56 protein-coding genes, 1 rRNA gene, 2 pseudogenes and 1 riboswitch (1 of these 60 cut by a window edge) are annotated in these 54487 nt (G+C 72.4%); of the genes and pseudogenes, 45 read left to right on the top strand and 14 right to left on the bottom strand.

Annotated elements, in window-relative coordinates; all coding sequences use genetic code 11:
- From OOJ91_RS28370 to OOJ91_RS28355, 4 genes are all read left to right on the top strand, one after another.
- Positions 1–654: the final stretch of an ATP-binding protein gene (locus OOJ91_RS28370; protein WP_266249923.1), read on the top strand. Its footprint begins 1839 nt before the window's first position; 654 of the gene's 2493 nt are visible here — the last part of the coding sequence; the start codon falls outside the window, past its left edge; the stop codon is at positions 652–654.
- A 109-nt stretch (positions 655–763) separates the two neighbouring features.
- On the top strand, positions 764–1324 hold the full coding sequence (gene def / locus OOJ91_RS28365; RefSeq protein ID WP_266249922.1) for a peptide deformylase: 561 nt from the start codon (positions 764–766) through the stop codon (positions 1322–1324).
- 5 nt (positions 1325–1329) lie between these two features.
- Complete coding sequence (fmt, locus tag OOJ91_RS28360; RefSeq protein ID WP_266249921.1) at positions 1330–2256, top strand: methionyl-tRNA formyltransferase; 927 nt, start codon at positions 1330–1332, stop codon at positions 2254–2256.
- Positions 2211–3689: an RsmB/NOP family class I SAM-dependent RNA methyltransferase gene (locus tag OOJ91_RS28355; RefSeq protein WP_439117154.1), complete on the top strand. Its 1479-nt coding sequence runs from the start codon at positions 2211–2213 to the stop codon at positions 3687–3689. The genes fmt and OOJ91_RS28355 overlap by 46 nt, the downstream gene beginning before the upstream one ends.
- 75 nt (positions 3690–3764) lie before the next feature.
- Here the strand turns inward: OOJ91_RS28355 and OOJ91_RS28350 are convergent, their stop codons facing one another.
- Positions 3765–4655 (bottom strand): septum formation family protein, encoded by an 891-nt coding sequence (locus OOJ91_RS28350; protein WP_266249919.1) that lies wholly within the window; start codon positions 4653–4655, stop codon positions 3765–3767.
- 84 nt (positions 4656–4739) lie between these two features.
- Complete coding sequence (locus OOJ91_RS28345; protein ID WP_266249918.1) at positions 4740–5630, bottom strand: septum formation family protein; 891 nt, start codon at positions 5628–5630, stop codon at positions 4740–4742.
- Positions 5631–5884: 254 nt separating this feature from the next.
- On the opposite strand from OOJ91_RS28345, the gene rpe reads away from it, so the two are divergent.
- From rpe to ribH, 7 genes are all read left to right on the top strand, one after another.
- Positions 5885–6565: a ribulose-phosphate 3-epimerase gene (gene rpe, locus OOJ91_RS28340; protein ID WP_266249917.1), complete on the top strand. Its 681-nt coding sequence runs from the start codon at positions 5885–5887 to the stop codon at positions 6563–6565.
- Position 6566: 1 nt separating this feature from the next.
- On the top strand, positions 6567–7523 hold the full coding sequence (locus tag OOJ91_RS28335; protein ID WP_266249916.1) for a response regulator: 957 nt from the start codon (positions 6567–6569) through the stop codon (positions 7521–7523).
- A gap of 78 nt (positions 7524–7601) precedes the next feature.
- Positions 7602–7773, top strand: a riboswitch (FMN riboswitch).
- Between the two features lie 160 nt (positions 7774–7933).
- On the top strand, positions 7934–8995 hold the full coding sequence (gene ribD, locus OOJ91_RS28330) for a bifunctional diaminohydroxyphosphoribosylaminopyrimidine deaminase/5-amino-6-(5-phosphoribosylamino)uracil reductase RibD (RefSeq protein WP_266249915.1): 1062 nt from the start codon (positions 7934–7936) through the stop codon (positions 8993–8995).
- A 1-nt stretch (position 8996) separates the two neighbouring features.
- Complete coding sequence (locus OOJ91_RS28325; protein WP_007458397.1) at positions 8997–9638, top strand: riboflavin synthase; 642 nt, start codon at positions 8997–8999, stop codon at positions 9636–9638.
- On the top strand, positions 9638–10327 hold the full coding sequence (gene pnuC, locus OOJ91_RS28320; protein WP_266249914.1) for a nicotinamide riboside transporter PnuC: 690 nt from the start codon (positions 9638–9640) through the stop codon (positions 10325–10327). Before OOJ91_RS28325 ends, pnuC begins: the two co-directional genes overlap by 1 nt.
- Positions 10324–11589, top strand: coding sequence for a bifunctional 3,4-dihydroxy-2-butanone-4-phosphate synthase/GTP cyclohydrolase II (locus OOJ91_RS28315; protein ID WP_266249913.1), 1266 nt, complete (start codon positions 10324–10326; stop codon positions 11587–11589). Before pnuC ends, OOJ91_RS28315 begins: the two co-directional genes overlap by 4 nt.
- Positions 11590–11591: 2 nt before the next feature.
- Positions 11592–12092: a 6,7-dimethyl-8-ribityllumazine synthase gene (gene ribH, locus OOJ91_RS28310; protein ID WP_266251448.1), complete on the top strand. Its 501-nt coding sequence runs from the start codon at positions 11592–11594 to the stop codon at positions 12090–12092.
- Positions 12093–12195: 103 nt separating this feature from the next.
- Here ribH and OOJ91_RS28305 read toward each other — a convergent pair whose 3' ends face one another.
- The 3 genes from OOJ91_RS28305 to OOJ91_RS28295 are packed head-to-tail and all read right to left on the bottom strand — an operon-like array spanning position 12196 to position 14644.
- Positions 12196–12939: an amino acid ABC transporter ATP-binding protein gene (locus OOJ91_RS28305; RefSeq protein WP_266249912.1), complete on the bottom strand. Its 744-nt coding sequence runs from the start codon at positions 12937–12939 to the stop codon at positions 12196–12198.
- Between the two features lie 2 nt (positions 12940–12941).
- The gene (locus OOJ91_RS28300; protein ID WP_266249911.1) at positions 12942–13787 is read right to left on the bottom strand and encodes an amino acid ABC transporter permease; all 846 of its coding nucleotides are present in this window, start codon (positions 13785–13787) and stop codon (positions 12942–12944) included.
- Positions 13784–14644 carry an ABC transporter substrate-binding protein gene (locus OOJ91_RS28295; protein ID WP_266249910.1) on the bottom strand — a complete coding sequence of 287 codons (861 nt, stop codon included), beginning with the start codon at positions 14642–14644 and terminating at the stop codon, positions 13784–13786. The genes OOJ91_RS28300 and OOJ91_RS28295 overlap by 4 nt, the downstream gene beginning before the upstream one ends.
- Before the next feature lie 133 nt (positions 14645–14777).
- Between OOJ91_RS28295 and OOJ91_RS28290 the strand changes: the two genes are divergently transcribed.
- The 10 genes from OOJ91_RS28290 to OOJ91_RS28245 all read left to right on the top strand — a co-directional run bounded on the left by OOJ91_RS28290 (position 14778) and on the right by OOJ91_RS28245 (position 23867).
- On the top strand, positions 14778–15041 hold the full coding sequence (locus OOJ91_RS28290) for a phosphoribosyl-ATP diphosphatase (protein WP_007458408.1): 264 nt from the start codon (positions 14778–14780) through the stop codon (positions 15039–15041).
- A 45-nt stretch (positions 15042–15086) separates the two neighbouring features.
- Positions 15087–15932 carry an ATP phosphoribosyltransferase gene (gene hisG, locus OOJ91_RS28285; protein ID WP_266249909.1) on the top strand — a complete coding sequence of 282 codons (846 nt, stop codon included), beginning with the start codon at positions 15087–15089 and terminating at the stop codon, positions 15930–15932.
- Positions 15933–16235: 303 nt separating this feature from the next.
- A complete protein-coding gene (locus OOJ91_RS28280; RefSeq protein WP_266249908.1) occupies positions 16236–16718 on the top strand; it encodes a PH domain-containing protein in 483 nt (160 codons plus the stop codon).
- Between the two features lie 626 nt (positions 16719–17344).
- Positions 17345–17995: a translation initiation factor IF-3 gene (infC, locus tag OOJ91_RS28275; protein WP_266249907.1), complete on the top strand. Its 651-nt coding sequence runs from the start codon at positions 17345–17347 to the stop codon at positions 17993–17995.
- A gap of 19 nt (positions 17996–18014) precedes the next feature.
- Positions 18015–18209, top strand: a complete 195-nt coding sequence (gene rpmI, locus OOJ91_RS28270) for a 50S ribosomal protein L35 (protein ID WP_007458415.1) — start codon at positions 18015–18017, stop codon at positions 18207–18209.
- Positions 18210–18241: 32 nt separating this feature from the next.
- A complete protein-coding gene (gene rplT, locus OOJ91_RS28265) occupies positions 18242–18634 on the top strand; it encodes a 50S ribosomal protein L20 (protein WP_007458417.1) in 393 nt (130 codons plus the stop codon).
- An 83-nt stretch (positions 18635–18717) separates the two neighbouring features.
- Entirely contained in the window at positions 18718–19515 is a 798-nt protein-coding gene (locus OOJ91_RS28260) for a TrmH family RNA methyltransferase (protein WP_439117137.1), read from the top strand.
- A 220-nt stretch (positions 19516–19735) separates the two neighbouring features.
- The gene (pheS, locus tag OOJ91_RS28255) at positions 19736–20803 is read left to right on the top strand and encodes a phenylalanine--tRNA ligase subunit alpha (protein WP_266249905.1); all 1068 of its coding nucleotides are present in this window, start codon (positions 19736–19738) and stop codon (positions 20801–20803) included.
- Between the two features lie 40 nt (positions 20804–20843).
- Entirely contained in the window at positions 20844–23390 is a 2547-nt protein-coding gene (pheT, locus tag OOJ91_RS28250) for a phenylalanine--tRNA ligase subunit beta (RefSeq protein ID WP_266249904.1), read from the top strand.
- A gap of 3 nt (positions 23391–23393) precedes the next feature.
- The gene (locus OOJ91_RS28245) at positions 23394–23867 is read left to right on the top strand and encodes a S26 family signal peptidase (RefSeq protein ID WP_266249903.1); all 474 of its coding nucleotides are present in this window, start codon (positions 23394–23396) and stop codon (positions 23865–23867) included.
- A gap of 89 nt (positions 23868–23956) precedes the next feature.
- On the opposite strand, the gene OOJ91_RS28240 is transcribed toward OOJ91_RS28245, so the two are convergent.
- A complete protein-coding gene (locus OOJ91_RS28240; RefSeq protein ID WP_266249902.1) occupies positions 23957–24172 on the bottom strand; it encodes a hypothetical protein in 216 nt (71 codons plus the stop codon).
- Between the two features lie 155 nt (positions 24173–24327).
- Between OOJ91_RS28240 and OOJ91_RS28235 the strand changes: the two genes are divergently transcribed.
- From OOJ91_RS28235 to OOJ91_RS28225, 3 genes are read left to right on the top strand one after another with little or no spacing between them, the layout of a single operon-like run.
- Positions 24328–24882 (top strand): MauE/DoxX family redox-associated membrane protein, encoded by a 555-nt coding sequence (locus OOJ91_RS28235; protein ID WP_266249901.1) that lies wholly within the window; start codon positions 24328–24330, stop codon positions 24880–24882.
- Between the two features lie 36 nt (positions 24883–24918).
- On the top strand, positions 24919–25458 hold the full coding sequence (locus OOJ91_RS28230) for a TlpA family protein disulfide reductase (protein ID WP_266249900.1): 540 nt from the start codon (positions 24919–24921) through the stop codon (positions 25456–25458).
- Positions 25455–27299 carry an ABC transporter ATP-binding protein gene (locus tag OOJ91_RS28225; RefSeq protein WP_266249899.1) on the top strand — a complete coding sequence of 615 codons (1845 nt, stop codon included), beginning with the start codon at positions 25455–25457 and terminating at the stop codon, positions 27297–27299. Before OOJ91_RS28230 ends, OOJ91_RS28225 begins: the two co-directional genes overlap by 4 nt.
- On the opposite strand, the gene OOJ91_RS28220 is transcribed toward OOJ91_RS28225, so the two are convergent.
- Positions 27269–29110, bottom strand: a complete 1842-nt coding sequence (locus OOJ91_RS28220) for an AfsR/SARP family transcriptional regulator (protein WP_266249898.1) — start codon at positions 29108–29110, stop codon at positions 27269–27271. The genes OOJ91_RS28225 and OOJ91_RS28220 overlap by 31 nt on opposite strands.
- A gap of 73 nt (positions 29111–29183) precedes the next feature.
- Between OOJ91_RS28220 and OOJ91_RS28215 the strand changes: the two are divergent.
- Positions 29184–29370 (top strand): annotated as a pseudogene (locus tag OOJ91_RS28215) (N-acetyl-gamma-glutamyl-phosphate reductase); the annotation flags it as partial.
- Positions 29371–29786, top strand: a pseudogene (locus OOJ91_RS28210) (phenylalanine--tRNA ligase subunit beta); the annotation flags it as partial.
- 457 nt (positions 29787–30243) lie between these two features.
- Here the strand turns inward: OOJ91_RS28210 and OOJ91_RS28205 are convergent.
- On the bottom strand, positions 30244–30954 hold the full coding sequence (locus tag OOJ91_RS28205) for a 5-formyltetrahydrofolate cyclo-ligase (RefSeq protein WP_266249897.1): 711 nt from the start codon (positions 30952–30954) through the stop codon (positions 30244–30246).
- A 10-nt stretch (positions 30955–30964) separates the two neighbouring features.
- Positions 30965–32131, bottom strand: coding sequence for a helix-turn-helix domain-containing protein (locus OOJ91_RS28200; RefSeq protein ID WP_266249896.1), 1167 nt, complete (start codon positions 32129–32131; stop codon positions 30965–30967).
- A 367-nt stretch (positions 32132–32498) separates the two neighbouring features.
- On the opposite strand from OOJ91_RS28200, the gene OOJ91_RS28195 reads away from it, so the two are divergent.
- From OOJ91_RS28195 to argH, 9 genes are all read left to right on the top strand, one after another.
- A complete protein-coding gene (locus OOJ91_RS28195) occupies positions 32499–32780 on the top strand; it encodes a hypothetical protein (protein ID WP_266251446.1) in 282 nt (93 codons plus the stop codon).
- Between the two features lie 133 nt (positions 32781–32913).
- The gene (gene argC / locus OOJ91_RS28190) at positions 32914–33915 is read left to right on the top strand and encodes an N-acetyl-gamma-glutamyl-phosphate reductase (protein ID WP_266249895.1); all 1002 of its coding nucleotides are present in this window, start codon (positions 32914–32916) and stop codon (positions 33913–33915) included.
- A complete protein-coding gene (argJ, locus tag OOJ91_RS28185) occupies positions 33912–35084 on the top strand; it encodes a bifunctional glutamate N-acetyltransferase/amino-acid acetyltransferase ArgJ (protein ID WP_266249894.1) in 1173 nt (390 codons plus the stop codon). The genes argC and argJ overlap by 4 nt, the downstream gene beginning before the upstream one ends.
- Complete coding sequence (argB, locus tag OOJ91_RS28180; protein WP_266249893.1) at positions 35081–35986, top strand: acetylglutamate kinase; 906 nt, start codon at positions 35081–35083, stop codon at positions 35984–35986. The genes argJ and argB overlap by 4 nt, the downstream gene beginning before the upstream one ends.
- Positions 35983–37200 (top strand): acetylornithine transaminase, encoded by a 1218-nt coding sequence (locus OOJ91_RS28175; RefSeq protein WP_266249892.1) that lies wholly within the window; start codon positions 35983–35985, stop codon positions 37198–37200. Before argB ends, OOJ91_RS28175 begins: the two co-directional genes overlap by 4 nt.
- Complete coding sequence (argF, locus tag OOJ91_RS28170) at positions 37197–38165, top strand: ornithine carbamoyltransferase (protein ID WP_266249891.1); 969 nt, start codon at positions 37197–37199, stop codon at positions 38163–38165. Before OOJ91_RS28175 ends, argF begins: the two co-directional genes overlap by 4 nt.
- Positions 38162–38677 (top strand): arginine repressor, encoded by a 516-nt coding sequence (locus OOJ91_RS28165; RefSeq protein ID WP_266249890.1) that lies wholly within the window; start codon positions 38162–38164, stop codon positions 38675–38677. The genes argF and OOJ91_RS28165 overlap by 4 nt, the downstream gene beginning before the upstream one ends.
- Complete coding sequence (locus OOJ91_RS28160) at positions 38674–39876, top strand: argininosuccinate synthase (protein WP_266249889.1); 1203 nt, start codon at positions 38674–38676, stop codon at positions 39874–39876. Before OOJ91_RS28165 ends, OOJ91_RS28160 begins: the two co-directional genes overlap by 4 nt.
- A gap of 17 nt (positions 39877–39893) precedes the next feature.
- Positions 39894–41357, top strand: a complete 1464-nt coding sequence (gene argH, locus OOJ91_RS28155) for an argininosuccinate lyase (protein ID WP_266251445.1) — start codon at positions 39894–39896, stop codon at positions 41355–41357.
- Positions 41358–41400: 43 nt separating this feature from the next.
- Here argH and OOJ91_RS28150 read toward each other — a convergent pair whose 3' ends face one another.
- From OOJ91_RS28150 to OOJ91_RS28140, 3 genes are all read right to left on the bottom strand, one after another.
- Positions 41401–41754 (bottom strand): MmcQ/YjbR family DNA-binding protein, encoded by a 354-nt coding sequence (locus tag OOJ91_RS28150; protein ID WP_266249888.1) that lies wholly within the window; start codon positions 41752–41754, stop codon positions 41401–41403.
- 116 nt (positions 41755–41870) lie between these two features.
- On the bottom strand, positions 41871–42296 hold the full coding sequence (locus OOJ91_RS28145; protein ID WP_266249887.1) for a DNA-binding protein: 426 nt from the start codon (positions 42294–42296) through the stop codon (positions 41871–41873).
- Between the two features lie 86 nt (positions 42297–42382).
- A complete protein-coding gene (locus OOJ91_RS28140) occupies positions 42383–42838 on the bottom strand; it encodes a hypothetical protein (RefSeq protein ID WP_266249886.1) in 456 nt (151 codons plus the stop codon).
- Between the two features lie 177 nt (positions 42839–43015).
- Here OOJ91_RS28140 and OOJ91_RS28135 point away from each other — a divergent pair, with 177 nt between their 5' ends.
- From OOJ91_RS28135 to OOJ91_RS28115, 5 genes are all read left to right on the top strand, one after another.
- The gene (locus OOJ91_RS28135; protein WP_266249885.1) at positions 43016–43657 is read left to right on the top strand and encodes a DNA-3-methyladenine glycosylase; all 642 of its coding nucleotides are present in this window, start codon (positions 43016–43018) and stop codon (positions 43655–43657) included.
- Between the two features lie 88 nt (positions 43658–43745).
- A complete protein-coding gene (locus OOJ91_RS28130) occupies positions 43746–44831 on the top strand; it encodes a WD40/YVTN/BNR-like repeat-containing protein (protein ID WP_266249884.1) in 1086 nt (361 codons plus the stop codon).
- The gene (locus tag OOJ91_RS28125) at positions 44832–45107 is read left to right on the top strand and encodes a ubiquitin-like small modifier protein 1 (protein ID WP_007458463.1); all 276 of its coding nucleotides are present in this window, start codon (positions 44832–44834) and stop codon (positions 45105–45107) included. It begins immediately after the preceding gene.
- A gap of 123 nt (positions 45108–45230) precedes the next feature.
- Positions 45231–46373: an LLM class flavin-dependent oxidoreductase gene (locus OOJ91_RS28120; RefSeq protein WP_007458465.1), complete on the top strand. Its 1143-nt coding sequence runs from the start codon at positions 45231–45233 to the stop codon at positions 46371–46373.
- Entirely contained in the window at positions 46370–47068 is a 699-nt protein-coding gene (locus OOJ91_RS28115; protein ID WP_266249883.1) for an FMN reductase, read from the top strand. Before OOJ91_RS28120 ends, OOJ91_RS28115 begins: the two co-directional genes overlap by 4 nt.
- Here the strand turns inward: OOJ91_RS28115 and OOJ91_RS28110 are convergent.
- Positions 46998–47879, bottom strand: coding sequence for a universal stress protein (locus tag OOJ91_RS28110; RefSeq protein WP_439117136.1), 882 nt, complete (start codon positions 47877–47879; stop codon positions 46998–47000). The two genes, OOJ91_RS28115 and OOJ91_RS28110, sit on opposite strands and share 71 nt — an antisense overlap.
- Positions 47880–47991: 112 nt before the next feature.
- Here OOJ91_RS28110 and OOJ91_RS28105 point away from each other — a divergent pair, with 112 nt between their 5' ends.
- From OOJ91_RS28105 to OOJ91_RS28095, 3 genes are all read left to right on the top strand, one after another.
- Complete coding sequence (locus OOJ91_RS28105; RefSeq protein ID WP_266249882.1) at positions 47992–48492, top strand: GNAT family N-acetyltransferase; 501 nt, start codon at positions 47992–47994, stop codon at positions 48490–48492.
- A gap of 9 nt (positions 48493–48501) precedes the next feature.
- The gene (locus OOJ91_RS28100; protein ID WP_266249881.1) at positions 48502–49143 is read left to right on the top strand and encodes a hypothetical protein; all 642 of its coding nucleotides are present in this window, start codon (positions 48502–48504) and stop codon (positions 49141–49143) included.
- 126 nt (positions 49144–49269) lie between these two features.
- Positions 49270–50613 (top strand): hemolysin family protein, encoded by a 1344-nt coding sequence (locus OOJ91_RS28095; protein WP_266249880.1) that lies wholly within the window; start codon positions 49270–49272, stop codon positions 50611–50613.
- Positions 50614–50632: 19 nt separating this feature from the next.
- On the opposite strand, the gene OOJ91_RS28090 is transcribed toward OOJ91_RS28095, so the two are convergent.
- Complete coding sequence (locus tag OOJ91_RS28090; RefSeq protein ID WP_266251442.1) at positions 50633–51016, bottom strand: PaaI family thioesterase; 384 nt, start codon at positions 51014–51016, stop codon at positions 50633–50635.
- A gap of 106 nt (positions 51017–51122) precedes the next feature.
- Here OOJ91_RS28090 and tyrS point away from each other — a divergent pair, with 106 nt between their 5' ends.
- Together tyrS and OOJ91_RS28080 are read left to right on the top strand one after the other, a co-directional pair.
- Positions 51123–52415, top strand: a complete 1293-nt coding sequence (gene tyrS / locus OOJ91_RS28085) for a tyrosine--tRNA ligase (protein ID WP_266251441.1) — start codon at positions 51123–51125, stop codon at positions 52413–52415.
- 638 nt (positions 52416–53053) lie between these two features.
- Positions 53054–54487, top strand: a 16S ribosomal RNA gene (locus tag OOJ91_RS28080); the annotation flags it as partial.

Raw genomic sequence — 54487 nt, 5'->3', positions numbered from 1 at the left:
GCGAACGCCCACCGCGACCTCGCCCGGGTGCTGTCCCGGCTGGGGCGGGTGGACGAGGCGGCGAGCAACTACCGGCAGGCCCTGGCGCTCTTCGGGGCGCTGGGCGACCACACCGGGCAGGCGCGTACCCACCGGGCGTTCGGCGCGATGCTCGACGGTCTCGGCCGGTACGCCGAGGCGCTGGACCACGTGCGGCGGGCTCTCGCGCTGTACCGGGACGCCTGTCATCTGGCCGGGGAGGCCAGCGCCCGCAACGCGGTGGGTTGGGCGCACGCGCAGCTCGGCCAGTACCGCCCGGCGCTCGACCACTGCGAGCAGGCGTTGGCGCTGCTGCGTCGGACCGGTGACCGGCACGGTGAGGCGAACACCTGGGACAGCCTCGGCTTCATCCACGCGCGGCTGGGCGACCACCGGGAGGCGATCCGCTGCTACGGGCGGGCGCTGCGGCTGTACCGGCGAATCAGCGACCGCTACGACGAGGCGGACACCCTCTCCCGGCTCGGCGAGAGCCGGCTCGCGGCGGGGGACCCGGCCGGCGCGGCGCGTACCTGGCGACGCGCCCTGGGCATCCTCGACGACCTCGGTCACCCCGACGGCGAGCGGGTCCGCGCCCTGCTGGCCGGCGCGGCGGCCACCCGGGGCCGAGCCGGGTGACGCTGGGCACACCGGCGGTGGCCGATCGAGGTACGCCGCCGGGGCGCTCCGCGGCACTCCGTAGACTGGTACGGCACCGCTCGCCCGCCCGATGAAGGAGCCGTCCCGCGTGACCGTCCAGCCCATCCGTCTTTTTGGGGATCCGGTGCTGCGCACGCCGGCCGATCCGGTGGTCGACTTCGACGTCGAGCTGCGTAGGCTCATCGCCGATCTCACGGACACGATGCGGGGGCAGAACGGCGCCGGCCTGGCCGCGCCGCAGCTCGGTGTGAGCCTGCGGGTGTTCGCCTTCGACGTCGACGACGTGCTCGGGCACCTGGTCAACCCGGTGCTGGAGTTCCCCGACGAGGAGGAGCAGGACGGCCCCGAGGGCTGTCTGTCCATCCCCGGGCTCTATTTCGACACGAAGCGCCGGCAGAACGTCATCGCCAAGGGCTTCAACGGCTACGGCGACCCGCTGCAGATCGTCGGCACCGGGCTGATGGCCCGCTGCGTGCAGCACGAGACCGACCACCTCGACGGTGTGCTCTTCCTCGACCGGCTCGACGCCGCCGGCCGCAAGGAGGCCATGAAGGCAATCCGCCAGGCCGAGTGGTACGACGCGGCCGCGCCGCCGGTGGTCAAGGTCAACCCGCACGCCGGCGGCAGCCCCTTCGGCCTGGGTCGGTGACCCGGATGCGTGTGATCTTCGCCGGTACGCCTGCGGTGGCCGTGCCCGCCCTGGCCGCCGTCGCGGCCTCCCGGCACGAGCTGGTCGCCGTGGTCACCCGGCCCGACGCGCCCGCCGGTCGGGGGCGCGGCCTGTCCCGCTCCCCGGTCGGCGCGTGGGCCGACGAGCACGGTGTGGAGGTGCTCACGCCCGCCCGCCCCCGCGACCCGGAGTTCCTCGACCGGCTGCGCGAGCTGTCCCCGGACTGCGTGCCGGTGGTCGCCTACGGCGCGCTGGTGCCGCCGTCGGCGCTGGAGATCCCCCGGTACGGCTGGATCAACCTGCACTTCTCGCTGCTGCCCGCGTGGCGGGGCGCCGCGCCCGTGCAGCACGCGGTGCTGCACGGCGACGAACTGACCGGCGCCAGCGTCTTCCACCTGGAGCAGGGCCTGGACACCGGCCCCGTGTTCGGCACCCTGACCGACGAGATCCGCCCCGGCGACACCTCCGGTGACCTGCTGGAGCGGCTCGCCGACTCCGGTGCCGGTCTGCTGGTGGCGGTGCTCGACGCCATCGCCGACGGCACCGCGCGGGCCGAGCCGCAGCCCGCCGACGGGGTGTCGCTGGCGCCGAAGCTGACAGTTGAGGACGCCCGGGTGCGCTGGGCCGACCCGGCCTTCGCCGTGGACCGGCGGATCCGGGCCTGCACCCCGGCCCCCGGCGCGTGGACGACCTTCCGGGACGAGCGGGTGAAGCTCGGCGCTGTCGCGCCGGTGCCCGACGGCCCGGACCTGAAACCGGGGGAGCTGCTGGTGGAGAAGACGCGGGTGCTGGCCGGCACGGCCACCGTGCCGGTGCGTCTCGGCGAGGTCCGCGCCGCGGGCAAGCGCGCCATGACGGCCACCGACTGGGCGCGCGGCGTCCGCGTCGGCGCCGGCGAGGGCCTCGCGTGACGGCCCCGGAGGGGACGCGTCCGTTCCGCGGTGGTTCGTCCGCCGGCCGTGGCGGCGACCGCCGGCCGACCCGGCCGCCACTGGACCGGCCACGACGTGCGGCGTACGAGGCGGTGGCCGCCGTGCACCGCGACGACGCCTTCGCCAACCTGGTGCTGCCCCTCATCCTGCGCGAGGAGGGGCTGTACGGCCGCGACGCCGCCTTCGCCACCGAACTGACCTACGGCACGCTGCGCCACCTCGGCACGCTCGACGCGATCCTCAGCGACGCGGCCGGGCGGGACGTGGCCCGCATCGACCCACCGGCGCGCGACGCGCTGCGGATCGGGGCGTACCAGCTGCTGCACACCCGGGTGCCCCCGCACGCTGCCGTGTCGTCGACTGTGGACCTGGTCCGCTCGGTCGCGCCGGGCGCCGCCGGGTTCGCCAACGCGGTGCTGCGCGAGGTGTCCACCCGCGACATCGACGGTTGGGTGGCCAAGCTCGCCCCGCCGATGGAGACCGACCCGGTCGGGCACCTGGCGCTGGCGTACAGCCACCCGCAGTGGATCGTGCGGGCCTTCTCCGAGGCGCTCGACGGCGACCTGGGCGAGACCGCCCGGCTCCTGATCGAGGACAACGAGCGGCCGCCGGTGCACCTGTGCGCCCGTCCCGGCCTGATCGACCCGATCGAGCTGGCCGACCAGGTGGGCGGCGCACCCGGCGCCTTCTCGCCGTACGCCGTCTATCTGCCCGGCGGCGCGCCTGGTGACGTGCCGGCGGTGGTCGACGGTCGTGCCCACGTCCAGGACGAGGGCTCCCAACTCGTGGCCGCCGCGCTCGCCGACGCGCCGCTGGACGGCCCGGACGGGCGCTGGCTGGACCTGTGCGCCGGCCCGGGCGGCAAGGCCGGTCTGCTCGGCGCGCTGGCCGCGCAGCGCGGCGCCCGCCTGACCGCCGTGGAGGTTGCCGAGCACCGGGCCCGGCTGGTGTCCCAGGCGACCCGGGGCCTGCCGGTGGCCGTGCTGGCCATGGATGGTCGCGAGGTCGGCGCGGACCCGAAGCTGCCGGAGGGCCACTTCGACCGGGTGCTTGTGGACGCCCCGTGCACCGGGCTGGGCTCGCTGCGTCGCCGGCCCGAGTCGCGCTGGCGTCGTCAGCCCTCCGACCTGCCGCCGCTGACCCGGCTGCAGCGGGAGCTGCTGGGCGCGGCGCTACGGGCGGTCCGGCCGGGCGGGCTGGTCGCCTACGTCACCTGCTCGCCGCACACCGTGGAGACGCACGTGACGGTCACCGAGGCGGCCCGCCGCAGCGGCGTGTCGGTGGACTTCGTCGACGCCCGACCGCTGCTGCCGGCCGGCATGCCCGGCCTGGGCGACGGTCCCACCGTGCAGCTCTGGCCGCACCGCCACGGCACCGACGCGATGTTCCTCGCCGTCCTGCGCAAGGGCTGACAGCCGTCCCGCGCAGGGGCTGAACGTGACACCGCACCCGGCCGGGTCGGCCGGGTGCGGTGGTGTCGGCCGAGGTCAGGTGACCGGGAGGCCCTTGCTGCCGGCGTTGCGCAGCGAGCGGGTCAGGTTCCGGTCGCTGATCCACAGGAAGCACTGCACGCCGCGGTTGCCGTTGCGCCACTCCTGCTCGTACGGCTGGTAGTAGATCGTTCCGGCGCGGAAGTCGAGCTGGGAGTTGTCCGGCACCTTGGCGTATTTGGCGGTCACCGACTGGCACGCCCGGTGGGTGCGCTTGCTGGTGCGTTCGAACTCCGCGTAGCTGATGTCCGGCGCCTGCCAGATCCCCACGAACTCGGCGTGGTGCTTGGCGGTGCAGGACACCGCCACCATCTCCTCGATCTTGTCCTTGACCAGCTTGGGGTTGAAGCAGCGGTACGCCAGCGGCGACGCGCCGGTCAGCGCGCCCCGCAGGCTGCCGGTGCGCAGGTCGACGGCGGTGTCGTCGATGCTGGCGATCTCGGTGATGTCACAGCGGTACCAGCGGGCCCCGCCGGCCCAGGCGGGCCCCGACGGCAGCACGACCGTCAGCCCGAGGCGCCCGGAGCGCCAGTCGGCGCCGATCGCCTTGTTGACCTCCGTCTGGCAGCCGGCCTGCGCGGCCCGCATGCCCTCCGAACCGGCCGGCGGGGGCGTGCCACGCTCCGCGCCGGGGCCGGTGAGCGTGCCGACGTGGATGGTCTCCACGCGGTGCGACTCGCGGCACTCCATGGGGTTGTAGCCACTAAGGAAGCCGACCTGCTGGGAGGAGTGGTGGCAGACGCCGGCGGTGGGGACGAACTGTTGCGCCGCCACGGGCGTCGGCCAGTCGTCGGTGAGGTCACTGTCGACTCCGGCGGGTGCGCCACAGCCGGTGAGCGCCAGGGCCACCGCCGCGCCCCCGGCAATCGCCGTCAACCACCGTCGCATCTTCAACCTCCCGCCGCCGGTGACCTCCGGTCGGCCCCCAGCCGGCCGGTAGCGCCACGGCGCAGCAGCATACGGCACCGTGGCTCAGATGGCGGGCAGTCCCTCGGGGCCGGCGCCGCGCATCGAACGGGTGAGTTTGCGGTCGTCGCTCCACAGGAAACAGCGCACCCCACGGTCGCCCTCCTCCCATTCCCGCTGCGACGGGGGGTAGTAGATGGACCCGGCCCGGTACGGCAGGTCGCTGTTGTTCGGCACGGCCGCGTACGCGGCGATCAAGGTCATGCAGCGCCGGTGCGCCTGCTCGCCCGCGCGGGTGAACTCGCCCCAGCTCATGTCCCGTTCGGAGTAGACGCCGACGAACTCGGCGCGGTGCGGCTCGGTGCAGAGCACCGGGGCCATGTAGTTGAGGTTGTCGCCGATCAGCTTGGGGTCGAAGCAGCCGTGGGTCAGCGGGGTGTCGCCGATCAACGCGCCGCGCAGGCTGCCGACGCGGTTCACCGGCCGGGTGTTGTCGATGCTGTCGGTCTCGCTGAGGTCGCAGCGGAACCAGCGCGCGCCGCCGGTCCAGGCCGGGCCGCTGGGCAGCGAGAGCGTCAGGGTGAGCCGGGCCGTGTGCCAGTCGCCGCCGAGCACCTCCCGGGCCCTCTGGTCGCACTCGGAGCGGGCCGCGCGCAGAGCGGCCGAGCCCGGGCCCGGTCGGGTGCCGGCCCGCGCGGCCGTGCCGGTGAACGTGCCGACGTGGATCGCCTCGGCGAGGTGGCTGCGGGCGCAGTCGACAGTCTCGTACGTACTGGCCTGCACGACCGAGGTGATCCGGGGCAGGCAGGTGTCGGTGGCGGGAGTGAATGGTCTAGGAACCCGCAGTGCCGGCCAGTCGTCGGTGAGGTCGCCGTCCGCGCCTCGGGCCGGCGCGCAGCCGGCCAGCAGCATCGTCGTGATGCCGACCAGCGCCAGCGCTGGAAGCCACCGTCGCATCGTCCGCCCTCCCGGGAGCTGGCGACCGGTCACCGCGCCCCGCGGCGCGACCCCGGCGGGCGTGCAGCCTACGGCACCGTCCCGCTTGGAGTGTCGTCGCGTTTGGGTCGATCGGCCAGCCACTGATGTCTGTTCGTCCGGAATCGGGGGCCCGGACCGGCTTATTCTGCACTACTGGTCACTGCTGGATCACAGCGCGTCGGAGTTGGTGCCGTGCTGCGGGCGGCGGGTGGCCACGTTCGTACACTGGCCCCGTGACCGTACCGCCGCCGATCGTCGCGCCGAGCATCCTGGCCGCCGATTTCGCCCGCCTCGCCGAAGAGGTCCGTGCCGTCGAGGACGCCGCGGACTGGTTGCACGTGGACGTGATGGACAACCATTTCGTGCCCAACCTGACAATTGGCCTGCCCGTGGTGCAGAGCCTGCGCGCCGCCACCACGATGCCGTTCGACGTGCACCTGATGATCTCCGACCCGCGCCGGTGGGCCCCCGGGTACGCCGACGCCGGGGCGTACAACGTCACGTTCCACGCCGAGGCGGCCGACGACCCGGTGGCGCTCGCGAAGGACCTGCGCTCGGCCGGCGCGAAGGCCGGGCTGGCCATCGACCGGGACACGCCGATCGAGCCGTACCTGGAGCTGCTGCCCAGCTTCGACACCCTGCTGATCATGACGATCAAGGCGGGCTTCGGCGGGCAGCGGTTCATCCCGCAGATGCTGGACAAGGTCCGCGCCGCCCGCCGGCACGTCGACGCCGGCCACCTGGAGCTGCGCATCGAGGTGGACGGCGGGATCGCCGCCGACACCATCGAGCAGGCGGCCGCCGCCGGGGCCGACGCGTTCGTGGCCGGGACGGCCGTCTACGGCGCCGCCGACCCGGCGGAGGCCGTCCGGCACCTGCGGGCGCTGGCGGAGCGCGCGGCGCCCGGGGCCTGAGGTGGAGCCCGAGGGCGACCGCAAGGACATCATCCTCGTCGTCGACGACGACGAGGACATCGCCCGCTTCGTCGAGTTCAACCTGCGGCTGCACGGCTTCGAGGTGATTCACGCCAGCGACGGTCAGGAGGCCCTGGAGGTCATCGAGCGGCAGCGGCCCGACCTGGCGGTGGTCGACCTCATGATGCCCCGCGTCGACGGTCTGGAGCTGACCCGACGGCTGCGCGCCGATCCGATGACCTCCGCCCTGCCGGTGATCATGTTGACGGCGAAGGGAATGACCGTGGACAAGGTCCACGGGCTCAGCGCCGGCGCGGACGACTACCTGGTCAAGCCGTTCGACACCGCCGAGCTGGTGGCCCGGGTGTCCTCGACGCTGCGGCGCAACAAGGAGTTCCGGGAGGTCTCCCCGCTGACCGGGTTGCCCGGCAACAGCCGGATCCGTCGGGAGATCAGCGACCGGGTCCGGCACGGGGTGGACTACGCGGTCGGCTACATCGACATCGACCGGTTCAAGAGCGTCAACGACCGGTACGGCTTCGTCCGGGGCGACGACTTCATCTCCGCGCTGGCCCGCAGCCTGCACCGGGCGGTGGTGGCGGTGGGTCTGCCGCCGGCCTTCCTCGGTCACGTCGGCGGCGACGACTTCGTCATCGTCTGCGCGCCGGACCAGGTCCGCCAGCTGACCTCCCGGGCGGTTGTCGACTTCGAGAAGGCCGCCGACACGCTCTACGACCCGACCGACCGCGAGCGCGGGTTCGTCGAGTTGAAGGACCGGCGCGGCACCATCCGCCGAGCGGCCCTGGTCACGCTGTCCATCGGCGTCTCCCTCTCCGACGCCGGCAAGCGGTTCACCGACCCTCTCGAGGCCATCGCCGTCGCCTCCGAGATGAAAACGGTCGCCAAGAGTCAACCGGGCTCGTACGTGGCGGTGGACCGGCGGCGCGGCGTCACCTGACGCGTGACCCCGCTGTGAAGTAGCTCGCCTCGGAGGTGTCGGAGCCCGCGAAGCGTGTAAGACTGCGAGGTACCCACCACGCGCTGGCGGGACTCGGTGAAATTCCGAACCGGCGGTGATCCACGGTCCAACCGTGGTCAGCCCGCGACCCGGACGGCTTCGGCCGGCCGGTGGACCTGGTGAAAATCCGGGGCCGACGGTTGGAGGCGGTTCGTCCGCCCCCAGACAGTCCGGATGGGAGACAGCGCGCGGGACGGACGGGTCTTGAGCCGGCCGCTGGCGTCAGCGTGCCGTGCCGCCCATCCGGGTCGGCTGTGCCGTACCCGGAATCCGCCGCCGCCTGCCCGCGGCCCATGCCGCCTCCCTGACCGCCGCGCGCGGACCGGCGAGTGAGAGGGCAGGAAAGGGCGATGGCCAGCGTCTCCGTCGAAGAGGCGATGCGGCGTGCGATCGAGCTGGCAGCGCGCGGGCTGGGCACCACAAGCCCCAACCCGGTGGTCGGGTGCGTGCTGCTGGACGCCGACGGCGAGGTCGTGGGGGAGGGTTTCCACGCGTACGCCGGCGGGCCGCACGCCGAGATCGTGGCGCTGGCCCAGGCCGGCCCGCGCGCCGAGGGCGGCACCGCAGTCGTCACTCTGGAACCCTGCGACCACACCGGCCGCACCGGCCCCTGCAGCACCGCGCTCGTCCAGGCCGGGGTGGCCCGCGTCGTCATCGCCGTGCCCGACCCGAACCCGGTCGCCTCCGGCGGCGCCGCCACGTTGCGCTCCGCCGGGGTCCAGGTGGATCTGGGGGTACGCGGCGACGAGGCCGAGGCCGGCAACGTCGCGTGGTTGACCTCGATGCGCCGGGGCTGGCCGTACGTCATCTGGAAGTACGCCGCCACAGTCGACGGCCGGTCCGCCGCGGCGGACGGCACCAGCATGTGGATCACCTCGGAGGCGGCCCGGATCGACGTGCACGCGCTGCGCGGCACCGTCGACGCGGTCGTCGCCGGGGTGGGCACCGTGCTCGCCGACGACCCCCGGTTGACCGCCCGCAACCTGCGCGACGGCAGCCTGGCCATCCGGCAGCCGCTGCGGGTGGTGGTGGACAGCTCGGGGCGTACCCCCGTCGACGCCCGGGTCCGCGACGGCGCCGCGCGGACGTGGATCGCGACCACGGCGGAGGTGGGCGCGGGCCCGGACGGTCGGGTCGACCTACCGGCGCTGCTCGCGGCGCTGCACCAGCGCGGGGTCCGTGCGGTGCTGCTGGAGGGCGGCCCCCGGCTGGCCGGCGCGTTCCTGGCCGCCGGCCTGGTCGACAAGATCGTCGGGTACGTCGCGCCCCGGCTGCTCGGCGCCGGACCCACAGCCCTCGTCGACGCGGGAGTGACGACCATCGCTGAGGCCATCGATCTGGAGTTCGTCGACGTTACGCAGGTCGGTCCGGATCTCCGGATCACCGCTTTGCCCCGCAAAAGGGAGGGCTGACATGTTCACCGGCATTGTCGAGGAGTTGGGGGAGATCGTCCGGGTAACGGCCACGGCGGGCGATTCGGCGCTTGTCGCCGTGCGCGGCCCGTTGGTCACCTCGGACGCCCGCCACGGTGATTCCATAGCCGTCAACGGCGTCTGCCTGACCGTGGTGGACGCGGCCGACGGCGTCTTCACCGCCGACGTCATGGGCGAGACCCTGCGCCGCTCCGCGCTTGGCGCGCTGCGCCCCGGCGACCCGGTCAACCTGGAGCGGGCCGCCGCGCTGGGCAGCCGCCTCGGCGGTCACCTGGTGCAGGGCCACGTCGACGGCGTCGGCGAACTCGTCGCCCGGGAACCGGCCGAGCAGTGGGAGACGGTGCGGTTCCGGCTGCCCGCCGCCCTGGCCCGGTACGTCGTGGAGAAGGGCTCGATCACCATCGACGGCGTGTCGCTGACCGTCGCCGAGGTGGGCGCGGACGAGTTCGCCGTCGGGCTGATCCCGACCACCCTGAAGCTGACCACGCTCGGCGCGAAGGGCGTCGGCGACCCGGTCAACCTGGAGGTCGACGTACTGGCCAAGTACGTCGAGCGGCTGCTCGGCGCCCGGCTGACCGACGACGCGTCGCAGGCGACGCCGAGCACGGGCGGGGTGGCCTGATGGGCCCCCTCGGCTGGCTGCTCGACGCCCAGGTGCAGGTGGCCGGCTCGCCGGTGCTGGCCCGGGAGATCGTCGGCAACGTGTTCGGGCTGGTCTCGGCGCTGCTCGGGCTGCGCCGCCTGGTCTGGGCGTGGCCGGTCGGCATGATCGGCAACGCGCTGCTGTTCACCGTCTTCCTCGGCGGGGTGTTCGCCACCCCGCAGGCCCACGACCTGTACGGACAGGCCGGCCGGCAGGTGTTCTTCTTCGCGGTGAGCGTCTACGGCTGGTGGCGGTGGCGACGCAACAGCCGCGTCGACGCGGGCCACGCCGCGGTGCTGCCGCGCTGGGCCACCGGCCGGGAACGGCTGATCCTGCTGTTGGCCGCCGTGGTCGGCACCGCCGCCGCGTACCCGGTGCTCAAGGCGCTGGGCTCCTGGGGCCCGCTGCCGGACGCCTGGATCCTCACCGGCAGTCTGCTGGCGACCTACGGCATGGCCCGCGGCTGGGTCGAGTTCTGGCTGGTGTGGATCGCGGTGGACGCGGTCGGCGTGCCGCTGCTGCTGCGTGGCGGGTTCTACCCGTCGGCGGCCATGTACCTGGTCTACGGCGCCTTCTGCGTCTGGGGCTTCGCCGCCTGGTGGCGCACCTCGCGTGCCACCCGCCCGGCCGCCGCACTCCCGCCCACCTACACGGAGGCCGTCGCATGAGCAGCTTCGGGGATATCGAGGAGGCGATCGCCGAGATCGCCGCCGGGCGGCCTGTCGTCGTGGTCGACGACGCCGATCGGGAGAACGAGGGCGACCTGATCTTCGCGGCCGAGCGGGCCACGCCGGAGCTGATGGCGTTCATGGTGCGTCACACCTCGGGGTACGTCTGCGTGGCGTTGACCGAGAGCGAGGCCGACCGGCTCGACCTCCCGCCGATGCACCACACCAACCAGGATCGGCGCGGCACCGCGTACACGGTGACCGTGGACGCCCGGGAGGGGATCAGCACAGGCATCTCGGCGGCCGACCGCGCGCACACCAGCCGGCTGCTCGCCGGGGCGGCGACCGACCCGACCGACCTGGCCCGGCCCGGGCACGTGGTGCCGCTGCGCGCCCGCGAGGGCGGGGTGCTGCGCCGGCCCGGGCACACCGAGGCGGGGATCGACCTGACCCGGCTCGCCGGTCTGCGTCCGGCCGGCGTGCTCTGCGAGCTGATCAACGACGACGGCACCATGATGCGGCTGCCGGACCTGGAGAAGTTCGCCGCCGAGCACGGCCTCACGCTGATCACCATCGCCGACCTGATCGCCTACCGGCGGCGTACCGAGAAGCAGGTCGAGCTGGTCGCCGACGCCCGGATGCCGACGCGGCACGGGGTGTTCCGGGCGCTCGGCTACCGCGCCGAGCACGACCCGGCCGAGCACGTCGCGATGGTGCTCGGCGACCTCGGCGACGGCCAGGACGTGCTGGTCCGGGTCCACTCCGAGTGCCTGACCGGGGACGTGTTCGGCTCGCTGCGCTGCGACTGCGGGCCGCAGTTGGACGCCGCGCTGGCCCGGGTCGCCCGCGAGGGGCGGGGCGTGGTGCTCTACGTCCGCGGCCACGAGGGACGCGGCATCGGCCTGCTGCACAAGCTGCAGGCGTACCAGTTGCAGGACCAGGGTCGGGACACCGTGGACGCCAACCTCGACCTGGGGCTGCCGGCCGACGCCCGCGACTACGGCACCGGCGCCCAGATCCTCTACGACCTGGGCGTGCGCTCGATGCGGCTGCTGACCAACAACCCGGCCAAGCGGGCCGGGCTGGAGGGCTACGGGCTCACCGTCACCGGCCGGGAGAGCCTGCCGGCCGGCGCGCACCCGGAGAACCTGCGCTACCTGCGCACCAAGCGGGACCGGATGGGTCACCTGCTGGACGAGTTGGACGAGGTGTCCGAGGCGCCGCTGGGGCGTCCGGTCGCCGACGACGAGATCGGAGCATGACGATGGCGGGTTTCGGCGAGCCGGGAGTCGAGGCGGTCGACGCCGCGGGGCTGACCGTCGGGGTGGTGGCCGCGCGTTGGCACGGCGACCTGACCGACCACATGTTGGAGCGCGCGGTCGCCGCCGCCGAGGCGTGCGGGGCGCGGTCCGTGGTGGCGCGCGTCGCCGGCTCCGTCGAGCTGCCTGTCGTCGCCCAGGCCCTCGCGCGCCGCTGCGACGTGGTGGTCGCGCTCGGCGTGGTGGTGCGTGGCTCAACCGCCCACTTCGACTACGTGTGCCGGTCGGTCACCGACGGGCTGACCCGGGTGGCGCTGGACGAGGGCAAGCCGGTGGCGCACGGTGTGCTCACCGTGGAGACCATCGAGCAGGCCCGGGACCGGGCCGGTCTGCCCGGCTCGGCGGAGGACAAGGGCTGGGCGGCGACAGTGGCGGCGCTCGACGCGGCGCTCGCCGTCCGGGCCGTGGCCGCCGGCAACGCGCAGCGGGTCGGCTTCGGCGGCTGACGCCGCCTCCGGCGCTGCTCGGCCTCGGTGTCGGCCGGCTTCGGGCCTGCTCGGCCCCGGAGCTGCCCGGCCTCGGGTCGGCTGGTCTGACAGCCGGCCGGCTTCACAGTCGGCCGGCCTCGATGATCCGGCGCAGGAACTGACGCGTCCGGGCCTGCGTCGGCTCGCCGAGCACCTGTTCCGGTGGGCCGCTCTCGACGACGCGCCCCGCGTCGAGGAAGCACACCTCGTCGGCCACCTCCCGGGCGAAACCCATCTCGTGGGTGGCCAGCACCATGGTCATCCCGTCGGCCTTCAGGTCCCGGATCATCGTCAGGACCTCGCCGACGAGCTCCGGGTCCAGGGCCGAGGTGACCTCGTCGAGCAGCATCAGCCGGGGCGAGTTCGCCAGTGCCCGGACGATCGCCACCCGCTGCTGCTGCCCGCCGGAGAGCCCGTCCGGAAAGGCGTGCGCCTTCGCGCCCAACCCCACCCGGTCGAGCAGGTCGCGGGCCTGCGCCTCGGCCTCGGCGCGGGCCCGTCGGTGCACCCGCCGGGGCGCGAGGGTGATGTTGTCCAGCACGTTCAGGTGCGGAAACAGGTTGTACGCCTGGAACACCATGCCGATCCGCCGGCGCACCCGGTCGGCGTCGACCCGGGGGTCGGAGATGTCCTCCCCGTCCAGCTCGATGGTGCCGTCGTCCACCTCCTCCAGCAGGTTCACGCACCGCAGCAGCGTGGACTTGCCCGATCCGGACGCGCCGATCAGGGCCACCACCCGATGCTCGTCGACAGTCAGGTCGAGCCGGTCCAGCACGACCTGGCCGGCGAACTCCTTGCGCAGACCCCGGCAGCGCAGCAGAGCCATGGTCAGCCTCCCGACTGGCGACGGGCCGAGCGCAGCGTCACCCAGTCGGTGACCGCGATCAGCGGGATCGCGAGCAGCACGAACAGCACCCCGGCCACCACGTACGGGGTGTAGTTGAACGACTGGGCGGTGGCGATCTGGGCGGCGCGGACCGCGTCGATCGGGCCGGCGAGCGACACCAGCCCGACGTCCTTCTGCAGGGCCACCACGTCGTTGAGCAGCGGCGGCGCCACCCGGCGGACGGCCTGCGGCAACACCACGTGCCGCATCGTCTGCCGGTAGGTAAGGCCCAGCGAGCGGCCCGCGGCGAGCTGGCTGGGGTGCACCGACTCGATACCGGCCCGGAACACCTCGGCCAGATAGCCGCCGTAGGTGAGCACCAGCGCGAGCCCGCCGAGCACCAGCACCGACGGCATGCCCTGCAGGCGCAGCCCCGGCACGCCGAGGGTGAGCAGATAGAGCACGATGATCAGCGGCAGGCCCCGGAAGGTGTACGTGTAGCCGGCGGCCAGCGCCCGCACCGGAAAGAAGACCGGGCCGCGCAGTGTTCGCAGCACGGCGATCACCAGCCCGAGCAGCAGCGCGCCGGCCGCGCAGCAGACCAGCAGCCGGACGTTGAGCCAGAGCCCGTCCAGCACCGCCGGCAGCGCGTCGGCGCCGATCTCCGGGTCCAGGAACGACTGCCGGACCCGGTCCCAGCCGGGCGCGCCCGTCACGGCGACGACAAGCAGCGTGCCGAGCGCGGCCGTGGAGAAGGCCGCGATCAGCACGCTGTGGACGCTCTGCCGACGCCGGTACGCCGACCGCCGCAGCTGCGCCGCGGAGGGGGTGTGCTCCCGCGGCGTCACCGCAGCTCGGCCGCCCCCGCCACCTGCGCGAGCCACTTCTGCTCCAGCTCGGTGAGCGTGCCGGCCTCGCTGAGCTGACCGACGGCCCCGCTCACGCAGCGGGTCAGCGGCGAGTTCTTGTCCAGCAGCAGCCCGAAGGCCTCGGGCACGCCCACCTGCGGCACCTGACCGACTATCGTCGCGTCGGTGATCTCCGCGCCGGTGATGTAGAACGCGGTCGGCAGGTCCACCACGAGCCCGTCGATCTGCCCGTTCTGCAGGGCCTTCTTGGCGTCGTCGTTGCTGTTGTAGACCTGCGGCTTCCCGGCCGGCTTGATGACGTCAGTGATCGCCTGGTAGCTGGTCGTGCCGACCTGGGCGCCGAGCTTTGCGCCGCGCAGGTCCGCCAGCGACGTCTTGCCGGCGATCTTCGAGGACTTCAGCGCGATGACTGTCTGGCGCACCAGGTAGTACGGCGCGGAGAAGTCCACCGCCTGCTTGCGCTCCTCCGTGACGGAGAACTGGTTGATGTCGAAGTCGAAGTTCTTCTCCCCGGGCGCGATCGCGGTGTCGAACTTGACCCGGGTCCAGGTGACGTCGCTCCGGGCGTAGCCCAGCTTCTCGGCCACCGCGTACGCGACCGCGGCCTCGAAGCCCTCGCCGCTGTCCGGCTTGTCCTTGCGGAACCACGGCTCGTAGGCCGGCTGGTCGGTGGCGATGGTGAGCTTGCCCGGCGTACGGGTGGGCAGGCTGTCCTTGGCGCAGGACGGCGAGGCGGTGTCGGTGGGGGTCGGTGACTCCTTCTGGGGCGCGCATCCGGTGGCGGCGACGACGACACCGGCGACTATGAGCGCGAGGAGACGTGAGCGGCTGGCCATGGCGGACAGCGTAAAGCTCCACGGGCGTCGATCGAAGATTTTCCCACCATGCTGGTAGGGAATTGTCCGCCTGCTGGGTCGCGGTGGACCCGGACTCGGGGCGTCGGCGCGACGGCTGGAAGAATCGTTCCCCGTGAAGACGTTCGAGGAGTTGTTCGCCGAGCTGCAGGCCAAGGCCGCCGCCGGCACCCCGGGCTCGGGCACCGTCGCCGCGCTGGAGAAGGGCGTGCACTTCATCGGCAAGAAGGTCGTCGAGGAGGCGGCCGAGTCGTGGATGGCCGCCGAGCACGAGGGGCCGCAGCGCACCGCCGAGGAGATCTCCCAGCTGCTCTACCAGGTCCAGGTGCTGATGCTCGCCAGTGGTCTCGAACTGAAGGACGTCTACCGACATCTGTGAGTGCGCCCCGTCGTTGATCACATCCGATCGAAGGAGCACTCAGTCATGTTGCGTGTCGCCATCCCCAACAAGGGCACCCTGGCCGAGCCGGCCGCCCAGATGCTGCGCGAGGCGGGCTACCGCCAGCGCACCGACCCCAAGGATCTCGTCTGCCGCGACGAGGCCAACGACGTCGAATTCTTCTACCTGCGTCCCAAGGACATCGCCACCTACGTCGGGTCCGGTGACCTCGACCTCGGCATCACCGGCCGGGACCTGCTCATCGACTCGGCCGCGCCCGCCGAGGAGGTCGTCGACCTCGCCTTCGGCCGGGCCACCTTCCGCTTCGCCGCCCGCCCCGACGACATCGCCTCCGTGCAGGAGCTGGGCGGGCACCGGATCGCCACCGCCTATCCGGGGCTGGTCGAGCGGCACCTCGACGAGGCGGGCGTCAAGGCCGAGGTGATCCGTCTGGACGGCGCCGTGGAGAACGCCGTACGCCTCGGCGTCGCCGACGTGATCGCGGACGTGGTGGAGACCGGCGCGACCCTGCGTCAGGCGGGCCTCGTGGTGTTCGGCGAGCCGCTGCTGCGCTCGTCGGCGGTGCTGGTCCGCCGGGCCGGCGTGCCGCCGCACGCGCAGGCCGAGCAGTTGCTGCGCCGCCTGCACGGCGTGCTGGTGGCCCGCCGGTACGTGATGCTCGCCTACGACGTGCCGGCCGGTCTGCTGGACCGGGCCAGCGGGCTGACCCCCGGCATCGAGTCGCCCACCGTGTCGCCGCTGCACCGCGAGGGCTGGGTGGCCGTGCAGGCGATGGTGCTGCGCGACGACGTGCACCGGATCATGGACGAGCTGTACGACCTGGGCGCTCGCGCCATCCTGGTCACCAACATCCACGCCTGTCGCCTCTGATCCCTGATTGATCAACTCAATATCGCCGATGTGGGGGTGTCCAGTCGCCCGGACACCCTCACATCGCCGACCTGGAGTGGATCTCCCGCTGAGTCGCCGCAAGATCGCGCTCGAAGCGGGAAGTAGTGGCATCCTGCGCAGCCGAGGCCACTCGATCCAGGAGCGAGCGCGGGTGCGGGTGCGGTGCGGGGCCGTGCGGCGTGGCGCGGGCCTGGGGGACGGGTGAGGGGTCCGGTGCCGCGCTGAGTGGCGGCTCGGCGGGTGGTGCGGCTGCCGGGCCGGTGCGGGTGGCAGACTGGTGGGGTGAGTGAAACCGAGCTGGTCCGCCTCAAGCCCCGCCGCATCCGGGTGGTCTGCTGGTCGGCGGCGGCTGCCCTGGTGGTGGTGTTCGCCCTGGTCGCCACCTCGCTGAGCGGGCCGACCGGCGACGGTTACGGCAGCTTCCAGCGCGGCGACCAGATCGCCATGATCGGCCTGGGCATCTTCGGGGCGCTGGGCTTCCTCCTGTTCACCCGCCCGCGGGTGGAGGCGGACGGGCGCGGTATCCGCGTCCGCAACGTCATCAGCTCGTACGACCTGCCCTGGGAGGTTGTCCGGGGTGTCCGCTTCGACCGGGGCGCGCCGTGGGCCAGCCTGGAGCTGCACGACGACGACCTGCTGCCGATGGTCGCGTTGCAGGCCGCCGACAAGGAGTTGGCCGTCGACGGGGTCCGCGCCCTGCGCCGGCTGCACGAGGCCCACCTGACCCGCCTCGCCGATCGCGCCGATCGCGCCGTCGACCGCTGACCCGGCCGAACCGGCCCACGGCCGACCGGGGCCGAACCGCGCCCCACCGTCGGCTCGCGCCGGCACCCGACACCGTCGACCTGCGGCAGCACCGCCCACCGCCGGCCCGCGTCGCAGCCCGCCCAGCCGTGCGACCCTCGCCAGGATCGCGACAACGTCAGGGAAACCGCTGCCTCAGCCGTGCCGGGAGGCAGCAGTTTCAGGGAAAGTGCGCGGATCTTGCCGCCGCCCCGCCCCGGCGGTGTGCCCGCGGCGACGCGGCGTCGGGCGCTGCGGCGGCCGGCCGCACTGGCGTTCGGCCGCAGGTCGTGCCCGGTTTGGGGGCGAGCGAGGCGGGGGTGTAAGGTTGCCGAGTCGACCAGGCTGTCTCCGCGTGCGAGCAGACAGCCTTGAAAGCGGAGCGCCTGCTCCCACCCGAGTCGCCGCTACGGTGGCCGGGTCCGGTCACCGGTTCCGGGCATGTCCCGGTCCCGGACGTGTGATCCTGTGATCACGCCGACCGGTCGAGCGGGCCCTGGCATGCGCCGGGGCCTTCTGCTTTCCGGGTCGGTTCCCACCCGGGAGCCGCAGGGGTCGGCGACAGAGCAGAAACGACTCGAGGAGGCCCCATCAGCGTCGAACCACGCGTGAACGAGCAGATCCGGGCACGTGAGGTCCGACTGGTCGGCCCCGAGGGTGAGCAGGTGGGCATCGTCCCGCTGGAGCGCGCCCTTCAGCTGGCCGCGGACGTCGATCTGGACCTGGTCGAGGTTGCGCCGATGGCGCGCCCGCCGGTGTGCAAGCTCATGGACTTCGGCAAGTTCAAGTACGAGAGCGCACTCAAGGCGCGCGAAGCGCGGCGTAATCAGCAGCAGACCGTCATCAAGGAAATGAAGCTCCGTCCGAAGATCGACCCGCACGACTACGAGACCAAGAAGGGTCACGTGGTGCGGTTCCTCAAGGCGGGCGACAAGGTCAAGGTGACGATCATGTTCCGCGGTCGCGAGCAGAGCCGCCCGGAGCTGGGTTACCGGCTCCTGCGTCGGCTCGAGTCCGAGATCACGGAACTGGGATACGTCGAGGCCGCTCCGAAGCAGGACGGCCGAAACATGATCATGGTTCTCGCCCCGCATCGGGCCGTCAAGGCATCCGCGGTCGCCGCCACGGCGTCCCGTGGTGCACCTCGGGACCGGGCAGCGGATGATTCCGCCGCTCCGGAAGCCGATGAGACCGCGGCGGTCAGCGAGACCGCAGCCGCCGGTGACACCGGCCTCGCCGCCGACACCAGCAGCGAGTAACAGGGGAGAGACGTTCCACATGCCGAAGATGAAGAGCCACACGGGTATGGGTAAGCGGGTCAAGGTGACCGGCAAGGGCAAGATCGTTGCCCAGCAGGCCGGCCTCCGCCACAACCTGGAGAAGAAGCCCTCCACCCAGACCCGCCGGCTGACCGGCACGGTCGTGCTGGCCAAGGCCGACGTCAAGCGCATCAAGAAGCTGCTCGGCCGCTGACGCGCGCCACCTTTACGTAAGAAGGAGTTGAGATGGCACGCGTCAAGCGGGCTGTAAACGCCCAGAAGAAGCGTCGTACCCTGCTGGAGACCGCGAGTGGTTACCGCGGTCAGCGCTCCCGGCTGTACCGCAAGGCCAAGGAGCAGGTGCTGCACTCGATGCAGTACGCCTACCGGGACCGTCGTGACCGCAAGGGCGACTTCCGGCAGCTGTGGATCCAGCGGATCAACGCGGGCGCCCGGGCCAACGGGATGACCTACAACCGCCTGATCCAGGGCCTGCGTCTGGCCGGCATCGAGGTGGACCGCAAGATCCTGGCCGACATGGCCGTCAACGACGCCGCCTCTTTCGCGGCGATCGTCGAGCTGGCCCGGGCCGCGGTCACGGCCGAGGGCACCGGCGGCGCGGCGGCCCAGGCCGCCTGATCCCCCCGCACCAGAGCGAGGCGTCTCCCGTGTCGGCACCGCCGTCCGGGGGGCGCCTCAATCGTGCCGGAGGAACACCCACCATGGCCTTCACCCCGCGTACCCCCAGGGTTGTCGCCGCCCGTCGCCTGCAGCGCCGCCGCGACCGCGACGCCACCGGCCGTTTCCTGGCCGAGGGCCCGCAGGCCGTCCGCGAGGCCCTCGCGCGGCCGGGGGTGGTCACCGAGCTGTTCGGTACGCCCGCCGCCCTCGACAGGTATCCGGAGCTGGCCGCCACGGCGGCCCGCGCCGACGTGCCGATCTCCGAGGTGACCGACGACGCGCTCGCCGCGTTGGCCGAGACCGTCGCCCCGCAGGGGCTGGTCGCCGTCTGCCGGCACCTGGACGTGTCGCTGGAGCAGGCCCTCGCGGGCGGGCCCCGGCTGGTGGCGGTGCTCGCCGAGATCCGCGACCCGGGCAACGCCGGTACGGTGCTGCGCACCGCCGACGCGGCAGGCGCGGGCGTGGTGGTCTTCGCCGGGGACGCCGTCGACCCCTACAACGGCAAGTGCGTCCGGGCCTCGGCCGGCAGCCTCTTCCACGTCGACGTGGTGCGCGCCGCCGACCCGGTCGTGGTCGTCGACGCGCTGCGCGCCGCCGGGCTGTCGATCTTCGCCACCACTGGGTACGGCGACGACGACCTGGACGACCTGACCGACTACGGCCGGCTCGTCGGGCCCACCGCCTGGCTGTTCGGCTCGGAGGCGCACGGGCTGCCCGAGGAGTTGACAGCCACCGCCGACGCCCGCGTGCGGGTGCCCCTGTACGGGCGCGCGGAGAGCCTCAACCTGGCTGCCGCGGCGGCGGTCTGCCTGTACGCTTCAGCGAGAGCACAGCGCTGACGGTGTCCGCACCCGGCGCGATCGACAGCAGGGGAGAGCGTCCGTCCATGAACGCGCAACGGCGTTCGTTTAGCCAGCCCGCCGGTGTCGGCGGGCGGCGGGCCTGACCTGCTTCCTGCACGGACTCCTACCGGCGGGCTGCGGCACAGCCGCGCGTCCGTAGACTCGCCTAGCCGCCCCGCTGAGGGTTGGCGCCGCCGTGAGGGAGTGCCCGTACGCCATGACCTACCGCAACGATCCGTACGACCCGAAACAGGTCGCCCTGCTCGACCCCGCCGCGCTGGATGAGGCCGTCGCGGACGCCACGAAGGCGTTCACCGCCGCCGTCGACCCGGACGCGCTGACCGCGCTGCGCCCCGCGCACCTCGGCGACCGGTCCCCGGTCTCCCTCGCGCGCCGGGAGATCGGCGCGCTGCCGCCGGCCGCGAAGTCCGACGCCGGCAAGCGGGTCAACGAGGCCCGCCGGGCGATCGAGACCGCCTACGCCGACCGCGCCGAGGTGCTGGAGCGCGAGCAGGCCGAGCGGGTGCTCGTGGAGGAGCGGGTGGACGTCACCCTGCCCTTCGACAGGCGCCCCCGGGGCGCCCGGCATCCGCTGAGCACCCTGATGGAGTCGATAAGCGACCTCTTCGTCGGGATGGGCTACGAGGTGGCCGAGGGGCCCGAGGTCGACCTGGAGTGGGTCAACTTCGACGCGCTGAACATCCCCGCCGACCACCCGGCGCGCGGGCTGATGGACACCTTCCACATCGCACCGGAGGGCTCCGGCCTGGTGCTGCGCACGCACACGTCGACGGTGCAGACCCGTACGATGCTCAGCCGCAAGCCGCCGATCTACGTGATCGTGCCCGGCCGCGTCTACCGCACCGACGAGATCGACGCCACCCACAGCCCGGTGTTCCACCAGGCCGAGGGCCTGGTGGTCGACAAGGGCATCACGATGGCGCACCTGCGGGGCACCCTCGACCACTTCGCCCGGGCCATGTTCGGTCCGGAGGCGAAGACCCGGTGGCGGCCGCACTACTTCCCGTTCACCGAGCCGTCGGCGGAGTTCGACGTGTGGTTCCCGGAGCACCGCGACGGCCCGCAGTGGGTCGAGTGGGGCGGCTGCGGGATGGTCAACCCGCGGGTGCTGCGCGCCTGCGGCGTCGACCCGGAGGTCTACTCCGGATTCGCCTTCGGCATGGGCATCGACCGGACCCTGATGATCCGGCACGGGGTCAGCGACATCCGCCATCTCTTCGAGGGCGACGTGCGGTTCAGCCGCGCGCTCGGGACCGGGGCGTAGGCGATGCGGGTACGAGACACGGGAACGGTGGTCTGACGTCATGCGAGTTTCTGTCAGTTGGCTGCGGGAGTACGTCGACCTCCCCGCCGATCTGCCCACCGGTGACCTGGAGCAGGCACTCGTCGATCTCGGCATCGAGGTCGAGTCCGTGGTGGACCTGCGCGAGAGCGTCACCGGTCAGCTCGTCGTCGGTGAGGTCCGCGAGGTCGAGGAGCTCACCGGTTTCAAGAAGCCGATCCGGTTCTGCCGGGTCGACGTGGGCGCCGCCAACGGCACCGGCGAGCCGCAGGAGATCGTCTGTGGGGCGCGCAACTTCGCCCCCGGTGACCGGGTGGTGGTGATCCTGCCCGGCGGTGTGCTGCCCGGTGGGTTCGCCATCGGCGCCCGCAAGACGTACGGGCACAACTCGGCCGGCATGATCTGCTCGGCGAAGGAGCTGGGCCTGGGCGACGACCACTCCGGCATCATCGTGCTGCCGCCTGAGGTGTCGGCCAAGCCCGGCGACGACGCGCGGCCCGTCGTCGGCCTCGACGACGTCGTGTTCGAGCTGGAGATCACCCCGGACCGGGGGTACGCGCTGAGCCTGCGCGGCCTGGCCCGGGAGCTGTCGCACGCGTTCGACGTACCGCTGCGCGACCCGGCCCTGATGCCCGCGCCGGGCGGCACGGCGACGCCGCCGTACCCGGTGGAGGTCCGTGACACGGTCGGCTGCGACCGGTTCACCGCCCGCCTGGTCCGTGGCGTCGACCCGACCGCGCCCACGCCGTCGTGGATGGCGCAGCGACTTGTCACCGCGGGCATCCGCAGTATCTCGCTGCCCGTGGACATCACCAACTACGTGATGCTGGAGCTGGGCCAGCCGATGCACGCCTTCGACGCCGACCGGATCGTCGGGCCGCTTGTGGTCCGTCGCGCCGAGGCGGGGGAGAAGCTGACCACCCTCGACGGGGTCAACCGGGTGCTCACCGCCGACGACATGGTCATCTGCGACGACACGGGGCCGATCTCCCTGGCGGCGGTGATGGGCGGCGAGACCAGCGAGGTCGTCGCCGGCACCACCACTGTGCTCTTCGAGGCGGCGCACTGGGACCCGGCGATGGTCGGGCGCACGGCCCGCCGGCACAAGCTGTTCAGCGAGGCCGCGAAGCGCTGGGAGCGGGGCGTCGACCCGGCCGTGGCGCTTGTCGCGCTGGAGCGCGCCGTGCGACTGCTCACCGAGCACGGCGGGGGCACGCCGAGCGCGGAGATCCTGGACATCGACCACGTCCGGCCGCGTACCCCGATCAGCCTTCCGGCGGACCTGCCGACCCGGCGGGTCGGCGTGGAGTACCCCCCGGCGCGGGTCGTCGCCCTGCTGGAGCGGGTCGGCTGCACCGTCGCGCAGGGCGCGGACCGGCTGTCCGAGGACCCGGGCGCGGTCGGCGTGGCAAGCGGCGCGGGGGTGGCGCTGAGCGTCACCCCGCCGACCTGGCGACCCGACCTGACCGACCCGGCCGACCTGGTCGAGGAGGTCGTCCGCCTCGACGGGTACGACCGCGTGCCGTCGGTGCTGCCGACCGCGCCGCCCGGTCGCGGGCTGACCCCGCGCCAGCGCCGGCGTCGGGCCGTCGCCGGGTCGCTTGCCGAGCGGGGGTACGTGGAGGTGCTCGCGCACCCCTTCGTGTCGCCGGAGCTGGCCGACCAGCTCGGCCTGCCGGCCGACGATCCGCGCCGACCGGCGGTGCGGCTGGCCAACCCGCTGTCCGAGGAGGAGCCGCTGCTGCGCACCACGCTGCTCGGCCCGCTGCTCGGCATCCTCAAGCGCAACCTGGGCCGGGGTCACCGCGACCTCGCCCTCTACGAGATCGGGGCGGTCTTCCACCCGCGTCTCGGCGCGGGCAGCCCGCCGGCCATGGGCGTGGACCGCCGCCCGACCGACGCGGAGTTCGCCGCCGCCGACGCCGTGGTGCCGGCGCAGCCGGTGCACGTCGCGGCGGTGCTCGCCGGCGACCTCGATCCGGCCGGCTGGTGGGGCGCGGGTCGACCGGCCGGCTGGGCGGACGCCATCGAGTCGGCCCGTGACGTGCTGGCCGCCGCCGGGATCCCCGACGAGTGGGTCGAGGTGCGTGCCGCCGAGTACGCGCCCTGGCACCCGGGCCGCTGCGCCGAGCTGCGCGTCGACGGCGCGGTCGTCGGGCACGCCGGCGAGCTGCACCCGACCGTGGTGGCGGCGCTGGAGCTGCCCCGCCGCACCTGCGCGCTGGAACTGGACCTCGACGCGCTGCCGTCGACCCCGGTGACGCCCGCGCCGACGGTGTCCGGCTTCCCGCCGGCGCTTATCGACGTGGCGTTGGTGCTTGACGACTCGGTGCCGGCCGAGCAGGTGCGCCGGGCGCTGGAGGCGGGCGCCGGTGAGCTGCTGGAGGACGTGCGGCTGTTCGACGTGTACGCGGGCGCGCAGCTCGGCGCGGGTCGCCGGTCGCTTGCGTACAAGCTCACCTTCCGTGCGCCGGACCGGACGCTGACCGTCGAGGAGGCGCTGGCGGCCCGCGACGCGGCGGTCGCCGTGGCGGCGGAACGCTTCGGCGCCACCCTGCGCGGCGCCTGAGCGATGCCGGTGCTGGGATGGCTCGCGGTGGCCGCCGTGCTCGCGGTGGCCACCGCCGGCCTGCTCTGGGCTCGCCGGCACCTGCTGCTGGTCGCGGTGGTGGGGCGCAGCATGGAGCCGACGTTGCGCTCAGGTGACCGGGTGCTGGCCCGGCGGGTGCCGCTGGCCCGGATCCGGCCCGGTGACGTGGTCGTGGTGGTGGCTCCGGCCCGGATGACCGCCGGCCATCCGAGCCGTCCGGACGCGCCGGGCACGCCCGGTCTGCTGATCAAGCGGGCGTACGCGGTGCCCGGTGACCCGGTGCCGGTGGATCGGGTGCCGCTGCTGCGTCACGGCGGTGAGGGCGTGGTGCCGGAGGACCGGCTTGTGGTGCTCGGGGACAACCCGTCGCAGAGCTACGACTCCCGCGAGTGCGGCTACATCCCCGGACCGGACGTGCTCGGCGTGGTGGTCCGGCCGCGACTGGGCACGGACTGAGCCCCACGTCGGCGGCCTGAGCCCCGCGTCGATGGCACGGGAACGGCGTGCCGTCCGGCCCGAGAGCCGGTCGGCACGCCGTCAGCGCCTCAGCAGAGAGCGCTCATCGTGCTCACGCCCGCGCTGCAGTAGTACCCGCAGCTTCCGCAGGTCGTCTTGCAGGCACCGTTCTGGCTGCACCGCTTGAAGTAGCACGTCCCACAGAGCGCGCACCACGGGTCCGGCGGACAGCCGGCGGCCGCCGTCACCTTGGGTACGAACACGCCGAGCATCCGCTCGCCCAGGCTCTCCAGTCGACGGAACATCCGTTCACCTCCTCCCGATACTGATCGATGCCGGGACGCTACGGCGGGTCGGTACACCGCCTGTACAGTCGACACTTCCGTCGATGTCCATCGATGTATTCGCGATGTATCCGCCGCTCCTAGCGTGGGCCTCCCGGCAAGGAGGTGGCACACGGATGCGAGCCCTGGAACTGACCGCGCGGCTGCTGTTGGCCCTCGTGTTCCTCGCCGCGGTCGTCGGCAAGCTGCGGACCCGAGCGGGCTTCGCCGAGTTCGTCGGCTCGGTGGGCCAGTTCGGCGTACCCACCCGGTGGGCGTCGCCGGTCGCCCGCCTCGCGGTCGCCACCGAGGCCGCCGTGGTGGTGCTGCTCACCGTCGGGCGGACGGCCCCCGCCGGGCTGGTGCTCGCCGCCGGGCTGCTCGGTGTGCTCACCGCCGCGATCGTCGGGGCGCTGCGCCGCGGCGCCCGGCCCGCCTGCCGCTGCTTCGGCGTCGGTGCCGCGCCGATCGGCGCGCGGCACGTGATCCGCAACGTCGTCCTCGCGGTGGTGGCGCTGCTCGGTCTGCTCGGCGGGGCCACCGCGGCCGGGTCGTCGCCGTCCGGGCCGACAGTGCTGCTCGCCGTCGGCGTCGCGGTCCCGCTCGCGGCCGTGGTGGTCCGCCTCGACGACCTGGCCGCCCTCTTCGCTCCCACACCGTCGCGGCCGACCCGCCCGGCCGGGCGGCACTGACCCCGGTTCGCATCCCCGCACCCCGAAGGAGCCCTCATGGCGCTGTTGACCGTCGCCGTCGTCCTCGTCGCCGTCCTCGGCCTGCTCAACCTGGTCCTGATGCTTGGCGTGATCCGCCGGCTGCGCGAGCACTCCGACCTGCTCAGCGACCAGCAGGGCCAGCCGCCGGCGGTCATGCTGGAGGTGGGCTCGATCCCCGGCGACTTCGTCTCGTCCACCGTGGACGGTCGGGTGTTCTCGCGCGCCGACCTGCCGCCGATGACCCTCGTGGCGTTCCTCTCGCCGAGCTGTGAGCACTGCGAGGAGCAGTTGCCGGTGCTCGTCGACCGGGCCCGGACGATGCCCGGCGGGACCGAGCACGTCTGGATCGTCGTCGTCGGCAAGGGCCCGGAGACCCAGCCGTACGCCGAGCAGTTCGCCGGGCTGGCGACAGTCTTCGTCGAACCCGGCACCGGGGCGCTTCCGCTCGCGTTCGGCGTCAAGGGTTTCCCGGCGTTCGGCCTGCTCGACGAGCGCGGGATCGTCGCGTCGACGGCGTTCGGCATCGCCCGGTTGGACCTGCCGGTGGCGCGGTGACCGGGTTCCGGCTGGTACCGCGACGGGCCGCCCGGCACGCCCGGGCGGCCCTCGGCCTGACCTGGCGGGCGGCTCCGGCCGGCACGGCGGCGGACCTGGTGCTCGCGATCCTGGCCGGGTTGACCCCGGTCCTCGTGGCCGGCCTGACGAAGCTGCTGCTGGACCGGCTCACCGGTGGAGGCGGGGGCGGTGTCCCGCTGACCGCGCTCGGCGCCGGGCTGGCGGTCGCCGCCGCGCTCGGGACGGTCCTGCCGCACCTGCGCACGTACGTGGCGGCGGAGCGGACCCGGGCGGTGTCACGGCTGGTGCGCCGCCGGCTGTACGACGCGGTGCAGCGCCTGATCGGGCTGGTCCGGCTTGAGGACCCGGAATTTCAGGACCGGTTGCAGGCGGCCCAGCAGACCGGCCACATCGGCCCCACCCAGCTGACCGGAAACGCGTTCGGCGCGGTGCAGAGCGTGCTGGCGATGACGGGGTTCCTCGGCGTGCTGCTGGTGCTCAACCCGCTGATCGGGGCGCTGGTGCTCCTCGCCGCGCTGCCCACCCTGTGGATGCAGCTACGGCTCAACCGGGCCCGCGCGGCGATGGTGCTGCGGCTGGAGCACTTCCAGCGGCGGGACCTGTTCTTCGCCCAGTTGCTGGTGGGCGTACCGGCGGCGAAGGAGGTGCGGCTGTTCGGTCTGGGCCGGTTCTTCGGCGACCGGATGCTCGACGAGCTGCACGGCATGCATCGGGTGGAGCAACGACTCGACCGTCGGGAGGTACGCGCTCAGGCGGTGCTCGGCCTGCTCGGCGCGACGGTGGCCGGCATCGGGGTGATCTACACGATCTCGGTCGCCCGATCCGGCGGGCTGACCCCCGGCGACGTCGTGATCTACCTGGCCGCCGTGCCCGGGGTGCAGGGCGCGCTCGGCAGCCTGGTCGGCCAGCTCGGCGCGATGCACCAGGCGCTGCTGCTCTTCGACCACTACGACCAGGTGGCGCACGTCGAGCCGGACCTGCCGGTGCCGGCCACCCCCCGACCGGTGCCGCCGCTGAGCGAGGGCATCGAGCTGCGCGACGTCTGGTTCCGCTACTCACCGCAGCATCCGTGGGTGCTGCGCGGCGTGAACCTGCACCTGCCGGCCGGCACCACCACCGCGCTGGTCGGGCTCAACGGCGCCGGCAAGAGCACCCTGGTCAAGCTGCTCTGCCGGTTCTACGACCCGGAGCGCGGCAGCATCCTCTGGGACGGGGTCGACCTGCGCGAGCTGGACCCGGCGGCGCTGCGGGCGCGGCTGGGCGCGGTGTTCCAGGACTTCATGCCGTACGACCTCAGCGCGGCGGAGAACATCGCGCTCGGCGACCTGAGCGCGCGCGACGACCCGGAGCGGCTGCGAGCCGCCGCCCGCTACGCGGGCATCGACGACGCGCTGGCCGCGTTGCCCCGCGGCTACGACACCCTGCTGACCCGGATCTTCTTCGACGGCCCGGACCGGGACGACCCGCAGGCCGGGGTGGTGCTCTCCGGTGGCCAGTGGCAGCGGGTGGCGCTGGCGCGGGGGTTCCTGCGGGCCGACCGGGATCTGCTCATCCTCGACGAGCCCAGCTCGGGTCTTGATGCCGAGGCCGAGCACGACCTCAACCAGCGGCTGCGGGAGTTGCGCCGGGGTCGGACAAGCCTGCTCATCTCGCACCGGCTCAACGCGGTGCGGGACGCGGACGCCATCGTGGTGCTCGCCGACGGGCAGGTCGTCGAGCGCGGGGACCACGACCTGTTGCTCGCCGCCGGCGGCGGGTACGCCCGGTTGTTCACCCTCCAGGCCCGTGGCTACCGCCAGGACGCGCCGGCCCCGGCCTGACCGGTGCGGTCCCCGCACGCCTCGGTGGCGGCGAGTTCGGCGGCGTAGAGCCGCACGAGGTCGCCGATGTGAAACCGGCCGGGCCCGGCCGGCTCGGCGAGCTGTGCGGCGACCAGCCGGTCCAGCGCGCGTGCCGCGTCCTCCCGTGGCGCTCCGGTCAGCGCGGCGGTCAGCTCCGCGGTGACCGGCCCGGGGCGGGCCCGGCAGAGCCGGAGGAAGATCGGCGCCGCCGAGCCGAGCCGGCGGTAGCTGGCGCCGAGCCGAGGCCCCAGCCCGGTCTCGGCGAGCCGGTACCGCTCGTCGCGCAGCAGCCGCGCCAGCCGGGTCAACGACCAGTGTGGCCCCTCGACCAGCCGACGGGACGCGGTACGCAGCGCGAGCGGCAGCCGCTCGCAGAGGTTGACCACCGCCGACGCCGCCTCCGGCTCCTCGTCGACCGGGCGGTCTCCGGCGGTCGCCCGCAGCAGCGCCAACGCCTCGGCGGCCGGCAGCGGGTCGAGCCGCAGTGCCGGGGCGTCGCCGGTGGTCACCGGGGTGCGGCTGGTCACCAGCAGGGCACATCCGCCGCGTACCGGCAGCAGGCCGTCGACCTGGGCGGCGTCGGCGGCGTCGTCGAGCACCAGCAGCACCCGGCGGTCGAACAGCAGGGACCGGACGCGGGCCCGGGCCTCCGCGAGGCCGGCCGGCTCCGGCTCGTCGGCGCCGGGGTGCAGGGCCCGCAGCACGCGCGTGGCGACCTGCAACGGGGGCGGCGGGGTGTCGGCGACCGACCCGCCGAGGTCGACGTGGAGTTGGCCGTCGGGGAAGGCGTCCAGCGCCTCGGCCGCGGCGCGCAGGGCGAGGGCCGACTTGCCGGTGCCGGCCATGCCGAAGACCGCGACGGTGACCGGCTGCTGCCGGGCAACGGCAAGGGCGTCGCGGAGCTGGGCCAGCTCGCTCCGCCGGCCCACGAACGGGGCCGCGGGGCAGGGCAGCTCGTGCGGTACGCGTGGCCCGCGCGCATCGACCGGACGGTCGCGGGTGTGTGGGGCGACGCGCCGCCGTTGCGGAACCGGCGACCGCGGCATGTGCCCGCGGACCTCGCGGTACAGGTCGGTCAGCTCCGGCCCGGGCGCGACGCCCAACTCACCGTCGAGGGCCCGGCACGCCGCCCGGTAGGTCCGCACCGCGCCGGCCTGGTCGCCCGCGCGGTGCAGGGCTGTCATCAGCAGCGCCCACGCCGGCTCGCGCAGCGGATGCTCGCCGACGTGGTCGCGGAGCAGGGTCAGCAGCGCCGGCGTGCCGCGGTCGCCCAGGTCCAGCCGGCAGGCCGCGTACGTCTCCCGGGCGCCGGCCCGCCGCTCGCGCAGACGGTCGAAGGCCGCCGCGGTCGCCGGCCCGTACGCCGGGGGTGGGTCGGTCGGTGACCAGAGCGCCAGCGCGCGGCCCAGCAGGGTGGCGGCCAGCTCGGGCTCACCGCCGATGCGTGCCGCGTGGCCCTCGGTGGCGAGCCGTTCGAACTCGGCGGCGTCCAGCTCGCCCGGCTCGACCCGCAGCAGGTAACCGCCGTGCTCGGTGGGCAGCCGGGCCGGGTGGCCGGGGGAGTCGAGCAGGTGACGTAGCCCGCTGGCGTGGCTGCGCAGGTTCGCCACGGCGGAGGCCGGTGGTCGCCGGCCCCACAGCTCCTCGCGTAGCCGTTCGACAGGCACCGACACGCCGGCCTGCAGCAGCAGAGTGACCAGGAGGGCGGTGGGTCGGCCGGCGGGCACCCGCAGGGTCTGCTCGCCGCGACGCACCCGGACCGGACCGAGGATCTCGAACGACAGCGCCATCGCGTCCTCCGTCAGGTGCCCCCACGCGGACCGGACGAGCCGGCCCACCACCGTCAGGGAATGATGCTAGTCGATTGAGTGGCCACTCAGTCGAGTCCTTTTCGGCGGACCCTCGGGCACCGCCACCGCGCACCGCCAGGCCGGCACCGCGTCGACGTGGTGCACCCGCAGCTCACCGGGCTCGACCTGGTGCTCGGCGAGACCGACCCGCCGACCCTGGCAGACGCCGACCTGGTCTTCTGGCGCTGCCCCACGGCGAGGTCGACGGTGCGGTAGTCGGGCACGCCGGCGAGCTGCACCCGACCGTGGTGGCGGCGCTGGAGCTGCCCCGCCGCACCTGCGCGCTGGAACTGGACCTCGGGGCGCTGCCGTCGACCCCGGTGACGCCCGCGCCGACGGTGTCCGGCTTCCCGCCGGCGCTTATCGACGTGGCGTTGGTGCTTGACGACTCGGTGCCGGCCGAGCAGGTGCGCCGGGCGCTGGAGGCGGGCGCCGGTGAGCTGCTGGAGGACGTGCGGCTGTTCGACGTGTACGCGGGCGCGCAGCTCGGCGCGGGTCGCCGGTCACCTTCCGTGCGCCGGACCGGACGCTCACGGTCGAGGAGGCGCTGGCGGCCCGCGACGCGGCGGTCGCCGTGGCGGCGGAACGCTTCGGCGCGACCCTGCGCGGCGCGTAATCGGAGACCCGTCCCCGCCCCGCGATCTCTTAATCCTCGGGTTTGGGAATCAAGTCCCTAGCGGCATATCGTTGAGAAGGTCCTGACCTTGCGTTATACGTCAGATGGGGGCCTTCTCAATATCCATTGTCATTGGTTGGGTGCTCGGCGGACCCTCGGGAGCATCGGCCAGCGTCGGGTATGGAGGGACTGGTGCTGTGCCGGCGAACGCCGCCGGCCACGCGAGACGGTTCTCCTGTCGGCAAAGTCTCTTCCGTCATCTGGCACGGCGGTTGCGATGCCTATTGAGCCTCGGATAGCGGGGCGGGCTCCCATGGCCGGGTGATACGCCGGTACAGAAAGCGAGATCGTGGTCGTTGCACAAATGTCCCGCACCGACGCCCGTTCTCTCATGACACCGACAGGGGTGCCCTGGCTAAGCAGCTTCGAGCTACACCGGCCAGGTCGCCTCCAACCGCTAGGCGAGCAGTATCGGGATGCTGTCGAGCTGATCTTGACGAAGGTTTGATCTGATGATGCTGGGCGGTCGTCCCCGGTCGGGTCTGCAGGTCACTACCTCGTTCGGCGTGATCGCGAAGTCGACGCTGAAGTCATGGTCCGCATGGGGCAGCTCGTCATCGAGGAGTTGGGTCTGGTGGATCGTGGTGGCGATGGCGGTCTCGGCGGTGACGAGTCCGGCCTCGGTGAGGAGGGCGATCTCCAGGTCGGAGTAGCCGGCGCCCTTGCCGACCCGCACGCCGCTGTGGCGACTGACAGCGACGCTGCCGCAGACGATGAGGTCCACCGGACGCATCTCGTCGGGTCCCACGGTGGGAGCGACCTGCGGTGCGCCGCTACTGGTAACTGCGGTCTCCATTGGTGCGGTGAGGCTGGCGGGGTCGAGCAAATAGAAGGGCTTTGGGGTGGCGAGTTTCGGGACCGCCATGTAGAGCAGTTTGCCTTCCCTCAGGGCTCGTACCCGGACGGGAAGTTGGGCCCGGTCCGGGTTGCATTTGATGACTCGGGCGTTCTTCCAGATGTCCAGCTCCGCGAGGTGGGCTGCGGCCTCCTCCTTGCCGACGAAGTCAGGGATGTGACCGTGCACGCCGGGTGGGGCGGCGCCCTGACGTTCGAGGAGGTCCCATACGTGGTGCCGAACGGCGTGTTTGGCGCGGTCGATGTCGGTCACGTTGGTGCTCCTACGGGTTCATGAGGGTGAGGAGTCGGTCGTTCACGTCCTGGACCGAGGGCTCGTTGCGCCAGGGGCGTAGCTGTCTCGCGGCGGCGAAGGCGAGGTTGAGTCCGCCGCCGGCACGGGTTGTCTCGATGACGTCGATGGCCTGCTGCAGGTAGGACGTTGCGGCGTCCACGTCGCGTTGGAGGATGCTGGCGAGGGCGAGGTTGCCGAGGATGACGGCCGTGGATTTGCGGCGTGCGGCGATCAGTTGTCGGGCGTTCTCCAGCGCTGGCACTGCTTGGTCGGGCTTGTTGAGGGAGAGCCAGCAGGAGCCCGCGAGTCTCGTGTAGTGGCTGGGGCAGAAGATGTCGGTGGCTGGGTCTCGGGCGTCGACGGCGGTGAAGTGAGCTTCAGCGGCACCGAGAGCGTCGGAGCAATCCTCGGCCTGACCGAGCATCGCGTGTGCCTCAGCCCGGTGCAGTTGGGCGAGGCCGGCGATGACGTGACTGTCGTTGTGACTGACGGCGGCGGCGCGGATCGTTAGGACGAGACCGGTGTTGGGTTGCTTGGTGCCGTAGAGGGCGACGTAGCTCTTACGGAGCAACGCGTTGGCCTCGGTGACCGGGTCTCGCGTTTCCTGGGCCGCGCTGATCGCCCGGTCGAAGTAGGCGGCGCTGGCGACATGGTCGCGCCGCTGCGAGGCGTCCCAGACGAGTTGGCCCATCAGCGTCGCGGACTCGGCGACTGCTGCCGCCAACTCGCGCTGAACCGGCCCGTTGTTGGCGTGCTGGCGAAGGAAGATTGTCTGACCGTGTAGTTGGCCGGCCTCGGCGAGCAGGAGCGTCGAGGGTGTCTGGTCGTAGCGCTCGTCGAGGCGCCGCACGCGCTCCCTCAGGTGCGCCACAGCGATCAGGTCGACGCGGCCAGGGTTGCGCAGCACGTAGCCGAGACGCTCGGCGGGCGGTGCCGGTGTCTGGCCGACGTCGGCCAGGAGGTCGGCCAGCTCCTCGATCGACAGCGTGAGGGCCGCGGCGAGGCGCGGCCGGTGCCAGGGCTGCGGGTCAGTCTCCGCCCGTTCCCACCGCACGACTGTGGAGCGGTCGACGCCGAGGGCTTCGGCGAGGCGTTCCTGGCTCAGGCCGATCGTCTTGCGGCGCTGGGCCAGCCGGTGCCGACGCCTATCCGCCACGTGCCGCCTCCCTTCGCCGCCATTCGTCACGGTCCATTCACCCAGCTCACATCCTGTGACGCAATGGGGATGCGTCAGTTCTGCGTCGTTGCCGCGCTGGGCACCAGCGACCGTCGGGGCTTGTGTAGACGCATGGCCGAGACGGGTGAGAGCAGAAGCCGCTGTGCAAGGCGTGGCGACTACGTCAGCTCCCGCCCGTTCCGCAGCCATTCCAAGCCCGACCTACTGAGTGGGGAAAGACGTGAGCGCCCAGGAGCGAGACCGGCTCGATGCCACCGGACCGTCATCTGCCGCCCGGCCCCAGGAGGAGCCCACGCGCCTTACCCAAGCCCGACGCCTCGACTCCGAGCCCAGAGAGCACACTCCGCTGCGCCCGATCTGGCTCTGCCGTGCCTGCGGCCAACCCTGGCCCTGTGGCCGGGCAAAGCTCGCTCTCGTCACCGAGTACGACGGCAACCGGGTCAGCCTGTTCCTCTACCTGGCCCGTCTGCTCCATGACGCCATCGACGACCTGCACAAGCTCAACCCCACCACCACCGGGTGCGCCAGTGACATGTTCGACCGGTTCCTTGGCTGGCCCGCCCGACACACCCGCTCCGACCGGACGACTGCGATCGGCTCTCCACAGCCCGAGGAGCCGGAAGCATGAAGGGCTTCCCGCTCGCCGGGTCGGGGTACAACACCATACGTCCATCCGCTCATTAGCATGCACTGCTCTGCATGAACTTGCACTTGTGAGTCGTCCTTGTTAATCTTCGCTGCATAGTCATGCGGAGGTGAGTATGGGGATCCGAGTCGCGGTCGCCGGAGCGAGCGGCTACGCCGGAGGTGAGTTGCTGCGTCTGGTCGCCGGGCACCCGGAGTTCGATCTGGTCGCCGCCACGGCGCACCGCCAGGCCGGGCACCGCGTCGACGTGGTGCACCCGCAGCTCACCGGGCTCGACCTGGTGCTCGGCGAGACCGACCCGTCGACCCTGGCAGACGCCGACCTGGTCTTCCTGGCGCTGCCGCACGGCGAGTCGGCGGCCCTCGCGGCCCAACTGCCGCCCCAGGTGCGCATCGTCGACCTGGGCGCCGACCACAGGCTCGCCGACCCGTACGCGTGGGCGCAGTACTACGGCGGCACGCACGCCGGTCAGTGGACCTACGGGCTGCCCGAGCTGCCCGGCCAGCGGGAGCTGATCGCCGGCTCGACCCGGGTCGCCAACACCGGCTGTTACGCCGCCGCGATCACCCTGGCGCTGGCGCCGCTGATCGCCGACGGCGCGGCCAGCCCCGCCGACGTGGTGGTGGTCGCCGCCTCCGGCACGTCCGGCGCGGGCCGGGCGGCGAAGCCCCACCTGCTGGCCAGCGAGGTGCTGGGGGACCTGTCGCCGTACCGGGTCGGCACCCACCAGCACGTACCCGAGATCAAGCAGGCCACCGGCGCGACCGGCCTGTCGTTCACGCCGGTTTTGGCGCCGATGCCGCGCGGCATCCTGGCCACGGTCACGGCGGTGCCGGCGCGCGGCGTCGACCCGCAGGAGGTGCTGGCGCGGGCGTACGCGGACACGCCGTTCGTGCACGTGCTGCCCGAGGGTCGCTTTCCGCACACCGCCGCGACGCTGGGTTCCAACTCGTGCCACCTGCAGGCCACCGTCGACGTGGACTCCGGTCGGTTGATCGTGCTCAGCGCCCTGGACAACCTGGGCAAGGGTGCCGCCGGTCAGGCCGTGCAGAACGCCAACCTGATGCTCGGCCTGCCGGAGACGACGGGCCTGTCCGTCTGGGGAGTCACACCATGAGCGTCACCACCCCTCGGGGTTTCCGGGCGGCCGGCGTGGCCGCCGGTCTGAAGGCCAGCGGCGGCGCGGACGTCGCGCTTGTCGTCAACGACGGCCCGGACGCCGGTGTCGCCGGTGTCTTCACCACCAACCGGGTCAAGGCCGCGCCGGTGCGCTGGACCCAGCAGGTCGTGCAGGGCGGTGTGGTCCGTGCCGTGGTGCTCAACTCCGGTGGCGCGAACGCCTGCACCGGCCCGGCCGGCTTCCAGGACACGCACGCCACGGCCGAGCACACGGCAACCGCGCTGAGCGCGGTCAGTCCGCGGCTGCTCCTCGGCGCCGGGGACGTGGCGGTCTGCTCCACCGGCCTGATCGGTGAGCGGTTGCCGATGCCGAAGCTGCTGCCCGGGGTCCGTGCGGCGATCCGGGGTCTGTCGCGCGACGGCGGTCCGGCCGCCGCCGAGGCCATCATGACCACCGACACCCGGCCGAAGACGACTGTGGCCCGGGGCAGCGGATGGACGGTCGGTGGGATGGCCAAGGGCGCCGGCATGCTCGCGCCGGGCATGGCCACCATGCTCTGCGTGCTCACCACCGACGCGGTGGCCGGGCCGGCGGCGCTGGACGAGGCGCTGCGGGCGGCCACCCGGGTCACCTTCGACCGGGTCGACTCGGACGGCTGCATGTCCACGAACGACACGGTGCTGCTGCTGTCCAGCGGTGCGAGCGGGATCGAGCCGACCCCTGCCGAGTTGGCCGCGGCGGTGACCACTGCCTGCCACGACCTCGCCCAGCAGTTGGTGGCCGACGCCGAGGGCGCCACCAAGCAGGTCGCCATCGACGTGGTCGGTGCCGCCGACGAGGACGACGCGGTCGAGGTCGGCCGTTCGGTGGCCCGCAACAACCTGGTCAAGACCGCGTTGTTCGGCAACGATCCGAACTGGGGCCGGATCCTCGCCGCGGTCGGCACGACCACCGCCGCCTTCGACCCGGACGAGGTGGACGTGGCGGTCAACGGGGTGTGGGTGTGCCGGGGTGGCGCGGCCGCCGAGGACCGCTCGAAGGTCGACCTCACCGGCCGGGACGTGACGATCCGGATCGACCTGCACGTCGGCGACGCGGTGGCGACGATCTGGACCAACGACCTGTCCCACGCGTACGTGCACGAGAACTCGGCCTACTCGACATGAGTCTCAGTGGTGATCTCACGCGCGCCCAGATCAAGGCGGAGACGCTGATCGAGGCCCTGCCGTGGCTGGCGCGTTTCTCCGGCTCGACAGTGGTGGTCAAGTACGGCGGCAACGCGATGACCGAGCCGGCCCTGCAACGGGCGTTCGCGGCCGACATGGTGTTTCTGCGCTACGCCGGCCTGAAGCCTGTGGTGGTGCACGGCGGCGGTCCGCAGATCTCCGCCATGCTGGGCCGGCTCGGCATCGCCAGCGAGTTCCGGGGCGGCCTGCGGGTGACGACGGCCGAGGCGATGGACGTGGTCCGGATGGTGCTGGTCGGGCAGGTGGGGCGCGAGCTGGTCGGGCTGATCAACTCGCACGGCCCGTTCGCCGTCGGGCTCTCCGGCGAGGACGCCCGGCTGTTCACCGCGGTGCGCCGCCCCGCGTACGTGGACGGGTTGCCTGTCGATGTCGGTCAGGTCGGCGACGTCGAGTCGGTGGACGTGTCGGCGGTGACCGACCTCATCGACGCCGGTCGGATCCCGGTGATCTCGACTGTCGCGCCGGACGTCGACGGTGTGCTGCACAACCTCAACGCGGACACCGCCGCCGCCGCGCTCGCCGTCGCGTTGCGGGCCCGCAAGCTGGTCGTGCTCACCGACGTGGCCGGCCTGTACGCGGACTGGCCGGACACCACAAGCCTGGTCTCCGAGATCACCGCGGACGACCTGGCCAAGCTGCTGCCCAGCCTCGAGTCGGGGATGGTGCCCAAGATGGAGGCGTGCCTGCGCGCGGTGCGCGGGGGTGTGCCCGCCGCGCACGTCGTCGACGGTCGGGTGGCGCACTCGACGTTGCTGGAGGTCTTCACCTCGGAAGGGTTCGGAACGATGGTGGTGCTTCAGGACGGGATGGTCGGGGCATGAGCAGCCTGGTGCAGCGGTGGACGCAGTCCATGATGGACAACTACGGCACGCCGCCGCTGGCGCTGGTCTCCGGCGCGGGCGCGGTGGTGGTCGACGAGGCCGGCCGCGAATACCTCGACCTGGTCGGCGGGATCGCGGTGAACGCCCTCGGTCACGCTCACCCGGCGGTGGTGGCCGCGGTGTCCAAGCAGGTCGCGACGCTCGGGCACGTCTCCAACCTCTACGTCGCCGAGCCGCCTGTCGCCCTGGCGGAGCTGCTGCTGGCGCTCGCCGGCCGGCCCGGCCGGGTCTTCTTCGCCAACTCGGGTGCGGAGGCGAACGAGGCCGCGTTCAAGCTGTCCCGGCGCACCGGCCGCACGCACGTGGTCGCCACCAACGGCGCGTTCCACGGTCGCACCATGGGCGCCCTCGCCCTGACCGGGCAGCCCGCCAAGGCCGACCCGTTCCGGCCGCTGCCCGGCGAGGTGACCCACGTCGACTACGGCGACGTCGCCGCCCTCGAGGCGGCCGTCAGCGACGCCACGGCCATGGTGATCCTGGAGCCGATCCAGGGCGAGAACGGCGTCGTCGTCCCGCCGGCCGGTTACCTGGCGGCGGCGCGTCGGATCACCGCGCGGCACGGAGCGCTGCTGGTGCTCGACGAGGTGCAGACCGGCATCGGCCGTACCGGGCACTGGTTCGCCCACCAGGCCGAGGGCGTGGAGCCCGATGTGGTGACCCTGGCCAAGGGGCTGGGTGGCGGGCTGCCGCTCGGCGCGACGATGGCCTTCGGTCGGGCCGCCGACCTGCTCACCCCCGGCTCGCACGGCACCACGTTCGGAGGCAACCCGGTGAGCTGCGCCGCCGCGCTCGCCGTGGTGGCCACCATCGCCAACGAGGGGCTGCTCGACCACGTCAAGCGCGTCGGCGAACGGCTGCGCCGGGGCGTCGAGGCGCTGGGCCATCCGCTGATCGACGGCGTACGCGGTGCGGGGCTGCTGCTCGGCGTGACGCTCACCGCGCCGGTGGCGCCGGTGCTCGCCGAGGCGCTGCGAGACGCCGGCTTCCTGGTCAACGCGGTGCAGCCGGGTGTGGTCCGGCTCGTCCCGCCGCTGATCCTCACCGCCGCCCAGGTCGACGCCTTCCTCGCCGCGCTGCCCGCCGCCCTGGACGCGACCGCCCCGGCGACCGCCGACCGCACGCCGACCACCACCACGACGGGAACGACCGCATGATCCGGCACTTTCTGCGCGACGACGACCTCTCGCCCGCCGAGCAGTCAAGCGTCCTCGACCTGGCGGCGCGGATGAAGGCCGACCGCTTCGGTTACCAGCCGCTGGCCGGCCCCCGTTCGGTGGCGGTGCTCTTCGACAAGCAGAGCCTGCGCACCCGGATCTCGTTCGACGCCGGCATCGCCGAGCTGGGCGGGCACCCGCTGGTCGTGGACACGCAGGTCACCCACTTCGGTAGGGGCGAGACGCTCGCGGACGCCGGACGGGTGCTGTCCCGCTACGTCGCGGCAGTCGTCCTGCGTACCCACGGCGACGACCGGATCGCCGAGGTGGCGAGCGGCGCGAGCGTCCCGGTGATCAACGCGCTCACCGACGGGTTCCACCCCTGCCAGCTGCTGGCGGACCTGCTCACCATCCGGGAGCGCTGCGGTGGCACGGCCGGCCGCACCCTCACCTACGTGGGCGACGGCGCCAACAACATGGCGCAGTCGTACCTGCTGGCCGGGGCGACGGCCGGGATGCACGTTCGCATCGCCGGGCCGGACGGCTTCGCGCCGGACGCGGCGGTGGTGCGGCGGGCCGGCGAGATCGCCGCCGGCACGGGCGGGTCGGTACGGGTGCTGACCGACCCGGCTCAGGCGGCCCGCGACGCCGACGTGCTGGCCACCGACACGTGGACGTCGATGGGGCAGGAGGCCGACGGACTGGACCGGGTCACCCCGTTCCTGCCGTACCAGGTCAACAAGGAGCTGCTCGGCCACGCCGCGCCGGACGCGATCGTGCTGCACTGCCTGCCCGCCCACCGGGGTGAGGAGATCACCGACGAGGTGCTCGACGGCCCGCAGAGCGCGGTCTTCGACCAGGCGGAGAACCGGCTGCACGCCCAGAAGGCCCTGCTGACGTTCCTGCTGGGCGCCGCGACGGGAGGCGCCGCGACCGGCGACACCGCCACCGGGACGACGCGATGACCTCCCCGCTGACCCGCGCCGCCCGGCACGCCAGGATCGTGGAGCTGATCCGGGACCGGCCCGTACGGTCGCAGACCGAGCTGGCCGACCTGCTCGCCGCCGACGGCGTCGTCGTCACCCAGGCCACCCTCTCGCGGGATCTGGAGGAGCTGGGCGCGGTCAAGGTGCGCGGCGGCGACGGTCCGGCCGTCTACCTGATCCCGGAGGACGGCCAGCGACCGCTGCGCGACGCCGAGGCCGCGCCGGCCCGGCTGGTGCGGCTGCTGCGTGAACTGCTCAACGGGGTCGACTCCAGCGGCAACATCGCCGTGCTGCGTACCCCGCCGGGCGCAGCCCAGTACCTGGCCAGCGCGTTGGACCGGGCGGGCCTGCCCGAGATCGTCGGCACCATCGCCGGCGACGACACCATCCTCGTCGTGGCCCGTGAGGCCGTCGGCGGGGCCGCGCTCGGTGACAAGCTCGCCGGCTGGGCCCGCCGGGACGACACAGTCGAAGGGAACACCACGTCATGACCGAGCGGGTCGTCCTCGCGTACTCCGGGGGATTGGACACCTCCGTGGCGATTCCCTACCTGGCCGAGCAGACCGGCGCCGAGGTGATCGCGGTGGCGGTCGACGTCGGGCAGGGCGGGGAGGACCTCGACGCCATCCGGCAGCGCGCGCTGGACTGCGGCGCCGCCGAGTCCGAGGTCGTCGACGCGCGCGACGAGTTCGCCGCCGACTACTGCGTGCCGGCCATCCGGGCGAACGCCCTCTACATGGACCGCTACCCGCTGGTGTCCGCGCTGTCCCGGCCGCTGATCGTCACGCACCTGGTGGCGGCCGCGCGCAGGCACGGCGGGACGATCGTCTCGCACGGCTGCACCGGCAAGGGCAACGACCAGGTCCGGTTCGAGGTGGGCCTGAACGCCCTGGCCCCCGACCTGAAGATCATCGCCCCGGCCCGCGACTTCGCCTGGACCCGGGACAAGGCGATCGCGTTCGCCGAGGAGAAGGGGCTGCCGATCGACGTGTCGGCGAAGTCCCCGTACTCGATCGACCAGAACCTGTGGGGCCGCGCCGTCGAGACGGGCTTCCTGGAGGACATCTGGAACGCGCCGATCGAGGACCTCTACTCGTACACCGACGACCCGGCGGAGCCCCGCGACCCCGACGAGGTGGTGATCACCTTCGACGGCGGCGTACCGGTCGCCATCGACGGCGAGACCGTCACCCCGTACCAGGCGATCCTGGAGCTGAACCGGCGTGCCGGCGCGCAGGGCGTCGGCCGGCTCGACATGGTCGAGGACCGCCTGGTCGGAATCAAGAGCCGTGAGGTGTACGAGGCGCCCGGCGCGATCGCCCTGATCACCGCCCACCAGGAGTTGGAGGCGGTGACAGTCGAGCGGGACCTGGCCCGGTTCAAGAAGAGCGTCGACCAGCGCTGGGGCGAGCTGGTCTACGACGGCCTGTGGTTCTCGCCGCTGAAGGGCTCGCTGGACGCGTTCATCGACGACGCGCAGCGGCACGTGAGCGGCGAGGTGCGGTTGACCCTGCACGGCGGCCGGGTCACCGTCACCGGTCGGCGCTCCGAGGAGAGCCTGTACGACTTCGGGCTGGCCACCTACGACACCGGGGACACCTTCGACCAGTCCCTGGCGAAGGGTTTCGTGCGTCTGTGGGGTCTGCCGAGCGGAATGGCCGCGGCGCGCGACGCCCGGCTGGGCGGGTGACGACCATGGGGACCACAATGGGCGGGGTGGACGACAAGAGCCTCACCGAGAACAGCGCCGGCACCAACCGGACGAGCCTGTGGGGTGGCCGGTTCGCCGGCGGCCCCGCGGAGGCGCTCGCCCGACTGTCGGTGAGCGTGCAGTTCGACTGGCGCCTGGCCCCGTACGACATCGCTGGTTCCCGGGCGCACGCCCGGGTCCTCGCCGGCGCCGGCCTGCTCGACCCGGAGGAGCTGGGCCGGATCCTGGCCGCCCTGGACGACCTGGAGGCGGCCTGTGCCTCGGGGGCGTTCCGGCCCACGGTCGACGACGAGGACGTGCACACGGCGCTGGAGCGGGGTCTCCTGGAGCGCCTGGGCAGCCTCGGCGGCAAGCTGCGCGCCGGCCGGTCCCGCAACGACCAGGTCGCCACCGACCTGCGGCTCTACCTGCGTGACCACGCGCGGGGTGTGGCCAGCCGCCTCGTCGAGCTGGCCGAGGCGTTGGTCGAGCAGGCCGAGCGGCACGTCGACACCGCCGCGCCCGGCATGACCCACCTCCAGCACGCCCAGCCGGTCACCTTCGGGCACTGGCTGCTCGCCCACGTGCAGCCGCTGCTGCGCGACCTGGAGCGGCTGCGCGACTGGGACCACCGGGCGGCGGTCAGCCCGCTCGGCGCGGGCGCGCTCGCCGGTTCCGGGCTTCCGCTGGACCCGGTGGCCGTGGCCAAGGAGCTGGGCTTCCGGACGTCGTTCGCCAACTCGATGGACGCGGTCGCCGACCGGGACTTCGTCGCCGAGTTCCTCTTCACCACCGCGCTGATCGGGGTGCACCTGTCCCGCCTCGGCGAGGAGGTGGTGCTCTGGACCTCGCACGAGTTCGGCTGGGTCGAGCTGGACGACTCGTTCGCCACCGGCTCGTCGATCATGCCGCAGAAGAAGAACGCGGACATCGCGGAGCTGGCGCGGGGCAAGTCCGGCCGGCTGGTCGGCGGGCTGGTGACCGTGCTCACCATGCTCAAGGGCCTGCCGATGACCTACGACCGGGACATGCAGGAGGACAAGGAGCCGGCCTTCGACGCGGTCGACACCCTGGAGCTGCTGCTGCCGGCCCTGGCGGGGATGATCTCCACGATGACGGTCCGGGTGGACCGCCTCGTGGCCGCCGCCCCGGTCGGGTTCTCCCTGGCCACCGAGGTTGCCGACTGGCTGGTCCGGCGCAACGTGCCGTTCCGCGACGCGCACGAGATCACCGGCCGGCTGGTGGCGCTCTGCGCGGCCCGGGAGTGTGAGCTGGAGGACGTCTCCGACGCCGACCTTTCCGCGGTCAGCGAGCACCTCGACCCGTCGGTGCGCGACGTGCTCTCGGTGAAGTCGGCCCTCGCGGCCCGGACCACCCCCGGCTCGACAGGCCCCGGCCCGGTCGCCGACCAGCTCGCCGCCGCGGCGGACCGGCTGGCCGGCTGGCGGGACTGGGCCACCGAGCGGGTCGTACCCCGCTGAGGTCACCGTGGCGTCGGCGCGAGCCGCCGGCGCCACTGTCGGTTCAGGCCGCCGGGCGCTCCCGCTTGGGGAGCTTCGCCACGACCATGTCGTACGAGGCGTCGACAGCCTCGGTCAGCTCGTCGCCGTCGATGCCGCCGTCGAGTCGCAGCGTGTTCCAACCGGACCGACCGATGTAGGCCATCACCCGGGCGTCGTGGGGGTGGCGGTGCAGCCACTCGTCGGCGATCTCCCGGGTCTGGCCGCACTTGATGCCGACAGTGGGCTTTCCGTCGCCGTCGCCGAGGAACGCGAAGATCCGGCTGCCCACCTTCACCACCTCGTCGCCCTCCCACGGCCGGTCCAGCCAGGCTCCCGGCTTGGCCAGGCAGTACGCCAGCATCTCCGCGCGCTCCATGGGTGCCTCCTCGCGTTGCGCACAGTCTGCCCGTCCGGCGGCCGATCCGCCGGTCCCCGGCCGATCCGATCGCCGGGCTCGCCGCGGACCAGTGGGTCGCGTCGGTGCCGGGTGGATCAGGGGGTCTGCTCGGACGAGCGGGCCGCGACCCGCTCGTAGCGCTGCCGGGCGGCCTGCGCGCTGCCCAGCCCCAGCCCGTACGCGATGGACTGCCAGGTCAGCCCCCGGTCGCGGGCGAGCGTCAGCAGCCCCGCCTCCAGGGCGTCCAGCTCGGCGCGGACGTGCGGCAGCAGGGTCAGCGCGGCGGTGAGGTCGGCGGCGTCCACCGGCTCCTCGGTGGGCTCCCGCTCGGCGCCACCTGCGGCGAGGGCGGTGACCAGGGCCACCGCCTCCCACGGGTCCAGCACGTACGGGTGGGCCCAGCGTCCCCGCCGGGCGTCGGAGCCGGCGTGCCGCTCGCTGATCCGTTGCAGCGCCTCGTGGGTGCGGTGGGCGCGAGCGCGGGCCGGGTCGGGGGCGGTGAACAGCTCCTCGGTCGTCATGTCCCGAGCACACCCCATCAACGTCAAATTGTCAACAGATTGTTGAAGCGTGGCGGCACGGCCGTGCCGTGCCGCCACGCCACGGTTCAGAGCGCCAGGTCGAACCGGTGCTCGTCGGTGATCGAGTTGCACAGCGCGTCGCAGGAGTTCCCGGTCACCACGCCGAACGCCACACCCGGCGCGAAGGGACGCTCGGTGGCGGTCACCGCGATCCGCACCTTCTGGGTGGTGGCGTCGCAGGCCACCTTGCGGGTGGTCGTGCCGGTCCGCATCGTGTCCCCGATCGCCTGGGCGACCTTCACGGTCAGGTCCACCTGCGTCGGCTGCGAGCAGGTCAGGGTGACCGGGACGAAGACGGCCGCCCCACTGGCGTCGATCTTGCCGATGCCGCCCAGCACGACTGCGGTCAGCGGAGCGCCGTCGGTTGCGGCGCCCACCTGCGACGGGGCGCTGGCGCTTGCCGACGGAGCGAGGGCCAGCACGGCCCCGGCCGCGGCCAGGCCGATGGCGAGAAGGGGGCGGCGAATCGTGCGTACGGTCATGGTGGTTCCTCTCCCGATGTGCCGCCGCGCCCTGCGACGACACCCGATACACCCGCCGGCCGCCGGGCGGGTTTCGGCGGATCGGATGGCGAGAAGGTGAACCCTGGTGGGCCTCGCGGTGGCCGGCGGGATCGGTCGACAGGGTGCTCGGGGTGCGGTCTGGGTACCGTTCGGGTCATGGAACTCGCGCCGGACGACGGCAGCGCCGACGCCGACCGGGAGGCGCTGGCGAGCCTGCTCACCGGTCCACTGCTGCCAGCCGCGCGGGGCCTGCTGGGTTGTCGGCTGTCCGCCGGCGAGGTCACCGTCCGGATCACCGAGGTCGAGGCGTACGCCGGCACGGCCGGTGACCCGGCCTCGCACGCGCACCGCGGCCGCACCGCGCGCAACGCTGTGATGTTCGGCCCCGCCGGGCACGGCTACGTCTACTTCACCTACGGCATGCACTGGTGCATGAACGTGGTCACCGGCATCGAAGGGGAGGCCGCCGCCGTGCTGCTGCGCGCCGGTGCGGTGGTCGAGGGCCTGGACACCGCGCGGGCTCGCCGGCCGGCGGTGCGGCGGGACGTGGACCTGGCCCGGGGGCCGGCCCGGCTCTGCGCCACGCTCGGCATCGACCGCGCGGTGTACGGCGCGTACCTGCTCGGCGACGGCCCGGTCCGGTTGCGCCCGCCGGTGCGGCAGGTGCCGGACGAGACGGTGGTGGCGGGGCCCCGGGTCGGCGTGACCGGCGCGCACGATCTGCCGTGGCGGTTCTGGCTGGACGGCGATCCGACGGTCAGCGCGTACCGGCGGCACGTGCCCCGCGTCCGCCGCTGAGCGCGGCTCCCGGCGTGTGGCCGGCGGGCCTGTCGGGGGGTGTGGCCATAATCACCCCATCTGCCCACCGACGGTTCGGAGGACGTCCATGGCAACGCTGCTCGCGATCGGCACCGCGAAGGGGTTGTTCCTCGCCACCAGCGCCGACGACCGGCGCACCTGGGAGGTCAGCGGCCCGCACCACCCGCAGACGAGCGTCTACGCGGTCGCGCTCGACACCCGCCGCGCCACCCCGCGGCTGCTCGCCGGGGTGACCAGCTCACACTTCGGTCCCAGCGTCGCGACGAGCGACGACCTCGGCGCCTCCTGGGACGACCCGGACCACGCGCCTGTCGCGTTCCCGGCCGACACCGGTGCCAGCCTGGGGCGGGTCTGGCAACTCATGCCGGCCGGCGCCGACGAGCCGGACGTGGTCTGGGCCGGCACCGAGCCGTCGGCGCTGTTCCGCTCCACCGACGGCGGCCGCAGCTTCGAGCTGGTCCGCGCCCTCTGGGACCATCCCCACCGCCCGCACTGGCAGGCCGGGTTCGGCGGCCAGGCCGTGCACACCATGCTGCCCCACCCGCGCGACCCGGCCCGAGTGCTTGTCGCCATGTCCACCGGCGGGGTCTACCGCTCGCAGGACGCCGGCGCGAGCTGGGCCCCGGGCAACGTCGGCATCCGCGCCGCCGGCCTGGCCGACGAGTGGCCGGAGTTCGGCCAGTGCGTGCACAAGGTCGCACGGGACGCCGGCAACCCCGAGCGGCTGTACGCGCAGAACCACTTCGGCGTCTACCGCTCCGACGACGACGGCCGCACCTGGTCGTCGATCGCCGACGGGCTGCCCAGCGACTTCGGCTTCCCGATGGTGTCGCACCCCGCCCGACCCGGGATGGTGTGGACGTTCCCGCTGGTGGCCGACGTCGAGCGGTTCCCCACCGACCACCGTTGCCGGGTGTTCCGCTCCGCCGACGCCGGCGGCAAGTGGGAGCCGCTGTCGGTGGGCCTGCCCGAGGGCCCGTTCTATCCGGCGGTGCTGCGCGACGCGATGTGCGCCGACGACGCCACTCCGGGCGGCGTCTACTTCGGCACCCGCTCCGGCGAGGTCTACGCCAGCCGGGACGAGGGCGACTCCTGGTCGCAGGTGGCCGCACACCTGCCCGACGTGCTGTGCGTCCGGGCGGCGGTGGTCTGAGTGGTGACCGTGCTGCTGCCCGGCCCGCTGCGCGGCGAGGCCGGCGGGGCGAGCCGGCTCAGCGTCGACGCGGGCGGCACGCTGGGGGCCGTCCTCGACGAGCTGGCCGCCGACCATCCCCGGCTGGCTCGGCGGATCCGCGACGAGCGCGGCGAGCTGCGCCGCTACGTGAACGTCTACGTCGACGGGGAGGACTGCCGGCACTCCGGCGGGCTTGCCACGCCCGTCGGCGAGGGCGCCCAGGTGCAGGTGCTGCCCTCGGTCGCCGGCGGCTGATTCCCGGAGGTGACCGGCGCCACTGCGAGACGTGCCGCCGACGGAATAGTTGACTCGTCAAATAAGTTGTGGGCTGCGTCCGGGTACCACGACGGCACCCGGTTGACACGCGAGGAGCTGGTCATGCAGTTCGGAGTCTTCACCGTCGGTGACGTCACGGTCGATCCGACCACCGGTCGGGAGCCGACCGAGCATGAGCGGATCAAGGCGATGGTCGCCATCGCGCTCAAGGCCGAAGAGGTCGGGCTCGACGTCTTCGCCGCCGGCGAGCACCACAACCCGCCGTTCGTCCCGTCGTCCCCGACCACCATGCTCGGTCACATCGCTGCCCGCACCGAACGGCTGCTGCTGTCCACCGCGACCACGCTGATCACCACCAACGACCCGGTGAAGATCGCCGAGGACTACGCGATGCTCCAGCACCTGTCCGACGGCCGGGTGGACCTGATGATGGGCCGCGGCAACACCGGCCCGGTGTACCCGTGGTTCGGCAAGGACATCCGCGCCGGCATCCCCCTCGCGATCGAGAACTACGACCTGCTGCACCGGCTGTGGCGCGAGGACGTGGTCGACTGGAAGGGCAAGTACCGCACCCCGTTGCAGTCCTTCACCTCGACGCCGCGCCCGCTCGACGGTGTGCCGCCGTTCGTCTGGCACGGCTCGATCCGCAGCCCCGAGATCGCCGAGCAGGCCGCCTACTACGGCGACGGCTTCTTCGCCAACCACATCTTCTGGCCCAAGGAGCACACCCAGCGGATGGTCGGGCTCTACCGCCAGCGGTACGCGCACTACGGTCACGGCTCCGCCGACCAGGCAATCGTCGGCCTCGGCGGCCAGGTGTTCATGCGGCGCAACTCGCAGGACGCGGTCCGGGAGTTCCGGCCGTACTTCGACAACGCCCCGGTCTACGGGCACGGGCCGTCGCTTGAGGAGTTCACCCGGGAGACCCCGCTGACCGTGGGCAGCCCGCAGCAGGTCATCGACCGCACGCTCGGCTTCCGCGAGTACGTCGGCGACTACCAGCGGCAGTTGTTCCTGATGGACCACGCCGGGTTGCCGCTGAAGACGGTGCTGGAGCAGCTCGACCTGCTCGGCGAGGAGGTCGTGCCGGTGCTGCGCAAGGAGTTCGAGGCGCTGCGTCCCGCGCACGTGCCGGACGCGCCGACCCACGCCTCCCTGGTCGCCGCCGCGGGTGGCGGCAAGGACAGCACCGTGCACGCCGTCGACGACGTGACGGGCAAGGCGCCGGAGGGGGCGACCCGATGACCCGCCGCACGCTCGCCGTGGTCTCGGCGGGGCTGAGCCAGCCCTCGTCCACCCGGTTGCTCGCCGACCAGCTCGCCGGGGCGACCCGCGACGAGCTGGTCCGGCGCGGCGCCGAAGTGGAGCTGCGGGTCGTCGACCTGCGCGAGTACGCCCACGACGTGGTGAACAACATGCTCACCGGGTTCCCGCCGGCCGCGCTGCGCGAGGCCACCGACGCGGTGACCGGGGCGGACGGCATCATCGCCGTGACGCCGATCTTCAACGCGTCGTACAACGGGCTGTTCAAGTCCTTCTTCGACGTGCTGGAGGCCGAGTCGCTCGTCGACCGCCCGGTGCTCATCGGCGCCACCGGCGGCACCGCCCGGCACTCCCTCGCCCTGGAGCACGCCCTTCGCCCGATGTTCAGCTACCTGCGGGCGGTGGTGGTCCCCACCTCGGTCTTCGCCGCCCCGGAGGACTGGTCCGGTGGCACCGCCGACGGCGCACTGCGCGGCCGCATCCGACGCGCCGCCGGCGAGTTGGCCGACCAGGTCGAGCACCGGCTGCCCGCAAGCGGCCCCGCCGACCCGTTCGCCCTCACCACCGACTTCCTGCAGATGCTCGGCGGTGGCGACGACGCTCCGGTCACCTCGGCGGGTCGTACGGGTGCGCGACAAGCACCGGGCAGTGCGCGTGCTGAATCGCAGCCTGGCTGACCGAGCCGAGCAGCAGACCGGTGAACCCGTGCCGGCCCCGGGTGCCCACGACAAGCAGCGACGCCGTGCCGCTCGCCTCGATGAGCCCCCGGGCCGCGCCAGTCGCCCGGATCGGGTGCTCCCGCACCACCAGCTCGGGATGCTCGGCCCGGACGACAGCGGACGCCTCGGCCAACAGCCGCACCGACTCGGCCTGGTACGCGGCCTGCGCCTCCTCGATCTCGTCCGGCAGCGGCCGGTCCCCGTCCAGCGGGCCGACGTGCACGAGCACCAGCGGCACGTCCCGTAACGCCGCCTCGGCGGCGCCGTAGCGCACGGCCACCCGCGACGATGCGGACCCGTCCACGCCGACGAGCACCGGCGCGTCCGTGTCGATCGGCTGCTCGTCCGGGCGGACCACAAGCACCGGGCAGTGCGCGTGCGCGGCCACCTGCGCGCCTACCGAACCGAGCAGCAGCCCGGCGAAGCCGCCCAACCCGCGGCTGCCCACCACGACGAGATCAGCCCGTCGGGACTCCTCGACAATCGTCGCGCCGGGCCCGCCGGCGACCTGACGGGCCTCGACGGCGAGGCCGGGCCACCTGTCGGCCAGGTCGGCCGCCGTCCGTTCCACAATCGTCCGCGACTCCTCCGAGGGCGCCGGCACCCCGAGGTCGTACGGGTTGAGGGGCACGCCGTAACCGAGCGGGTGCAGGTAACCGTGCACCAGGTGCAGCGGCCGGGACCGGAGCAGGGCGGCACGGGCCGCGTGCTCCGCGGCGACGAGGCTGGACGGCGATCCGTCCACACCCACCACGACAGGTCTGACCATCGGCACTCCCTGGGTCGGTCGACTCATTGTCGGCGGCGAGAGGCCGCGGTGGCGCCGAACGGGCCGGGCCGGTGCGCCCCAGACTGTCACCGGCGCTGCGTACCCTCGCCGGATGACCTCCGATGTGCGGCTGCGCCCGGTCCACGAGGACGACCTCGTGGAGTTCTTCCTGCACCAGCAGGACCCCGAAGCCAACCGGATGGCCGCGTTCGGCCCCGAGGACCCGTCCGACCACCGCGAGTTCGCCAGGCACTGGGCGCGGGTGCTCACCAACCCGGCGAACCGGGTCCGCACCGTCGAGGCAGACGGCGAGGTGGTCGGCTACGTCAGCGCCTTCCCGGTCGACGACCAGACCGAGGTCAGCTACTGGATCGACCCGGCCCGCTGGGGCCGGGGCCACGCCACCGCGGCCCTGGCCGCCCTCCTGCGCGAGCTTCCCCGGCCGGTGCACGCCCGCGCCGCCAAGGACAACGCCGCCTCGCTCGCGGTGCTGCGCAAGTGCGGGTTCGTCGTGGTCGGTGAGGACTCGGGGTACGCCAACGGGCGCGGCGCCGAGGTCGAGGAGTGGCTGTTGGAGCTGCCCGCCGACGCCCCTGACCTGGGCGGGCACTAGTCTCGCCTGGTGAACTGGTGGGATCTGGTCGGCTGGGCCGGCTCCGCGGTGCTGGTCTGGTCGTTGTTGCAGTCGCGCATCCTGCGGCTGCGCGCGCTCAACCTCGTCGGCTGCGTCGTGCTGATCGGCTACAACGCCGCCATCGAGGTCTGGCCCATGGTCGGGCTCAACATCGTCCTCGCGGTGATCAACATCTGGTACCTGCGGGGGATGCTCGCCACCCGCCACGACGAGCAGACCTACCAGGTGGTGGAGGTCGGCGTCGGTGACCAGTTCCTGGCGCACACGTTGCGGATCCACGCGCCTGACATCGCCCGGTTCAACCCCGACTTCCACTGGGATCCGACCGCCAGCGACCGGTCGGCCTTCCTCGTCGTCACCGCGGACGAGGTGGTCGGGGTGGTGCTGTCGCACGCCGAGGCGCGCGGGGTCGCCCAGATCGACCTGGACTACGTGACCCCGAAGTTCCGCGACTTCACCCCCGGCGAGTTCGTCTACCGTCGCAGCCGCCTCTTCACCGAGCGCGGCTTCCACCGGGTCGTCAGCCCGCCGGGCATGGTGGCCCCCTACTACCATCGGCTCGGCTTCCGCCCCCAGGGCGACTCGTACGTCCTCGACCTGCCCGCGTCACCGGCCACCGATTCGGCGTAGCGTCGCCCGAGCAGGATTCGGCCGAGGCCGCACGGGGCACAGAAGCGCGTACGCCGGGCGGGCTCGCCGACCGGCGGGCGCCGTGCGTACGGGCCGGCGCCACCACCGTGAGGGAGCGAACCGGGCGTGCAGAGCTACGGGAGCCAACTGGCCCTGGTCGGGATCCTGGTCGTCATCAACGCGCTCTTCGCCGGCAGTGAGATGGCGTTGGTGTCGCTGCGGGACAGCCAGATCCAGCGGTTGGAGCGCACCAGCCGGGCCGGACGGGTGCTGGCCCGGCTCGCCAAGGACCCGAACCGCTTCCTCGCCACCATCCAGATCGGCATCACCCTCGCCGGCTTCCTGGCCTCCGCCGCCGCGGCGGTCTCCCTGGCCAAGCCCCTCGTTCCGCTGCTCGGGATGTTCGGGAACGCCGCCGGGACGGTGGCCATCGTGGTGGTCACCCTCGCGCTGACCTTCGTCACCCTGGTCTTCGGCGAGCTGGCCCCCAAGCGGATCGCCATGCAGTCCGCCGAGCGGTGGGCGCTGCTTGTGGCCCGCCCGCTCGACCTGCTCGCCAGTCTCACCCGCCCGGCCGTCTGGGCCCTCGGCGCCACAAGCGACCTGGTCGTACGCCTGGTCGGGCTCAACCCGAAGCACCAGCCGGAGGAGATCGGCCCGGACGAGCTGCGTGACATCGTCGCGGGCAACCACGGGTTCACCAAGGAGCAGCGCACCATCATCGCGGGCGCCGTGGAGATCGCCGACAGGCGGTTGCGGGCTGTGCTCGTACCCCGATTGCAGGTTTTCACGCTCGACAGCGGGACCACCGCGGAGGCCGCGCGGCTCGTGCTGGCCGCCACCGGGCACTCCCGGGCGCCGGTGGTGCGTCACGGCGGCCTGGACGACACCGCCGGTGTGATCCACCTGCGGGACCTGGTCGGCGTGCCCGACGACCGGCCGGTCGACGAGATCGCCCGGCCGCCGATGCTGCTGCCCGACTCGCTGCCGGTGGTGGACGCGCTGCGTCAGTTCAAGGCCGAGCGTCAGCACATCGCGCTCGTCGTGGACGAGCGCGGCGCGGTCGACGGCATCGTGACGCTTGAGGACATCCTGGAGGAGATCGTCGGGGAGATCTACGACGAGACCGACCGGGACGGTTACTCGGTGCGCCGCGAGCCGGACGGCACCGTGGTGCTGCCCGGCACCTTCCCGGTGCACGACCTTCCGGACATCGGCGTCGAGCTGCCCTCGCGGCCGGCCGGTGACTACACCACTGTCGCCGGGCTGGTCCTGGCCCGCCTCGGGCACATCCCCACCGTCGCCGGTGAGGACGTCACCCTGGACGGCTGGGTGCTGACGGTGGCCGACATCGACCACCGGGCCATCACCGAGGTACGCCTGAGCCAGCTCTCCACCGACGACGCCGACGACAACGGTGACGACGCCGACCAGGCCGTCCAGCCGGTGCTGGACGAGGCTCGCAGCTGACCGCCTGCGGCTGACCGGCTCAGTCCCGGGACAGGTTCTGCAGCCGGACCTGACCACGGGCGACCAGCCGCCCGTCGGCGTCGGTGATCTCCACCTGCCAGAGCTGCTGGCTGCGACCCCTGTGCACGGGCGTGCCGACCGCCCGCAGTTCACCGTCGCGGACGGCGCGCAGGAAGTCGGTCTGGTTCGACACCCCGACGACAGTGCCGCGGTCGGCCAGCCAGAGCGACCCCCCGACGCTGGCAGCGGTCTCCACCACGGAGCAGTACACGCCGCCGTGCTGGATGCCGAACGGCTGGTGCAGCTCCGGGCGGACCTGCCAGCTGATGACCACCTGGTCGGCTGTCGCCTCCTCGAACTTCAGGCCGAGCAGGGCGACGAAACCACCCGTCAGATCCGGCATCTCCACGGCGAAACCCTCCTCGATCAACGGGCCGCCAGCCTAACCGGGGCGGGTTGCGCCAAACCCGGTACGGGTCGGTGCCGGCGATGGGGGAGAATCGGTGACCGTGACCGACAGCAGCCGCCCGCCGTCCGGGCGGGACTCCCTGACCGACGACCTGCTCTGGCGTGGCCTCATCCAGGACTCGACAGGCCTCGACGAGCTGCGTGAGCTGCTCGACGGCGGGGGCGCCGCGACCTACTACGTGGGGTTCGACCCCACCGCGCCGAGCCTGCACGTCGGCTCGCTCATGCAGGTCACCACGGCCCGCCGTCTGCAACTCGCGGGTCACCGCCCGTTGCTGCTGGTGGGCGGGGCGACCGGGCAGATCGGCGACCCGAAGGAGAGCGCCGAGCGGACGCTCAACCCGCCCGAGGTGATCGCCGGCTGGGTCGAGCGGATTCGCGACCAGCTCGCGCCCTTCGTGTCGTACACGGGTGAGAACGCGGCGCAGCTGGTCAACAACCTCGACTGGACCGGCGAGATGTCGGTCGTCGAGTTCCTCCGCGATGTGGGCAAGCACTTCCCGGTGAACAAGATGCTCGCCCGGGAGGTGGTGCGCGCCCGGCTGGAGACGGGCATCAGCTTCACCGAGTTCAGCTACCAGCTGTTGCAGGCCAACGACTTCTTCGAGCTGCACCGCCGCCACGGCTGCCAACTTCAGTTCGGTGGGTCCGACCAGTGGGGCAACATCACCGCCGGCGTGGACTACGTCCGGCGGCGCGGTGCGGGGCCGGTCCAGGCGTTCACCACGCCGCTTGTCACCAAGGCCGACGGCACGAAGTTCGGCAAGACCGAGGGCGGCGCCGTCTGGCTCGACCCCACCCTGACCAGCCCGTACGCCTTCTACCAGTTCTGGCTCAACGTCGACGACCGGGAGGTCGACCGCTACCTGCGGTACTTCAGCTTCCGCTCCCGAGACGAGCTGGAGGAGCTGGCGAAGGCGACGGCCGAGCGGCCGGCGGCCCGGCTGGCCCAGCGGGCGCTGGCCGAGGAGCTGACCACGCTTGTGCACGGCGCCGAGGAGGCCCGGCAGGCGGTCGCCGCCAGCCAGGCGCTGTTCGGGCGCGGTTCGCTTGACGAGCTGGCACCGGAGACACTGCGCGCGGCGTTGGCCGAGGCCGGTCTGGTGCGCATCCCTGGGGAGCTGCCGGACGTGGCGGGCCTGCTGCGGGACTCCGGGCTGGTGACGGGTCTCAAGGAGGCGCGGCGCGTGATCGCCGAGGGTGGCGCCTACGTGAACAACAACCGGGTGACCGAGGTGGACGCCACCGTGTCGGTGGACGACCTGTTGCACGGTCGGTACCTGGTGCTGCGCCGGGGCAAGCGGTCATTCGCAGGCGTTGAGCTGGGCGAATAGTCGGTTGTCGACGATGTGACGGGGGACGCGTCCGGCGAATTTGACGATCATCGGGCCGGACGCGTAACTTTCTCTCTGCCAGCGCGGAACGGACGAAACAGGCGAAAGCCTGAAGCGGCCGGAGCGCGGCGACGACCTCGGGGTCGGGCGGGTTCGCCGGCCGGATCCCGATCGGGTGGTGCCCATGGAAACGCCGCGAGGCGGATTTGGTGCGGCGGAACCGACCGGGTAAGGTTGTCAGCCGGCAGGGAAACGGGCGAGCAAGCGGGAAACCGCTGCGGCCGGCCTGCCACCACCGTGACGAGAGCGGCGCAAGCCGATCGAGACATGGTGCCCGCAACACGGAAGAAAGCACGACGAACCGCGAAACACCGGTTTGACACGGCAGAAACCAGCGGGTAACGTAGTAAAAGTGCCTGGCGCTGGAAAGCGCCGAGCACGTGAACGAAAAGCCCCGGGATGGTGGCCCACTGGTTGGGTTGTTTGATCGGTGTGTGGTTGTTCTTTGAGAACTCAACAGGGTGCTTGTAAAGCCAGTGCCAATTATGATTTATACCCCGGACTGGTCAGTTTTTCTGGCTGGTTGGGATTCCTTTGGCAACATTTGTTTGTTGTCAGGATGCTGTTCAACTAATTTTTTGTTGGAGAGTTTGATCCTGGCTCAGGACGAACGCTGGCGGCGTGCTTAACACATGCAAGTCGAGCGGAAAGGCCCTTCGGGGTACTCGAGCGGCGAACGGGTGAGTAACACGTGAGCAACCTGCCCCAAGCTTTGGGATAACCCCGGGAAACCGGGGCTAATACCGAATATTACTTCTGGCCGCATGGCTGGTGGTGGAAAGTTTTTCGGCTTGGGATGGGCTCGCGGCCTATCAGCTTGTTGGTGGGGTGATGGCCTACCAAGGCGACGACGGGTAGCCGGCCTGAGAGGGCGACCGGCCACACTGGGACTGAGACACGGCCCAGACTCCTACGGGAGGCAGCAGTGGGGAATATTGCACAATGGGCGGAAGCCTGATGCAGCGACGCCGCGTGAGGGATGACGGCCTTCGGGTTGTAAACCTCTTTCAGCAGGGACGAAGCGAGAGTGACGGTACCTGCAGAAGAAGCGCCGGCCAACTACGTGCCAGCAGCCGCGGTAAGACGTAGGGCGCGAGCGTTGTCCGGATTTATTGGGCGTAAAGAGCTCGTAGGCGGCTTGTCGCGTCGACCGTGAAAACTTGGGGCTCAACCCCAAGCCTGCGGTCGATACGGGCAGGCTAGAGTTCGGTAGGGGAGACTGGAATTCCTGGTGTAGCGGTGAAATGCGCAGATATCAGGAGGAACACCGGTGGCGAAGGCGGGTCTCTGGGCCGATACTGACGCTGAGGAGCGAAAGCGTGGGGAGCGAACAGGATTAGATACCCTGGTAGTCCACGCTGTAAACGTTGGGCGCTAGGTGTGGGGGGCCTCTCCGGTTCCCTGTGCCGCAGCTAACGCATTAAGCGCCCCGCCTGGGGAGTACGGCCGCAAGGCTAAAACTCAAAGGAATTGACGGGGGCCCGCACAAGCGGCGGAGCATGCGGATTAATTCGATGCAACGCGAAGAACCTTACCTGGGTTTGACATGGCCGCAAAACCTCCAGAGATGGGGGGTCCTTCGGGGGCGGTCACAGGTGGTGCATGGCTGTCGTCAGCTCGTGTCGTGAGATGTTGGGTTAAGTCCCGCAACGAGCGCAACCCTCGTTCGATGTTGCCAGCGCGTTATGGCGGGGACTCATCGAAGACTGCCGGGGTCAACTCGGAGGAAGGTGGGGATGACGTCAAGTCATCATGCCCCTTATGTCCAGGGCTTCACGCATGCTACAATGGCCGGTACAATGGGCTGCGATACCGTGAGGTGGAGCGAATCCCAAAAAGCCGGTCTCAGTTCGGATCGGGGTCTGCAACTCGACCCCGTGAAGTCGGAGTCGCTAGTAATCGCAGATCAGCAACGCTGCGGTGAATACGTTCCCGGGCCTTGTACACACCGCCCGTCACGTCACGAAAGTCGGCAACACCCGAAGCCGGTGGCCCAACCCTTGTGGAGGGAG

It is taken from the genome of Micromonospora lupini, from assembly GCF_026342015.1.
Classification (GTDB): Bacteria; Actinomycetota; Actinomycetes; order Mycobacteriales; family Micromonosporaceae; genus Micromonospora; species Micromonospora lupini_B.
The sequence above is the reverse complement of the archived record's forward strand: the minus strand, read 5'-3'. Positions and strand labels throughout refer to the sequence as shown.

Bases quoted from the DNA above. Each gene is read 5' to 3' on its own strand.
- fmt (WP_266249921.1), top strand. From the start codon at position 1,330: ATGCGTGTGATCTTCGCCGGTACGCCTGCGGTGGCCGTGCCCGCCCTG.
- OOJ91_RS28350 (WP_266249919.1), bottom strand. From the start codon at position 4,655: ATGCGACGGTGGTTGACGGCGATTGCCGGGGGCGCGGCGGTGGCCCTG.
- OOJ91_RS28345 (WP_266249918.1), bottom strand. From the start codon at position 5,630: ATGCGACGGTGGCTTCCAGCGCTGGCGCTGGTCGGCATCACGACGATG.
- ribD (WP_266249915.1), top strand. From the start codon at position 7,934: ATGGCCAGCGTCTCCGTCGAAGAGGCGATGCGGCGTGCGATCGAGCTG.
- OOJ91_RS28325 (WP_007458397.1), top strand. From the start codon at position 8,997: ATGTTCACCGGCATTGTCGAGGAGTTGGGGGAGATCGTCCGGGTAACG.
- pnuC (WP_266249914.1), top strand. From the start codon at position 9,638: ATGGGCCCCCTCGGCTGGCTGCTCGACGCCCAGGTGCAGGTGGCCGGC.
- OOJ91_RS28315 (WP_266249913.1), top strand. From the start codon at position 10,324: ATGAGCAGCTTCGGGGATATCGAGGAGGCGATCGCCGAGATCGCCGCC.
- ribH (WP_266251448.1), top strand. From the start codon at position 11,592: ATGGCGGGTTTCGGCGAGCCGGGAGTCGAGGCGGTCGACGCCGCGGGG.
- OOJ91_RS28305 (WP_266249912.1), bottom strand. From the start codon at position 12,939: ATGGCTCTGCTGCGCTGCCGGGGTCTGCGCAAGGAGTTCGCCGGCCAG.
- OOJ91_RS28295 (WP_266249910.1), bottom strand. From the start codon at position 14,644: ATGGCCAGCCGCTCACGTCTCCTCGCGCTCATAGTCGCCGGTGTCGTC.
- hisG (WP_266249909.1), top strand. From the start codon at position 15,087: ATGTTGCGTGTCGCCATCCCCAACAAGGGCACCCTGGCCGAGCCGGCC.
- rpmI (WP_007458415.1), top strand. From the start codon at position 18,015: ATGCCGAAGATGAAGAGCCACACGGGTATGGGTAAGCGGGTCAAGGTG.
- rplT (WP_007458417.1), top strand. From the start codon at position 18,242: ATGGCACGCGTCAAGCGGGCTGTAAACGCCCAGAAGAAGCGTCGTACC.
- OOJ91_RS28260 (WP_439117137.1), top strand. From the start codon at position 18,718: ATGGCCTTCACCCCGCGTACCCCCAGGGTTGTCGCCGCCCGTCGCCTG.
- pheS (WP_266249905.1), top strand. From the start codon at position 19,736: ATGACCTACCGCAACGATCCGTACGACCCGAAACAGGTCGCCCTGCTC.
- pheT (WP_266249904.1), top strand. From the start codon at position 20,844: ATGCGAGTTTCTGTCAGTTGGCTGCGGGAGTACGTCGACCTCCCCGCC.
- OOJ91_RS28245 (WP_266249903.1), top strand. From the start codon at position 23,394: ATGCCGGTGCTGGGATGGCTCGCGGTGGCCGCCGTGCTCGCGGTGGCC.
- OOJ91_RS28240 (WP_266249902.1), bottom strand. From the start codon at position 24,172: ATGTTCCGTCGACTGGAGAGCCTGGGCGAGCGGATGCTCGGCGTGTTC.
- OOJ91_RS28235 (WP_266249901.1), top strand. From the start codon at position 24,328: ATGCGAGCCCTGGAACTGACCGCGCGGCTGCTGTTGGCCCTCGTGTTC.
- OOJ91_RS28230 (WP_266249900.1), top strand. From the start codon at position 24,919: ATGGCGCTGTTGACCGTCGCCGTCGTCCTCGTCGCCGTCCTCGGCCTG.
- OOJ91_RS28220 (WP_266249898.1), bottom strand. From the start codon at position 29,110: ATGGCGCTGTCGTTCGAGATCCTCGGTCCGGTCCGGGTGCGTCGCGGC.
- argC (WP_266249895.1), top strand. From the start codon at position 32,914: ATGGGGATCCGAGTCGCGGTCGCCGGAGCGAGCGGCTACGCCGGAGGT.
- argJ (WP_266249894.1), top strand. From the start codon at position 33,912: ATGAGCGTCACCACCCCTCGGGGTTTCCGGGCGGCCGGCGTGGCCGCC.
- argB (WP_266249893.1), top strand. From the start codon at position 35,081: ATGAGTCTCAGTGGTGATCTCACGCGCGCCCAGATCAAGGCGGAGACG.
- OOJ91_RS28175 (WP_266249892.1), top strand. From the start codon at position 35,983: ATGAGCAGCCTGGTGCAGCGGTGGACGCAGTCCATGATGGACAACTAC.
- argF (WP_266249891.1), top strand. From the start codon at position 37,197: ATGATCCGGCACTTTCTGCGCGACGACGACCTCTCGCCCGCCGAGCAG.
- OOJ91_RS28165 (WP_266249890.1), top strand. From the start codon at position 38,162: ATGACCTCCCCGCTGACCCGCGCCGCCCGGCACGCCAGGATCGTGGAG.
- OOJ91_RS28160 (WP_266249889.1), top strand. From the start codon at position 38,674: ATGACCGAGCGGGTCGTCCTCGCGTACTCCGGGGGATTGGACACCTCC.
- argH (WP_266251445.1), top strand. From the start codon at position 39,894: ATGGGCGGGGTGGACGACAAGAGCCTCACCGAGAACAGCGCCGGCACC.
- OOJ91_RS28150 (WP_266249888.1), bottom strand. From the start codon at position 41,754: ATGGAGCGCGCGGAGATGCTGGCGTACTGCCTGGCCAAGCCGGGAGCC.
- OOJ91_RS28145 (WP_266249887.1), bottom strand. From the start codon at position 42,296: ATGACGACCGAGGAGCTGTTCACCGCCCCCGACCCGGCCCGCGCTCGC.
- OOJ91_RS28140 (WP_266249886.1), bottom strand. From the start codon at position 42,838: ATGACCGTACGCACGATTCGCCGCCCCCTTCTCGCCATCGGCCTGGCC.
- OOJ91_RS28135 (WP_266249885.1), top strand. From the start codon at position 43,016: ATGGAACTCGCGCCGGACGACGGCAGCGCCGACGCCGACCGGGAGGCG.
- OOJ91_RS28130 (WP_266249884.1), top strand. From the start codon at position 43,746: ATGGCAACGCTGCTCGCGATCGGCACCGCGAAGGGGTTGTTCCTCGCC.
- OOJ91_RS28120 (WP_007458465.1), top strand. From the start codon at position 45,231: ATGCAGTTCGGAGTCTTCACCGTCGGTGACGTCACGGTCGATCCGACC.
- OOJ91_RS28115 (WP_266249883.1), top strand. From the start codon at position 46,370: ATGACCCGCCGCACGCTCGCCGTGGTCTCGGCGGGGCTGAGCCAGCCC.
- OOJ91_RS28110 (WP_439117136.1), bottom strand. From the start codon at position 47,879: ATGGTCAGACCTGTCGTGGTGGGTGTGGACGGATCGCCGTCCAGCCTC.
- OOJ91_RS28105 (WP_266249882.1), top strand. From the start codon at position 47,992: ATGACCTCCGATGTGCGGCTGCGCCCGGTCCACGAGGACGACCTCGTG.
- OOJ91_RS28090 (WP_266251442.1), bottom strand. From the start codon at position 51,016: ATGCCGGATCTGACGGGTGGTTTCGTCGCCCTGCTCGGCCTGAAGTTC.